The organism is Acidocella aquatica, from assembly GCF_030160635.1.
Taxonomy (GTDB): domain Bacteria; phylum Pseudomonadota; class Alphaproteobacteria; order Acetobacterales; family Acetobacteraceae; genus Acidocella; species Acidocella aquatica.
On the sequence record NZ_BSOS01000008.1, the window covers coordinates 1 to 57550 of the forward strand.

A 57550-nucleotide genomic window follows, 5' to 3' on the forward strand; every position below is an offset into this window, starting at 1 on the left:
GCGGTTGTGCAGGGATGGCCAAAGAAATCAAACCAAAACAGCTTCGTGAATAATAGCGGCTAGAAAGCAATTAGGCGCGACGGCCTTTCCGAAGGCTTCGATCGTCTTCGCAAAAATCGGTGCAGCTATATTCCTTGAACGAAAGAAAATCCTCGTTCGTCCAAGCTGCATAGATAATAATATGATGGCGTATGTCTTCAAACGATCCGATGTTGATCCAGTCTTTTTCTATTATCTATTTTTGACGATCGAACTCGGTAAACTTGTTTCCGCAACCGCACTTCCGTCGTTAAACGGCCGAGATATCGCGGCACTTAAGTTTGGCTTTCCATTACCTCCCGAACAAGCCGCCATTGCCACGATCCTTTCCGACATAGACGCCGATCTCGCCGCTCTGGAAGCCAACCGTGACAAGGCGAACGCCATCAAGCAGGGCATGATGCAGGAGCTGCTCACCGGCAGGATCAGGCTGATATGATTTCTGCCCCGTCCCCTGCTGGCTCTGCGGTCGGCTGGGATGCCGGGGCGGGGCATTGCGACAAAAACCCAAATAGCCACACTGCGCTGGCTACCCGTATAAAAACAGGAGACAGGCATTGAGCAATGTCGGGCAGATCGAGAAAAAGACCCAGGCGCGCGTGGTAAAACTGTTCCGCGAGCAGTTGGGCTATGAGTACCTCGGCAACTGGATCGACCGCGCGGATAACCGCAATATTGACGAAGGGCTGCTCCGCGATTTCCTGAAGGGGCGCTATGATGACGCGCTGATTACCCGCGCTTTGTATGAGCTGCAAAAAACCGCTTCCGACCAGGCGCGGAGCCTCTATGAGATCAACCGCTCGGTCTATGACCTGTTGCGCTATGGCGTGAAGGTGAAAGCGGAGGTGGGGGAGATTACCAAAACCGTCTGGCTGATTGATTGGGCGCAGCCGGAGGCAAACCATTTTGCCATCGCCGAGGAGGTGGCGGTTAAGCCCGCCGGGCTGGATGGCGGCGCAAAAACCTACGGCAAGCGGCCGGATATCGTGCTGTATGTGAACGGTATCGCGCTTGGTGTGCTGGAACTGAAGCGCTCCACGGTGTCGGTGTCCGAGGGCATAAGGCAGAACCTGGATAACCAGAAGAAGATTTTCATCCAACCGTTTTTCACCACCATGCAGCTGGTGATGGCGGGGAACGACACCGAGGGGCTGCGCTACGGCACGATCGAGACCACGGAAAAATATTATCTGAGCTGGAAGGAACCGAGCGAGGTTGCGAACCCGCTGGACCGCGCGCTGCTGCAGATGTGCAACAAGCCGCGGTTTCTGGAGATGATCCATGATTTTCTGGTGTTCGACGCGGGCACCAAGAAGACCTGCCGGCATAACCAGTATTTTGGCGTGCGCGCGGCGCAGAGACATGTGAAGCGGCGGGAAGGCGGGATCATCTGGCACACCCAGGGCTCCGGCAAGAGCCTGACCATGGTGTGGCTGGCGAAATGGATACGCGAAAATGTGAAAGATGCGCGGGTGGTTATCATCACCGACCGCACGGAGCTGGATGAGCAGATTGAGAAAGTTTTTAAGGGGGTGAATGAGGAGATCGTCCGCAGCAAGAGCGGGGCGGACCTCATTGCCAAGCTGAACGACACCAACCCGTGGCTGCTTTGCTCGCTGATCCACAAGTTTGGCGGCAAGGAGGAGAATGAAGAGGCAACGGTGAAGGATTATATCGCCGAGCTGCGCCAAGCGCTGCCCACGGGCTTCCGGCCGAAGGGGGACATTTATGTTTTTGTCGATGAATGTCACCGGACCCAGACCGGCGATCTGCACAGGGCGATGAAGGCGATTTTGCCGAATGCCATGTTCATCGGCTTCACCGGCACGCCGCTGTTGAAGAAAGACAAAGAAACCAGCCTCGAGACGTTCGGCCCCTATATCCACACCTATAAGTTTGATGAGGCTGTGCATGACGGTGTGGTTTTGGACCTGCGCTATGAGGCGCGGGATATTGACCAGAACATTACCTCACCGGCCAAGATCGACCAATGGTTTGAGGCCAAGACCAAAGGGCTGACCGATATCGCCAAAGCGCAGTTGAAGCAGCGCTGGGGCACGATGAAGAAGGTGCTCTCCAGCCAGTCCCGGCTTGAGAAAATTGTCGCCGATATTCTGATGGATATGGCGACGAAGGACCGGCTGCGGAGCGGGTACGGCAACGCCATGCTGGTGTCGGCCAGTATTTACGAGGCGTGCAAGCTCTATGAGCTGTTCGACAAAACCGATTTGGCGGGAAAATGCGCCATCGTGACGTCCTACAAGCCGTCGCCCAATGATATTAAGGGGCAAGATAGCGGCGAGGGGCTGACGGAAAAGCTTCGCAAGTATGAGATTTATAACAAGATGCTCGGCGGGCAGGACCCGGAGAAGTTTGAGAAGGATGTGAAGAAGAAATTTATCGACGAACCGGGGCAGATGAAGCTGCTGATCGTGGTGGATAAGCTGCTGACGGGGTTTGATGCGCCATCCGCGACATACCTTTATATAGACAAGCATATGCAGGACCACGGACTGTTTCAGGCGATCTGCCGGGTTAACCGCCTTGATGGCGAAGATAAAGAGTACGGCTACATCGTCGACTACAAGGATCTGTTCAAAAGCCTTGAGACCTCGATCCATGATTATACCGTGGGTGCGCTTGAGGGGTATGCGAAGGAAGACGTTGTCGGCTTATTGTCCGACCGGCTTGGCAAGGCCAGGGAGCGGCTGGATGAAGCGCGGGAGGTGATCAACGCACTGTGTGAGCCGGTTGAAGCAAAGCGTGACACGGCGGCATATCTGAAATTTTTTGGCTGCGCCGATACAGGCGATAAAGCGGCGCTGAAAGACGCTGAACCCAGAAGGCTGGCACTCTATAAAATGACAGCGTCTCTGCTGCGCGCATATGCTGACATAGCGAATGAGATGAACGCTGCTGGTTATACAGATGCAGAGGCTGCCAAAATCAAGGCAGAGGTTGAACATTTTGAAAAAGTCCGCACCGAAGTGAAACTGGCAAGCGGCGATTACATCGACCTGAAGATGTACGAGCCAGCGATGCGGCATTTGATCGACACTTATATAAAAGCGGAAGAAAGCGAGCTGATTTCAGCTTTTGACAATTTGTCACTGATCCAGCTGATTGTTGAGCGCGGCGCTGATGCCGTTAATGCGCTGCCAAAAGGCATCCGGGAAAGCCATGAGGCGGTGGCCGAGACCATAGAGAATAATGTGCGGAAACTCATCATTGATGAGTCGCCGATCAATCCGAAATACTATGAAACCATGTCGGATCTGTTGGATGCCCTGATCGAGCAGCGCAAAATGCAGGCAATCGACTATAAAGAGTATCTCGCTCAGATTGTTGCTTTGACTAAGAAGGCGAAAAACCCAGCTGCCGGGGCAACATATCCGATTACCATGAACACAGCAGCCAAGCGGGCACTTTACGACAATCTTGGTAAAGACGAGGCGTTGGCGGCTGCGATTGACGCAGCGATCCGCAAAACAAAGAAGGACGATTGGCGCGGGAACAAGTTCAAGGAACGGGAAGTTCGTAATGCCATACGGGTAAACCTGAGCGACCTAGCGCAGGTTGAATTCGTTTTTGACTTGGTGAGAAACCAGCATGAATACTGAACCTCGTCACATTTTCGTGGGCGGGATACGGGTTGAGATTGTGCGCAAGGGCATCAAAAACCTCCACCTTGCCGTCTACCCCCCGCACGGTCGCGTCCGGGTTGCGGCACCACTGACCGTGAGCGATGATGCGGTGCGCCTGGCGGTGGTTAACCGCATGGGGTGGATCAAGCGCCAGCGGGCGAAATTCGAAGCGCAATCGAGGCAGTCCATTCGGGAGTATGTTTCCGGAGAAACGCATTATTTCCTTGGACAGCGCTACCGTTTGAAGTTGGTTGACGGCGCCAATGCTGGCAGAGTTCAAATCCGCGGCAGCCGTAGTATCGAACTGCATGTTCGTGCGGGCAGTGATCAGTTGATTCGAGAGCGGGTATTCCTGGCATGGTATCGCCAGGAATTGCGCAATCGCGCGACGCCTTTAGTTGAGAAATGGGCCACCATTATGGGAATCGCCGTTCCTGCATGGGGGATCAAACGTATGAAAACCAAATGGGGGACATGCAACGTCGAGGCTCGGCGAATTTGGCTTAATCTGGAGCTGATTAAAAAGCCATCTCAATGTTTGGATTATATTATCGTCCACGAAATGGCTCATTTCTTTGAGCGTAATCACTCCAATCGTTTCGTCGCTTTGATGGAGCGGTATTTGCCACAATGGCAGTTGGCGCGCGAGGAGTTAAACGCAGAGCCATTATCCCATGAAGATTGGCAAGCCAATTAATCGCCGTGAAACCAAACTGTTGTGTTTGACTTTGGGTGGTTATCTCTCTTGCAAATTAGAATGTCGCAGGCTCTTATGTAATCGAACTGCAGGCGCGGCTGGCTTGAGGTATTATTCCGACCTGAGCGTACCTCAGCTAGCCTCCCTGATGAGGCAAAGATTCTCCGGCCTGAAAGTGTTTTACGATTTTTGGCCGCACTAAGTCCTATATGGAGAGCGATGCGGGGATCGGCGCCAAACCGGCACTTCGGAAGGTGCAATATTGGGAGGTGGATGAATTTCTGGCCTGAGCAAAGGAGGGGGTGCATGTTGATTTCCACTGAGATCTGTTGGGGTGGAACGGCCCACGGCATCGGATTGTGCCAAGATGAGGTCGCGCAACTGACCATCACGAAAGGGCCGTCCCAATGGAATTTAAACGTATATCGATCGATACGTCGAAGCATATTTTCACGTTGCACGGCGTGGACGAGCATGACCACGTCATCCTCCGCCGCGAGCTTCGGCGGGCGCAGGTTGAAGCCTTCTTTACCAAGGTGCCCCCCACCGAGGTTGCTCTGGAAGCCTGTGCAGGGGCTCATCATTGGGGCCGGGTGCTTGGCGCCATGGGCCACCGGGTGAAGTTGATCCCGCCGCAATACGTGAAACCCTTCGTCAAGTTATGCTCACCTCGCCATAATTTAACGTAGGGTTTGACGTAGGCTGGCGGCATCATCTTCACCGTATGCCCTAATGCAGCGATCTCGCGAGCCCAGTAATGCGCTGATCCACATGCCTCCAGGCCAACCAGGCACGCCGGAATTTTTTTGAAAAACGTCAAGACATCCGAACGGCGTAACTGCCGGCGAACAACCACGCGGCCATCTGCTGCCACCCCATGAACCTGGAAAACATTCTTCGCCAGATCCAACCCAATCGTCACAATCTCATCCATGGCTATGCCCTCCTATATTGACGGTCCTACATCTTACCGCAGATCTCCGCCGGTAAACGCCAGAAAGAGGGGGCGTTCCACACCATCAACATTGGAAGCGAAAAAGGGGTCACGGTTGGAAGCGATTTGACACCTTAGCTGTTTGTCCGATGGTCCAAACAGCTCGAGATAAAAGGGAGTATTGCCATGTTAAAGGCAACATTGTCGTCGGCGGCCACCATGTGCCTCGCGCCGGGAATTTCCGCCTGCTGGATGTGAGGCAATATTTGCGCGAGGCGGGCCATCTCCTCACGGCTGACCACATCGCTTTTTCCGCCGCGCACGGCTAGCGTGGGGCATTTCACGCGCCGCACTGCGGCGATCATTCTGGTTTCGATCTCGGCAGAATTCCATTCCACGCCATTTCCCTCGATAAAGGCGGGGTCCCAATGCCAGTAATAACGCCCGTGCTCGTCCTGACGCAGAACCTTGAGCAGTCCTTCAGTGCGTGCGGGATGCTGCCGCTCCCCGGTATAGCCGGCGATCGCGGCAGCCGCCTCCTCAAGGGTCTTGAAGCCCTGGCGGGTATCTTTCATGAAGGCGCCGGCCCGGTTTGGCCCGGTATCTTGAAGCCGAAAGGTGACGTCGACCAGCACGAGTCCAGCGCACGCCGCGAACGGCTCCTCGCCACAGGCCAATAGTGCCGCCATGCCGCCCAACGAAGCGCCGACGATGATCGGGGGCGCTGAGAGTTGGCCGGTGATGGCACGAATGTCGCGGGAGAAATCATCCAGGGCATAATCGCGGCTGGGACTCCAGCTGCTCTGTCCGTGTCCGCGCATATCGATGGTATAGATGCACAGGCCATGTTCCATCAGCTCCATTGCTGTATTCTTCCAGGACCAGCGTGTCTGCCCACCACCGTGGAGCAGGATGACTGGCGCCCCGTCTTCAGGACCATGGCGGTCAGCCGTGAGCATGATCTGGGGCGCGGCGGTAAAGGTGACAGTCTCAGTTTTCATTTTTTAAATCCTGCCTCTCTGGTCCCGCATCGGCGCCAGACATCTGATAATCTCCGCGCGATGAAAGATGCGGCGGAGGCATACGGGTGGATACGCCAGTAGAGACCGCTTTAAGTGCGAGCATGCCACAATCGTTTCTTCCAAGGGTGGGCTACGTTTTCGGTTCGCCCACCTGAGCGAACCTCAAACGATAGCGCTTGGCCCCTCACCGGGCCGGGTAATCGGTATAACCCCGCGCCTCACCGGTATAGAGCAAGCTATAATCGGGCTTGGCGAGCGGCGCGTTATCGCGAATGCGTTCGACAAGGTCGGGGTTTGAGATGAACGCACGGCCGAAGCTTACAGCATCGGCCTTGCCGGTGTGGAGGAGTGCTTGGGCGTTGTCAGCCCTTAGGTTATTGTTGGCGATGATCGGGCCGCTGAAATTGGCGCGTGCTATGGCAAGCGTGTCAAGGTTTGGAAGGTCCATGTCAACGATGTGGAGGTAGGCGAGGCCAAGTGCATCTGCCGCTTTCACGAAGTGAGCGAACGCCGCCTCGGGGTCGCTGGGGTCCATGCCGTTATAGGGATTGCCGGGCGAGGTGCGCATTCCCACACGGCCGGCTCCGATTGCATCCGCCAGGGCGGCGAGCACTTCGATGGGAAAGCGGATTCGGTTTTCTACGCTGCCGCCATAGGCATCATGGCGCCGGTTGCTTGCGGGGTTCAGGAACTGGTGGATCAGATAGCCGCTGGCGCAATGCAGTTCCACGCCATCGAATCCGGCGGACATCGCATTGCGTGCGGCTTGTGCATAGTCCTGCAACATTTCCGGTATCTCGGTGAGCGTGATCTCACGCGGCATGGCGGGGGGCGTTGGCGTGCCGTCCGGCCCTGGCACCTGAACCGGGCAGGGGATGGCGGAAGGGGCGATTATATCTGCCTCGAACCCGCGGTTGGAGGGCACCACGACGCGGCCACAATGCATCAGCTGCATCACGATCCGCCCGCCGCGCGAATGCACGGCATCAGCAACCCGCCGCCATCCCTCGATCTGCGCGGCGGAATGAATTCCCGGCGTGCGCCAGTAGCCCTTGCCCGCCGGGGCCGGCTGAACGCCCTCGGTCACGATCATTCCCGCGCTGGCCCGTTGAGCATAATAGTCCACCATCAGCGCCGTGGGCACATCACCCGGCCCCGCGCGGCCACGGGTCATCGGCGCCATGAGGATCCGGTTGGCCAGTTCGATGGCACCCAGTTTGACCGGAGTGAAAAGACTGCACATAGTTCAAAAATATCCTAAAAAACGACCGATACACATTTATTTGCGTTATAATATGATATAAACTGTACGCATTTCAAGGAAAAACGTCATGACGTATAAATTCGAAAGCAAAGTTGCGCTTGTCACCGGCGCCAGCGGCGGCATTGGCCGTGCGACGGCGCTGGCCTTCGCGGCTTCGGGAGCGGCTGTGGTTGTGTCCGATGTGAATGACACCAGCGGCGAAGAGACCGCCGCGCTGATTGCGGCGGCGGGCGGCCGGGCCGTCTACCAGCATTGCAATGTTGCCGCCGAAGACGAGGTGAAGGCATTGGTTGCGCGGACGGTGAGCGTGTTTGGCCGTCTCGACTTCGCGCACAACAACGCGGGCATCAACAACATGGGGGCCAATGAATACGATACGCCGGTTTGGGAGCGCAGCCTTGCCATCAACTTATCCGGCGTGATGTTCTGTATGCGCGAGGAAGCCGAAATCATGCTCGCGCAGGGCAAAGGGGCGATTGTCAACACATCCTCGATCAATGGTCTTGTCGGCAATGGCGCCCAGCCTGGCTACACCGCGACCAAGCATGCCGTGATCGGCCTCACCCGCCACGGCGCTTTGCGCTGGGCCAGGAGTGGTATCCGGGTAAATGCTGTCTGCCCTGGCGTGATCGAAACCCCGATGACGGCCCCGCTTGCCGCCGATCCAGCAATGCGCAAGAAACTCGACGATTTGACGCCGATGGGCCGCATGGGCATGGCCGGAGAGATCGCCGCGGCGGTGCTGTGGCTGTGTTCGGATCAAGCCAGCTTCGTAACGGGACATCCGTTGGTGGTGGATGGCGGTGCGACGGCGATGTAGCCGCTCAGGCCCAAAACAGAACGCCCGGCCAGAGCGTTGGCCGGGCGGGGGTGCGGGGTGCGTTCATGCGCCGCCGGTTAGGCGATCGTATCCCAGGGCGCGACCTTGGTACCTTTGGTAACGTAGCGGCCATCCACGCGCTTTTGGAACGCTTGCGCCTGTGCGCGCGGATTGTAGAACTGGCGGTACCAGATTCTCACCTTGTCGAAGGGCCCGTCGCCGCGCGCCATCATCGGGTTGATGCAGGGGCGTTTGTTGGCCCATATCTCGAAATCCTGCGCGAAGGCGTCGACGCCGGCTTCCTCGTAGTTGCGGGCCAGCGCGATGTCCGCCGTGGTAGGCTGGGCATTGGCTGTCTTCACGAGCAGGCCGTACCAGACCCTGACCCGGCCATCGTCGATCGGCGTGTGCGCGATCAGCATATGGGAAGGGTTGGCGCCGATCATCGCCGATTGGAGAATGCCGGGGCCAGTGTACCAGGTGTCGTTGGTCATCGGTTCCCCGGCGCCGGTCGCCAAAGTTTTGTGGCCGGCTGACAGCACCTGGCGGCAGACATGCCCGGCGAATTCGTTTTCGAACGAGACCATGTCGATGGAACCATGGACAGGCTCCAGATGCGCTTTGTCAGCGATGTTATCGACGACCTCCTGCGGGTGACAATCCAGGTCGCCCAGGGTTCGCACATTCCAGTTGACCCAGTGGAGGGCGTCATAATTCTCAAACGCGGGGAGGCCGTAATCGGGTTCGCCGCCCTCCGGGTCGTACCAGGTCCACAGGCAGCCCGCGCGTTCTATCACAGTCCAGGTCTTGAGGCGGGCTGCCTTCGGCGGGGAGGCTGGGGAATAGGGGATCTGATTACAGCGGCCATCGGGACCAAACCGCCAGCCGTGATAGGGGCAGCGGATATTTTCGCCCTCCATATGCATGCCATCCTTAATAACATAGGACGTCGTATTGCGGCCGAGATGTGTACCCATATGCGGGCAATAAGCCTCAACCATATAGGCCTGTCCGCTTTGGCCGCGGTAAATCACCATGTCCTCACCGAAATAGCGGACGGAAAAGACGCCACTTGCCAAATCCTGCGAGCGCGCGGCCATGAACCAGCCGCGCGGGTAAGTAAATTCACCTAGACCGTAATCGCTGGTCTTTGCCATGGTAGCCTCCCTCTGAAATTTGGGGGTCACCATAGCCGTAAGCGGATTAAATGTATAGATACATTGCGTATATAATTTATTTATACGAAATTTTATAGTTTAATGCGTATATTTATTTACAATAAAATGCGCGCATAGAATGTTTGTTGTTGTTCTAATCTGCGGGCAGTGACGGATGTTCAGTCCTCGAGATCGGGCGCCCAGGCAACGCCGTTGATATGGGCGCCGCCATCCACGAAAAGCGTGTTGCCGGTCAGGTAGCGCGCATCATCGCTGGCCAGAAACGCCGCGACGCCGCCTATATCGGCTTCAGGTGCGCCGATTCTACCCATTGGATTGGCGGCGTTGATACGCTCGATCATGTCTGGTTGCTGGTTCATGATCCGGCGTGTCGAATCGGCCAGCGCCGCAGGGCAGATAATGTTGCAGCAAATCCCGAAAGACGCCCATTCGCGCGCCGCCGTGCGGGTCAGGGCGCGCAACGCCTCCTTGGCGACATTGTAATCTGCGCTGCCCATGTGCGCGTTGACGCCGTTGAGCGACGCCATGTTGATCACGCGCCCCCAGTTCTTGGCCTTCATGTTGGGCAGGGCGGCTGTCATCGTCCACTGGCTGGCGAACACGCCCATCCGGAGCGATGTTTCGAACTGCGCATCGCTTTTGTGCTCGATCCGGGCCAGGCCCTGTCCGCGCCAGGCGTTGTTGACGAGGATATCGGCGGGTCCGGCGGCGGCCATCATGGCCAGGACGCTGGCTTTCTGGGTGATGTCGACAGGCAGGAAGCGCGCGTCGCCGCCGGTTAGCGAGATCTCCCTGGCGGTCTTGCGGCCAGCGGTTTCGTCAAAATCAGCGATAACGACGCGTGCGCCTTCCGCGGCAAAGCGCCGGGCGATGCCTTTGCCTATGCCGTTGGCCGATCCCGTGATAACCGCATTTCGTCCCGCCAATCTCGACATCGCCAGCCTCGCCTTTTTCACTGTTGTCCACCGGTTAAAAATATTGCGCAAATAATTTAATTAGTCTATTTAAAAGTTGTTTTGCGTAATATAAACAGAATATAAAATCGCATTTATTGGTTTTGGAGGGGCGCATGCGCGGCTTGCAAGGGAAAGTGGGGATTGTTGCCGGCGGCGGGCGCGGGATCGGCGCGGCGACAGCCAGGCGGCTTGCTGAAGAAGGGGTCTGTGTGGTGATTGGCGATATCGCCGAGGAGTGGGCGGTCAAGACCGCGGCGGAAATCTCCGCGGCGGGTGGTGCCGCGATCGGTGTGCAACTCGATGGCACAAGGGCTGACTCGCAGGCGGCGATTGTTGCCGCTGCGTTAGATAAATTTGGGACGCTCGATTTCTACCACTCCAACCTCGCCGGTGGAACCGAGGGAGATATCGATGCGCTCAACTGCACCGAGGAGGTGCTCGACCGCTCGTTCGCGCTCAATGCGAAAAGCCATTTCCTGGCGACGCAGGCGGCGCTGCCGGTGCTGATCGAGCGCGGCGGCGGCGCAATGATCTACACATCCTCGGGCGCGGCGATTGCAGGCAACCCGTTTCAGGTCGCCTATCCCATGGCAAAAAACGCCATCCATGCGCTTGTGCGTCATGTTGCGCGTAAATATGGCAAGAAGGGCATTCGAGCCAATGGCATTTGCCCTGGCTTGGTGTTGACGGAGGCGGTGGCCCAGCATCTCTCGGAGGATTATGTTCAGACCTCGCTGAAGGCGCTGCCGCATACCCGGCTTGGCAAACCAGAGGATATCGCCGGGGCTGTCGCGTTCCTCGCCTCGGGTGACGGCGAGTGGGTGAATGGCCAGGTGTGGCATGTAAACGGCGGCTCGCTCCAGCGTGATTGACCGGCTAACCGGGGTTGCGTGTCCGGGTGGTTTGCGCAAGATGCGTCTGGCTTGTTGATTTTTGATGATATGCGTAAATCTTATGTGTTGTTTATCCGCATAAACCGTGTTATCAGCCAAAAGAATCTGGTTAGTATACAAAAATTGTGGAGAGGAAATGACGACTCGCAAGGTTGCGCTGGTTACCGGAGCAAGCCGTGGCGCCGGGCGTGGTATTGCTCGCGGGTTCGGTGAGCTTGGCTACACCGTTTATGTCACGGGCCGGACGGTTTCTCCCGGTGATGCCAAGGGCTGGGACGGTTCGGTTCTGCCGGGCACGGTGGCGGAGGCAGCGCAGGAGGTGACTCGGGCTGGTGGCAGGGGGGTTGCTGTGGTTTGTGACCATGCCGATGATGCCCAGGTCGCGGCCTTGTTCGAACGGATCAGGAGCGAGGTTGGAAGACTTGATGTTCTGGTCAATAACGCCACCTACATCCATCGGCAGTTGATCGAGAAAATGCCTTTCTGGGAAAAGGAGCTGGATGCGGTGCGCATCCTCGATGTGGGGTTGCGTTCGGCCTATGTGGCGAGCTGGCACGCGGCGCGCATGATGGTTCCCCAGGGCAGTGGGGTAATTGCCTTTGGCTCTTCGTTCGGTGGTACGTGTTATATGCACGGTCCCGCCTATGGCGCGCAGAAGGCGGGCGTTGACAAGCTGGCCCATGATATGGAGCATGATCTGCGCGGCACCGGCGTGATCGCTGTCTCGGTCTGGATGGGACCGCTGGTGACGGAGCGTTCGCTGATCGCGCGTGAGACCAATCCGGAGCAGTATGAAGATTTCCTCAAGGACGCAGAAAATCCTGAATTTACCGCTCATATAATCGATGCGATTTCGCGCGCGCCCAATCGCGGCGAGCTTTCCGGGCAAACGCTGGTCGGCGCAGAAATTGCCCGTGAGCTTAGCGTGACTGACCGCGGCAAGGAGCGCCCTTCCTACCGCGAAATGCTTGGCAGCCCGCGTCCCAAAAACCCTGCGGCGGTTTACTGATGGCCGCGCGATTTCATTTTTTTGGCTTCGCGCCGAGCAGGATGCGGGAATACTGGAGTCGCGGGATGGAGGCGGCGGGCCATGAGCGTAGGCGGGATTGCCAGCGTGCTAAACACAGCATGGTGCATGCGTCATGAATCGCATTGATCCTGTTTTTGCCGAGGTTACGGCGGCTGGTTCACCGTTCGAAATTATTGAGCGCGATGGCCTGCGGCAGTTTGCTCATGCCCTGCCTGATCTTAATCTGATGATCGAGGCCGCGCGGCGGCATGGCGACAAAACGTTCCTGGTCGATTTTTCGTCGGACGGGACTGAGCGGCGTCTGAGCTTCAATCAGATGTTTGCGTGGCGCGACCAGCTCGTTCCGATGCTTGGGATCAGGCGGGGCGAGCGCGTGGCAATCTGCATGCGCAACCGGGCGGAATGGATGGTCGCGTTTCTTGCGGTCATCAAGGCAGGCGGTGTTGCGGCCCTCATCAACAGCCGCGGTTCGCCTGCTGAGCTGGTGGCGATGGTTGAGGATGTCTCGCCATTACTGGTGCTGATTGATAGCCGGCGCGCGGCCTTGCTTCGCGAGGGCGGCTATGCGGGCCGCATGCTTGATCTGACGAAGCCCTTCGATGCGGATGAGATTGACCGGCGGACGCGCGCGCCGGCTGATGATCCAGGTGTTGCCAGCGCGTTGGACCCTTGCTCCATCCTTTTCACCTCAGGCACTACTGGGCGGGTTAAAGGAGTGGTGCTGACCCATCGCAGTCTGATCACCGGGTTGATGGCGACCCAACTTTCCGGCATGATGGTTCTGCACAACATGGCGCGCGCACACGGCGTGACGGTGCGGGAGATCCTCGAGAAGCTGCCGCAGCAGGCGGTGTTGCTGGTCTATCCGCTGTTCCATGTCTCTGGGCTGGGTTCGACATTTCTATCGCCGCTGTTCGCGGGCTCCAAGGTCGTGATCATGCGCCGGTGGGACGCACAGGACGCGGTTCAGCTGATTGAGCGTGAACATATCACCCAGCTTACTGCGGTGCCGACGATGCTGTGGGATATGTTGCACCGTGCGACGCTGGGCGATGCGAATCTCTCCTCCCTGCGCAATATCGCCTCGGGCGGCCAGGCTTTTCCGGTCAACCTTCTGGACGAAATTCGCTCGGCCTGCCCACAGGCCGTGATGGGCACGGGCTATGGCATGACCGAGGCCGCGGGGGCCATTGCCCAGGCTGTCGGAGAGGATTTCACTTGCAAGCCTGCATCAGCCGGACGGGTGCTGCCGTTGGCGGATGTGCGGATTGTCTCGCCGGATTTAAGCGAAATGCCAGCTGGGCAGAGCGGTGAGATTCAGGTGCGTGGTGCCATGGTCATGCAGGGCTACTGGGACCGGCCAGAGGACACCGCCGCCGCTTTTGCGGATGGCAGTTGGCTCCGCACGGGAGATATCGGCTATGTGGATGAGGAAGGCTATATCTTCATCATCGACCGGATAAAGGACATGGTCATTTCGGGCGGTGAGAATATCTACTGCGCCGAGGTTGAGCGCGTGCTGGGCCAGATGCCGGGAATCAAGGAATGCGCGGCCTTCGGAATTCCCGATGAGCGCCTCGGGGAGCTTCTTGTCGCGGCCGTCGTGGCGGATAATGAGAACGAACAAGCCGTCATCCATTGGGTGGCCGAGAGGCTTGCCCGCTATAAGGCGCCTGGACGTGTTGCCTTTAGCAAGGAGCGGCTGCCGCGCAATCATCTGAGCAAGGTGGATAAAGTGGCCTTGCGCCAGGCGTGGCCAAAATTGATTGGAGAAAAATGATATGGCAATGCCAACGGATATTAAGATCATTGATTGCATGCTGGGGATTCCTGAAGCAGAAGACCGCTCGGACTGGTTTGCCGCGTTCCGCCCGCTTATCAGGGATGAGCAGACGCTGAAGCAATTCTCCATGCCCGCGCAATATATGTTCAAGGATATTCCACAAGCGGGCGGCGTGGATGATTTTGTGAAATGGACCGTTGAGCAGATGGATCGGTTCAATGTTGAAAGGGCGTTGGTTGGTTGGAACGCAAGTGCCACCTCCTACCGTGCGAAGGAGAAACATGGGAACCGCTTTTTCTTTGACTTGCCGTGCGATCCCAACAAGGGCATGGAGGAAGTACGCCGTATCAAGCGCATTCATGCTGAAGTTGGTTTGTCGGCGATCAGTATTTTTCCGGCGGGCACATTTCCGCAGATTCCCATCAATCATAAATACATGTTTCCACTTTATGCCTGCGCTGAGGAACTGGGACTTCCCGTTCTGCTCAATGTAGGAATTCCAGGTCCGCGGATTCCGATGGAGGCGCAAAAAGTCGAGCATCTCGATGAAATATGCTGGTTTTTTCCAAATCTGAAAATCGTGATGCGTCACGGAGCGGAACCTTGGGAGGCGCTGGCCGTGAAGCTGATGCTCAAATGGCCGAATCTTTATTATTCGACCAGTGCCTTCGCGCCCAAGCATTACCCGAAAGCGATCATCGACTTTGCGAATACGCGCGGCGCCGAAAAGATCATCTATGCCGGGTATTTCCCGATGGGGCTGAGCCTCGAGCGCATCTTCGGCGATATGGTGAATGTTCCGTTCAAGGATGAGGTTTGGCCAAAGTTCTTGCGTGAGAATGCCATCAACGTTTTCAATCTTAAATAAAAATTTGGAGGTATCACATGTCCGACGTTCACAAGAGCGATGCCACTGATGCCCGCACGCCGTCAGTTGCGGTTTGGCAGGTGCTTGAAAAACTTAAAGGGCAGGAGTTGATCGACTGGAGGCTGGCCGAAACCACGGGCCGGGCGTCCGTTGAGGAGCGCAATCTCAATATAGGGTTGCCGTTCGGATGGTATCCAATCGAGCTATCGGCCAATCTTGCTTGCGGCGAGGTGGAGCCCCTTCGCTATTTTTCCAAGGATCTTGCCATGTGGCGTGGCGAGAACGGTCAGGTTCATATCGTCGATGCCTATTGCAAGCATCTTGGCGCGCATATGGGGCATGGCGGAAAAGTTCATGGTGATTTGCTGGAATGTCCGTTTCATTCATGGCGTTACGATGGCGCTGAAGGTGTGGTGAAGGAAATTCCTTACGCACGCGTGATTCCGCCGCAGGTGAAGCGCAAATGCATCCGTACCTGGCATGTCACCGAGGCGAACCGCTGGATTTGGGCCTGGTATCATCCGCAGGACGCAGCACCTCTTTGGGAGGTCGCGCTGCTCCCTGAGGCCAGCGACCCGAGTTGGACCGATTACGAGGTTCATGAGTGGAACGTGTGGGGGTCGATCCAGAACATGGCGGAGAACGGCGTTGATGTCGCCCATTTTCGCTACATTCACGGCACCGCCAATGTGCCGCTCGGCGAGCTTCGTTGGGGCGAATGGGGGCGCGGTGCTGATGTGAAGGCCAAGATGGGTACTCCCTGGGGCGAGGTCGATGGCTGCATCAGCTATGACACCATGGGGCCAGGCCAGAGCTGGACGCGCTTTACCGGCATCTGTGAAACGCTGCTGGTCGCCTGTCTCGCGCCGGTTGAACTTGACCATGTTCATGTCCGCTTTTGTTTCACCCAGCCGCGGGCGCAGGCGGAAGGTGAGCGCGCCGGTGTGGCGAAGGCGATTATCCGTGATATTTGTAAGCAGTTCGATCAGGACAAGGTGGTCTGGGATCGGCAGAAATATGAAACGAACCCGATTATTTGCGACGGGGACGGCCCCATTCCGCAGTTTCGTCAGTTCTATTCCCGTTATTATCCCAAGACATGAAACGGGATCGGAATAACCGGAATTATGACCACCACCAAGACAAGGAAGCTATCATGACGCGCAGAGATATGTTGGGGACATCCGTGGCTGCGCTCGCGGCGGCCACGGCTACCACGGCAAAAGCGGATATGCAGCCGAACGCATCACCGCAGGCGGGTATTCTCGATGATTATGATGCGCTGGGACTGGCGAAACTCGTCCGCGATAAGCAGGTCACCCCGGGCGAGTTACTCGAAGAGGCCATCGCGCGCGCCGAGGCGATGAATCCGCTTTTTAATTTCATGGAACAAAAAAATTACGACTTTGCCAGGGCTGCCATCAAGCAGGGTCTGCCGCAGGGGGCCTTCACCGGGGTGCCATGGCTGCTGAAGGATTTGCACACCTACCTTGAGGGGACGGTGACCCAGAATGGTAGCCGCTTCTATAAAGGTGATGTGGCGACGTTCACCTCGGATCTGGTCAAGCGGCATGAGCAGGCCGGTTTTGTCATTTTCGGAAAGACAACCTGCCCCGAATTCGGATTGACGGGAACGACCGAAAACAAGGTGACCGGCGATACCCGCAATCCATGGAATCCTCATTATATCTCGGGCGGTTCCTCCGGCGGCGCGGCAACGGCGATTGCGGCCGGTGTTCTGCCTGCGGCTCATGCGACCGATGGCGGAGGTTCGATCCGCATTCCATCGTCGTGCTGCGGGCTTTTCGGGATGAAGCCTAGCCGTGGACGGGTGCCGATGGGACCACCTCATACGGAGGGATGGGGGGGGCTATCGGTGGAGCATGCCATCAGCCGAACTGTTCGAGATTCCGCGGCCGTCATGGACGTGACGTGGGGACTTGAACCGGGTTCGCGTTATAGCGCGCCGGCACCGGATGGCACGTTTCTCTCGCAGGTGGGGCGTTCTCCGGGCCGCCTTCGCATTGCCTTGATGGTCGCGCCGCTTTCCCATTGTCCGGTAGACCCGGAATGTGCCGCCGCCGCGCGCGCCGCGGCGCATCTTTGTGAATCTCTTGGGCATTATGTTGAAGAAGCCGCACCCGTTATCGACGTTGCGGCTCTGGGTGAGGGAGCTTTCGCTGTTATCAGTGCATCGTTGGCGGTGGAAATCGAGAACCGCGCCAAGGCAACCGGGATCGTGCCGGGGCCGGATGTTCTGGAGCCCATCACGCTTGCCTTCCTGGCTTACGGCCAGCACGTATCCGGAGCGGATTTCGTCAAAGGCAACAACGCATTCCAAGCCGCCGCGGTTGCGATGAGCAATTTCATGCAGAATTACGATGTGATCTTAACGCCAACGCTGGCTGAGCCGCCTCTGCCTCTGGGGCAGATCGGCCTTTCGCCAGGTGTTAATTTCGAGACCTGGGGCAAGCGTGCCGCTCAATTCACGCCGTTTACCCAGATTGCCAACATGACGGGGCAGCCTGCCATGTCCGTTCCGCTTTCGATGTCAAGCAAAGGGTTGCCGATCGGCATACAATTTATCGGCCGCTATGGGCAGGAAGCCTTGCTGTTCCGTTTGGCGGGCCAGCTTGAGCAGGCGGCACCCTGGAAAGACCGGCGCCCGCCTCACCTGACGGCTGCATAATTCAAGGCTGCAAGGGGCAGGGGATAGGAGCCTTCGTTGATGGCCGTATTAGCTGATTTGGCCGGGTTATTGGGGTTGGCGGGCCTTGCGGGGCTCGCTGCTATGCGCTGGCCGTGCGACAAGACAAGGGCCGGCGCAATGATCCGGCTGCTCGGCTTGCTAGGATTCGGCGGGCTTGCCGGATTGTGGATTGATGGTGCAGGTGCGATGGGCGCGGCTGGAGCATTCTCTTTGTGGAATCATCAGAATCCCCGTCTTGCCAGGCTGGGTTGGCTGGGTTGGTTGTTTCCGATTGGAAGCCTCTACATACTGGTTCATTTCCTGCATTTTCACCTCCGGCACTAGAACATGATCGCTTTAAGGGCGATCATGTTCTGACCACTTTCATAGATGACGCCTCACGGTTTAGCGACCTTCTAAAACTGGCGCGCGTTACATCGCCCTAATTTGCCCCACCGCTTTGGCTGCGCCTCGGATCGCGCCTTCGATATAGCTGACACCCGTGCAGTCCCCGGCGGTGAGAACGTTGAACCCGTCCTCGCGCAGTTGGTCGGCCAGACTGGTATCGCCGGTTGCCCCCATGGCTACGATTACATGGTTTGCTGGAAGCGAGCGAGGCTCCCCACGGGCATCGTTGAACGTAACAGCCGCCCGAGCGATGACAATGTTACTGACACCGCCATAAAGTGCCACCCCATGCTCCTTGAGTTCGGGCAGCAGACGCAGCCGGCGTACGAGCAGCAGCCCCTTGCCCAGGCGGGGCGCGGATTCGAGAACCGCCACCTGGCGGCCGCGTTCATTGAGAAATTCAGCCAGCTCGATGCCGACGAGTTCGCCGCCGATGATGACGATATTCCGCCCCAGGGGCATCCATCGGCGGCTGACCTTGCGGACAAACTCCAGCTTTGCGGTCGACCCGATCGCAGCGCCGATCTTGGTAGCCAGGCGCGTCAGGAGGTTGGTTTTGCGCTTGAGTTCCGCGGAGCTCTGGCCGAGCAGCAATTGGCGCAAATCGTCGCCGCTATAGACATGAGGCAAATGGCTGCCGGGAATCTCGGGCATGTCTCGCCGTGCTCCGGTGGCGACGATCACCACATCAGGGGCGAGCGTGCGCAACAATTCCGGCGATGCCTCCGCCTTCAGCCGCACGTCCACCGAGGAGCGGGCGATCCGGTTCTGCAGCCATTCGAGCAATCGTTCATTGGCCGGATAGGCCAAGGCGGCGAACCGCAAGGTTCCGCCCAGGAGGTTACTCTTTTCCAGCAGCGTTACATGATGCCCCGAATCGGCCAGGCGGCACGCGGCTTCCATGCCAGCGGGGCCGCTGCCTACAACAACGGCGCGTTTTCGGCCATTATGGCCCTCCGGGAGGCGCTCCCACTCGAAACCTGTTTCCGGATTGACCGCGCAGCGCACCGGCTCGCGCACATAGGCGCAGCTGACGCAGGTGTAGCAATAAATGCACGGGCGAATCCCGGCTTCTTGCCCGGCCGCAAGCTTGTTCGGCAGTGCGGGGTCGGCCAGCAATTTGCGGCCCATCGCGATGAAATCGTATTTTCCCGCGCCGATATGCGCGTCCGCGGCGGCCGGTTCAACCCGGCCCGACGCGATGACGGGGATCGTGACGGCTGCCTTGATCGCTTGCGCGGCCGGGATGTTGGTTTCAGGCTGGTGCGGAATGTTCGAGGCCGAATGCAGCTTCCCGATACCGGCATTATGATAGGAGGTGACGGTTATCGCATCGGCACCGGCGGCCTCGGCCAGACGGGCTGTCGCGATGGCTTGTTCCAGGGTAATTCCCCCTTCCTTGCCGAATTCGCAGGCGTCCAGCTTGCACCAGAGCGGAAAATCAGGCTCGGTGGCGGCGCGCACCGCCGCGATGATTTCTAGCAAAAGCCGCGCGCGATTTTCCAGCGCGCCACCATAGCGGTCGGTTCGCGTGTTGGTCTTGGGGGAGAGGAACGACGACAGCAAATAACCATGGCCGGCATGAAGCTCGATTGCATCGAAACCGGCCTTCACAGCCCTTGCCCCGGCGGCAGCGAAGCTGGCCACCACCGCATCGATATCCGCTTGCTCAAGAATCTTGAGCTGTGGCGCCTTGCCAGAAAAACCAGAGGTTTCCTCAGGAAGAAAATAATCCATGAAATCCCCCTTCAGAGCGGGCGGGGCGCAGGGCGCCCAGAGCGGTTCACCGAAGGCGTCTGACGAGTAACCAGCGACGAGTCCGCCATGATGGAGCTGCGCAGCGATTTTGGCGCCATGGCGATGGACGCGTTCGGTCAACGTGGACAGTCCAGGAAGAAAACAGTCGTCCGAAATCGCCGTCTGGTTGGGCTGCACGGCGCCAACTGGCCATCCCACGCCGGTGACGCCAGAAATGATCAGGCCGGCGCCTCCGCGCGCCTGTTCCTCGTGATAGGCAATCAGTCTTTCGCCCACCGTGCCATCGGGCTCGGAGAGGCTCACACCCATCGCGGCCACAACAATGCGGTTGCGCGTTTCCAGTGTCGCGATCCGGCCGGGAGAGAAAAGGTTGCTGTAGGTGTTCATGGCATAACCTTGCAGCCAGCGGCTGGAAGCGGGTGATTCGCATGTTTGCGCTTCATGAGCCGTTTTCCTCCTAAATGGGTTATGGCAGGCTTGCCTCAAGCCAACCCGTGCGTCAACGTGTGAATGTTGAAATTTTTTGGGTGTTTCTTATGTTCACCAAAAAAATATCGGTATTTATACTATATTTGCACATTTTTTTATAGAAAATTTACGCATTATGTGTTTTTGTGGCCAGTTAGAGTTGTGCGGATTGGGGTGTGGCGGCCATAAATGTTGGCAGCGATGCGGCGCCGATGCGCGCTTGAGACTAAAATCTTATAATTCGTAAAAAATATATCATAAGATACGCATATAATGAATTGAAACCCGATGGATACTTAGATAATACTCGTTCTGTTCGGTTTTGCGTGATCGCGCGGCGTGCCGGGGTGTTCGTTGCTCAGGCGCTCCGTTGCGGGTTGACGAGGCCGGTGTTGTGATGAACAGCCGGTTCGCCGAGCCAGGCTGCTTGCCGCAAGATGAGAGCAATATGTGATTGTGTTGAGCCGGCGGTTCAATGTCATCGCATGAAATTGCTCGCTAAAACATGGGATAGAGCGTTCATCTGCTCGATGAACACTCTACGGGAGGGGCTGCATAATGGAATTCGCATTTACGAGCGAACAGAAAATGATCGCCGAGACGGCGCGGGTTTTTTTTACCGAGAACGCGACCCGTGAACGGACGCGCCAGGCAATGGCCTGCGATGGGGTAGATTACGCGCTATGGGCCTCCTTTTGCCAGGAGTTGGGTTTCTCAGCCATAGGCATTCCCGAGAATCTGGGAGGTGCCGGATTGGGCCTTGTGGAGATGGCGATCATCGCGGAGGCCGCGGGCGCGCAAGTCGCCGCCTTTCCGATGTTTGGCTCGCTGGTGCTTTGTGCTCAGGCCATCGCCGCGGGCGGTGGTGCCGGGCAGAGGGAGGATTTGCTCCCCCGCCTGATGTCTGGTGAAACGATTGCGGCCTATGGCCATGCCGCGACTCTCGTTGACGATGGAAATGGATTGAGCGGTGAGGCGGCTTTCGTCGCGCATGGTGCCAGCGCGCGGATTTTCGTCGTCACGGGCAACAACGGCGCGTGGATCGTCAAGGCCGATGCCCCAGGGGTCAGCATTGCCCAGCTGACGACGATGGATCAAACCCGCCCTTACGCTCGTGTTGTGCTGTCGGGTGTGGTGGGTGAGCCTCTGGCGCAACCGGGCAAGGCCATTGCAGCCGCGCAACGGGCGGGCTTTGTCGCCATTGCGGCCGAGGCGCTGGGCGGCGCCCAGGCCTGTCTCGACCGGACTGTCGCCTACGCCCGGGAGCGGATCCAATTCGGCCGCTCGATTGGATCATTCCAGGCCTATAAGCACCGTTTGGCGGATATGATGATCGAAATTGAGCAGGCCCGCTCCGCGGTTTATTGGGCGGCCTGTGCGACCGATGAGGGCGCGGTTGACGCGGAGCTTGCGGCCCATGCCGCCAAAAGCTTCGCCGCCGATACCTATTTCATGTGCGCGGGCAACATGATTCAGCTTCATGGCGGCATTGGCTTCACCTGGGAGCATGATGCTCATCTGTTCTTCAAGCGGGCCCGCGCGCTCCAGAGCATGTTGGGCAATGGCGACTGGCACCGCGAACAAGTCGCGGCCATGATTTTCGGAGAAATGGCATGAAGCTCGGATTTTCAACCGGAGATGAATTGTTCCGGCAGGAATGCGCGGACTGGCTGAACGGCCAGATGTCCGGCGAGTTCAAGGACATCAAGGGCATCACCAAGCTTACCGCGAGCCCTGAACGCCGCAAGGAATGGGAGCAGCGGCTGGGTGAGGCCCGTTGGGGCTGCATCGGTTGGCCGATTGAATGGGGCGGGCGCGGCGCGACTCTGGGGCAGCAGGTGATCTTTGCCGAGGAATATGCGCGGGCCGGGGTGCCGGGGCGCGTAAACCACATTGGCGTTGAACTCGCGGGTCCGACGATTCTCGCTTTCGGTACGCCCGAACAGAAGCAACGCTTCTTGCCCAGCATTGCCAAGGGCATGACCATTTTCTGCCAAGGCTTTTCTGAACCCAATGCCGGCTCAGACCTTGCAGGCGTTCGCACCGCGGCACGGCTCGAAGGTGGCGAATGGGTGGTCAACGGTCAAAAGATATGGACTAGCCTTGCTCACATCGCGGACTGGATTTTCGTGCTTTCGCGCAGCGAGAAGGGATCGAGCGGGCCCAATGGCCTGACCTTCCTGATGATGGAACTCCGCCAGCCGGGCATTGAGGTCCGTGGGATCAAGCAGATTAATGGTGATTCCGAATTCAACGAGACCTTCTTCACCGATGCGCGCTGCCCGGCAGACAGCCTGATCGGCGCGGCGGGCGATGGCTGGCGCATCGCGATGGGGCTGCTGGCGTTCGAGCGCGGTGTCTCCACCCTGGGGCAGCAGATGGGGTTCCGCAACGAGCTGGACGAGATCATCAGGGCCGCCAAGGAAAATGGCGCAGCCAGGTCTCCGCTGATCCGCCAGCGTATCGCCAAGGCGGAAATTGGCCTGCGGCTGATGCGTTATGGCGCGCTGCGGATGCTGTCGAACGCGGATCATTCGAAGATCGACGGTGCCGCCCTTACCTACAAGATTCAGTGGGCAAGCTGGCGGCGCGGCCTCGGTGAACTGGCGATGGACGTGCTCGGCCAGGCGGGGGAGGTGACGGATACCAATGACTATGAATGGGCGGCGCTTCCCAACCTGTTTCTTTTTTCCCGAGCGGATACGATTTATGGCGGCACCAACCAGATCCAACGCAACCTGATCGCTGAGCGTGGCCTTGGTATGCCGCGCGAACCAAGAGGCGATGCGTGAGCCGTGACCGCCATCTATAACCACCCGCGTGATCTGATCGGGAAGGAAGGTACGCGTTTTGGCCCGACAGAGTGGTTAACCATCGATCAGGAGCGGATCAATCGCTTCGCCTGCGCTACCGGCGATCATCAATGGATCCATGTTGACGTGGAGCGCGCTAAAAACGGTCCGTTCGGCGGGACGATCGCGCATGGTTACCTGACCATGAGCCTGGTAGGCCGTTTTTTGCCCCAGTTGGTGGTGGTCAATAATGTTTCCATGGGCGTCAATGTCGGCGCCGACCGGCTGCGTTTCATCTCCCCCGTTCTCGTCGGGTCGCGTATCCGTGCTGTGGGGGAGATGGTCCGGGTTGAGGAGATCAAAGGCGGTATCCAGTCGGTTGTGCGCGTGACGGTGGAGATCGAGGGCAGCGACAAACCGGCCTGCGTTCTCGACATGATCAGCCGCAGCTATCCGCAGGAACATATCCGCCCAGAAACGGAAGGAGCAGGCCATGAACCAGGATACGGCACTCACTAACCTCGCGCAGCGTATCGACAGGCTCGAATCGCTTGACCAGATACGGCAGTTGGCGGCCAAATACGCCCTGGCGCTGGATATGCGCGACATGGATGCCATGGTTTCGCTGTTTCCGGAGACTGTCCGTGTGGGGCGGAATACGTCAGGCCGTTTGGCGCTGCGCGTTTTCATGGACCAAACCTTGCGTGCGCCCTTTACCGGAACTTCGCACCATATTGGGGGGCATGTCATCGAGTTTGATGATCCCGGCCACGCCCACGGCGTGGTCTATTCCAAAAATGAGCATGAGACCGGTGATGAATGGGTTATCATGCAGATGATGTATATCGATGACTACGTTCGGGTGGCGGAGCCTGACGGGCCGAGATGGTATTTTGCGCGGCGGTTGCCACTTTACTGGTATGCGTCCGATCTCAACAAGCCGCCCATAGGCGAGCACAAAATGCGCTGGCCGGGAACTGATTGGGTGGATGGGAATTTCCATAAGCTTTTCCCAAGCTACCAGGAATTCTGGGCGCGCGGCGGAGATCATGGGGGACCCGTGGCTGATCCAGCGCCTCTGGAAGGATTCCTGAAGGCGATGCGGCGCGGCACTGGCGCGCCGAAGGTGAAAGTGCGGGCCGATTAGGGGGAAACGCCGGCAGGGGCTTGCGCTGACCGTTCGCGGTGGGAGATTTCTGAGGATATACCTGTGTAAGGCGCGGGGCTGGACCGTTGATACAAGCCCGGCAGATGAAGCGAGAATTCTTGTCGCGCTGTTTCTGCGGGCATCGTTTCGCATGGTGCTGGACCAGCGGCCTGGCTTCGGTTATGGATAAAAATGGGGATTTCGTCTTTCCAGAATTGAAAATCTCAGTTAACTGTAGAGAAATTAGTTGGAATAGCATGGTCATGTGCCAATGAAATTGCGCAAAGGCAGACGTATTAGCACCGTAGGCATTGATGATGTTGATAAGGGGATTATTGATCTCCTCACGGTCAATGGCCGCGCGACGAATCAGGAAATTGCGGCGCGGCTATCGGTGACGCCTACGACGGTTTCTTCCCGGCTGAACCGCATGGAAAAACAAAAAATCATGAAGGTCGTGGCGGTAACGGATTTCGCCGCGCATGGCTTCAACGTGATCATGGCGATAGGGGTCCGGGTTGCTGGCCGGCCCGTGATGGAGGTTGCGCAGGCCCTGGCGGCGCTGCCGGAAGTGCTTAGCGTCAATATCACCCATGGCAATCATGATATTGAGATTTTGGTGGTTTTGCATGATTTTGAAGAGGTGAGTGTTTTTCTGAATGAGCATATTCGGCTCGTGCCGGGCATTGAAGAGTTAAGTCCAGGGCTGGCGGCGGAGATTAAAAAATATGAATTCAATATTGCACCATTATGACTAACCATATGCTGGACGATCTGGACCGCAAGATCATTGAAAGTTTTAGCCGCGACGGCCGGGCTTCCAACAGGCAAATTGCTTTGGAGCTTGATGTAACGGAAGGTACGATCCGTACCCGGATCAAACGTTTGCAGGCGCGCCGGCTGATTCATTTCACGGCGGTGCGCAGCTACCGTTTCGCGGGTTCGCCCAATCTGGTGTTGTTGGGGATTCATTGTGAGCAAATGAAGGTGCCGAAAATCTCCCAGGCCCTTGTTGAGATGCCTGAGATTGGGTGCGTGATCGAAATGCTCGGGCGTTACAGCATCCTGGCGATGGGGTTGTTTACCAGCCTGGAGGAAGTCCACGAAATCATTCTGGAACGTATCCGTTTGCTGCCTGGCGTGAAGCATGTCGAAAGCTCCATTGCGGTTCATAACATCAAATATCATAGCTCCATCGCCCGGATTACAAGCCGACAGATACAAGATGCCGAAAAGAACGGGGAAGACAGCGAAGAGCGGGGATGATCCGTCAAGGAAGGGCTTGTTAAGAGTTGGCGTCCCGGGGAGGCGGCGCGTCAACTTCAGGCGATTAGCCTTTAACCCGCTGTTTGTCCTCCATCCACCGGCAGGGCGATGCCCGTTATGTTGCAAGCATCCGCCGACGCCAGATAAGCAACCGCGGCGGCGATCTCCTTTGCGTCCGAAAGCTTACCGGTTTTTGGTGCCAGCCGGGAAATTTTTTGTAGATTCGCCCAGTCCGGTATGGGGGCGTTAGCGCGGATGAGCGGCGTGTCAACCGCGCCAGGGCAGATGGCGTTCACGCGCAGCCCGGCATCGGCATATTCCACGGCCAGGGCGCGGGTGAAGCCCAGCAGCCCTGCTTTGCTCGCGCAATAGGCCGCCGCGTAGGGCACCCCCTGCAGCCCCGCCGCGGAGCTGATATTAACGATATTGCCCTTGGTCTCGAGTAAAAAGGGCAGGGCCGCGCGGGTGACGTGGAAGGCCGCATTCAGATTGACATCCAACACCTTGCCCCAGCGGGCCGGGTCACATTCATGTGTGCGGTCCCAGAGCATGATCCCGGCATTGTTGACCAGCACATCAAGCCGCCCCAACGCCGCAACCGCATCCGCCACCAGCTTCATGCACTGGGCGGGGTCTGCCGCGTTATAGCCGAAGGCGAGAGCCACGCTTCCATGCGCCGCGGCAAGGGCGGTGGCGGCGGCCTGGGCCCCGGCAAGGTCCAGGTCGGCCAAGGCTGTGCTGGCCCCCTCGGCCGCCAAGCGCGCCGCCGTTGCACGGCCGATGCCCGAGGCGGCGCCGGTGACCAGCACGGCCTTACCAGCGAAGCGGATCACGCCGCGCTCTCCTGACGAATGCCCGGCGGGTCATTTTTCAGAACCGTCTTGCGTACGCTTCTGGGGTCCAGCCTGGCAATGAGCGCGAGCTGTTCCGCCGTGGGGGCCGGTGTGGTGGGGATTGTCTCGGGCCGTTCCAGCGGAAAGCCAGTATTGTCGCACACTTGCTCCAGGCTCACTCCCGGGTGAAGTGAGCGCACGCGGATGGCGTGGTTCTTGCCCCGGAAATCGAGCACCGCCAGTTCGGTTACGATCAACCGGAGGTCCAGCCCGGCGGGGAATTTGCCGCCTGGATAGCGCGCCGGATTGTAGCCCGCGGAGCAGACATAATCGACTTCACCAGCCACGAAGGCACGGGTGGTGTGCTGTGGAAAGAAGAAGCTGTTGGGATGATGGATGGAATTGCCAGGAAAGCCGCGTGCGCCCAGCATCGCCGCTTTTGGTTTGGCATGGTCGCCGATGGCGGAGATGTTGGACTGACCGAACCGGTCAAGCTGCACCGGTGCACCCATGGCATGGCGCCTGCCGCCCCATAGGCCGGAGAATACGCGCTCATAAGGCGACCAGCCCTCAACCTCCACATCGGCCACCTTCATGCCAGGGGGCAGCGGGTCGCTCGTGTACCAGCATTCGCCGTCGGTTGTGGCGAGCTTTGGGTTGAAGCTCGCCTTGGCGAGGCTTACAGCGATTCGCGGCAACGGACCGATACCGGTACCCATGACTTCACCATCATGCCGCCAGGCTTCCGCCCCCGCCACGATGAGAAGCTCGGCCAGGGAAAATTCAATATTGCTCATGTCACGCTCAATAAAATGGTTTTGGCAGGGTGGAGACGGCTTCTTCACCGCCGGCGGCGGCGAGGTAAGCAGCGCTCGGCACGTCGACGAAACTGGCGCGGTAGGCGGCCCAGGCTTCAGGCGAGGCGGCACTCTCGGTGTAGATTTTCAGATGCTTTAGGTCGAGTTGATAATCCGGTGCGGCGCTGGTGGGGTGCGCGCCGAATTTTTGCTCCGCCACGCCGGTGATGAGCGCGCGTTCGACGAGGTTGTAACGCGCATTGGCGGGCAGGTTCAGCTCGGCGGTCGGCACGATTTTCTCGGCGGTTACATACGTGGCATCCGCCGCGCGGGCGAACAGCTCGTCAAAAAACGGATCGGGCGATAGGGTGAGTACATTGCCGCGCGCATCCGAGCGATGGACATGCAGCAAGGCCGCGTCCAGCTTCAGTGCCGGAAGAGCAACAAATTCCTCGCCATCGGCGAACGGGCTGGTAACGCGATTTGAAAGTTCTGGCTGTTTTAATAAATCTGTGCCGATACCAATGCGCGTGGGCAAAAACGGCATGCGCATCGCCGCGGCGCGCAGGCCCCAATGCAGCATGCCTTCGTCCAGTTCCAGAATTTGCAATGCGCCGGCCTGGCGGGCATTACGGAAATGTGGCTCCAGCGGATAGTGATCGAGGCTAACGAAGGCGAAGATCAGTTTCCTGATCTTACCCGCAGCCGCCAGGATGCCAACATCCGGCCCGCCATAGGAGACGATGGTGAGATCCTTGAGATTGGAGCGGGCGATGGCGCGCACCAGCGCCATCGGCTTGCGCCGCGTCGCCCAGCCACCGATACCGATCGTCATGCCGTTTTTTAGCCTGCCAGCGATCTCTTCCACCGTCAGACGCTTATCCAGCGTTGTCATGTCCGTCATCTGTTTTCAGGTTCCTTGCAAAAATTCAATGGAATATGCGTTGAATTCCTTGGCGCGCTCCACCTGCACCCAATGCCCAACCTTGTTGAAGGTCATGAAACGCGCATCCTCGCATTGCTCCATGAAATAGCGCGCGCCGCTTTCCGGCAGGAACTGGTCCTGAAATCCCCAGAAGCCGAGGATGGGCATTTTCAATTCATTCAGCCGGGGTTGGAAATTGGGAGTGCGCATGCGTGCAATCACATCTTTGGGCTGCCGCCGCGCCACCTCGAAACGTTCGGCGACAAGTTCATCAGTGATGAAGCGTTCAGATTCATACATCAGATTCGTAATGAGGCGGCGTTGATCGGCAATGGTGAAATCCAAGCTGCCAAAATCGCTCTTCATTTTGGCGATGCCAGGCATTGCGAAATAAACATCCAGCGGCTCTATACAGCCAGGCGACATCAGGATCAGCCGGTCAACGAACGAGGGATGGTCCAGCGCAATCTGGATGGCGATGCCGCCGCCAAGCGAATTGCCGATAAGCGTGGCCTTTTTTACTCCGGCCTGCTGAAGGGCTTCGTACAGAGTGCTGGAGAAAAGCTGCAGAGTGTAGTCGATGCCTTCCGGCATCGAGGACTGGCCATACCCGATCAGATCAGGCAGCATAACATGAAAGCCGGCTTCAGAAAAAACCTTGTAATTTTGCTTGAAATTAGAAACGCCGCTGGCACCAGGGCCGCTGCCGTGAATGAAAACGACGGACGGGCCGGAGCCAGTTTCAGTGATATTGATCTCATAGCCGCCCGAGACGGTATATTTCTTCGCTCTAATGTCTGACATGACGTTCAATTTTCTCCATTATGCCTCGGCTGTTCACAGCCTCTCGATTATCGTCACATTCGCCTGGCCGCCGCCTTCGCACATGGTCTGCAACCCATAGCGCAGCCCTCTGCGCTCCAGCGCGCCGAGCAGTGAGGTCATGATGCGCGCCCCCGTCGCGCCGATCGGGTGGCCAAGCGCGATGGCCCCGCCTTGCACATTCATTTTCTCAAGCGGAATGCCCAGCTCCTGCATCCAGGCCATGGGGACGGAGGCAAACGCTTCGTTACACTCGAACAGATCAATATCCTCCAGTCTCATGCCAGATTTCTTCAGTGCGTATTGTGTGGCAGGAATCGGGCCGGTGAGCATCCAGACCGGGTTTGCGGCGCGCACGGACATATGATGAATACGCGCCCGGGGTTTGAGATTGTGCGTTTTTACAGCACCCGCGGAGGCGATGAGAAGGCACGCCGCCGCATCACAATTCTGGCTGGCGATACCGGCGGTAATGATGCCGCCTTCGCGCACCGGCTTCAGCGCCGCCAGCCCTTCCAGCGTGGAGCCGTAACGCACGGTCTCATCCTGCGCGAAATCACCGATGGGGGCGATCTCCTTCTTGAACCAGCCATTATCGATCGCGGTCTGTGCCCGGCGGTGAGAGGTGAGTGCGAACACCTCCATCGCCTCACGGCTGATCCGCCATTTTTCCGCGATCATCTCGGCAGAGCGGATCTGGTTCACTTCCTCATCGCGATAGCGGGCATCCCAGCCCTTGGCGCCGCGGAACGGATCGTCGAACCCGTAGGCCTGGCCTGCGCTCATCGCGGCCATGATGGGAATCCGGTTCATGGCCTGGCTGCCGCCCGCCACGATCAAATCCTGTGTACCGCTCATCACGCCCTGGGCGGCAAAGTGTACTGCCTGCTGAGAGGAGCCGCACTGCCGGTCCACGGTCACGCCGGGCACCTCCTCGGGCAACCCTGCCACCAACCATGCGGTGCGGCCAATATCGCCCGCCTGCGCGCCGATGGTTTCCGTGCAACCCCAGACCACATCCTCCACTGCGGCAGGGTCGATGCCGGTACGTGCGATCAGCGCCTTGATCGGATGGGCGGCCAGATCCGCCGGGTGCATCGCGGCAAGCGAGCCTTTCTTACGGCCGACAGGCGTACGCACCGCGTCGATAATATAGGCTTCGGGCATTTTCGCTCTTCCCTTCTTAGAAACTGGCTGCCTGGCCCTTGTTTTGAACAAAGGCGTCGCGTGCTTTCTGGCTATCCTCGTGCATGTACATTTCCAGAGTGAAACCTTGCTCGATCCGGTACAGCTCCGCTGGATTGTTGGGTTCGATCAGATTCAGCGCCTGCTTGGCGATTACCAGAGCCGCGCGGCTCTTGGCGGCGATGCTGCCGCAAAACGCAAACGCAGCATCTCTCAACTCTTCCAAAGGCACGACCTTTTCGACTGAGCCATGCCGCCACAACTCCTCCACCGGCACGCGCCCGCCGGTGAAGAAATTCGCGCGCACCTTCTGCACAGGCAGCATACGCGACATGAAGGCCGCGCCACCCATGGCGCCCCGGTCGATTTCAGGCAACGAGAAATAAGCCCCTTCTGCGGCGATCAGCGCATCGCAGGCACCCGCGATATTCACCCCGCCGCCGATCACGAAGCCATGCAGCGCCCCCACCACTGGAATCGCGCAATCGCGGATTGCCTTGAATGTTAGATAATTATCTTTGTTCAGCCTAGTGATACGTTCAGGATGTGCCTGCATCTCCTTGATATCGACACCGCCGCAAAAGCCGCGCCCCTCGGCGCGGATCAGCAGGCAACGCACGGCCTCATCCGCACTGGAGCGGTTGACGAGGCCGGGTAGCGCCGCCCAGCCTTCGGTATTGAACGCATTGACTGGCGGATGGTCCAGCAAAATCTCCGCAACGCGGCCGTGGACATTGTAATGGATTGGCATGTTCTCTCCTTGTTTCAGGCGGTGCCACGGAGTACCGCCAAGCGGCTGCGGGCTTCTGCCATAATGCGCTCCACCAGCTCCTGGCAGGTGGGAATCTCCTCGATGCGTCCGCCAACCACGCCGGTCGCCATCACGCCATGCTCCAGATCGCCATGCACCATCGCCTTCTGGATCAGCATCGGCATGGTCGCGGCCAGCATCGCCTGGCGCAGAGGCGCCTCTCCATGGCTAACCATTTGCCGTGCAGCCTTGAACATTTGTGGCCAGCTCTGGCTATTTTGCCGGCGTAGCTCAATACCCGCTTCCAGGGCGCGCAGCCACAGGCCGATTTTTCCGGAGTGTTCGATTTTGTCGAGCAATTTCGTGCGCACCATGCGCTGGGGAATACCGTCCAGCCGCGTTGTCACCACGATATCGCCGGTCCCGGCCTTTAGATAAGCGGCCTTTACATTATCCGGCACGGGGCTTTCCGTGGTGAGCAAAAAGCGAGTGCCCATGGCGATGCCCACGGCGCCAAATGCGAGTGCGGCCGCCAGTCCGCGCCCGTCGGCAAAACCGCCACTGGCGATGACCGGAATCTTCACGGCATCCAGCACCTGCGGCAGAAGCACAGTGGTAGGCACGGAGCCGGTATGTCCGCCGCCTTCGCCGCCCTGCACATTCACCATGTCTGCGCCCAGCTTCTGCATCGTTACCGCATGCTTGACCGCGCCCACGGTCGGTACGCAGAGAATACCCGCCTCCTTGAAGCGCGAGATCATCTTCGCATCAGGCCCGCGTCCGAAGCTTACGGCGCGTACCTGCTCCTTATTGGAGATAATAAGCTCTACGATCTCATCAGCACCGGGCTGAAAAAAATGAAAATTAACTCCGAATGGTCTGTCCGTTCCTTGCCGCACGGCAAGGAGTTTCCGGTCCACCTCGCCAGGCGTCATCACCGCGGCGCCCAGAAAGCCGAATGCTCCGGCCTCGCACGAGGCGATGACCAGGGAAGGCTCCGCCACCCAGCCCATCGCAGTTTGGATGATCGGGTAAAGGCAGCCCAAGCGCTCCACCATCACCGTGCGTAGCGGGTCAGTCATCGTTTTCGCTCGCCTGCCGCTTGTTGGCGGCGGCCATGGATTTCGCATCCATTCCGCCAAGGCTGTTAGACGAGACGATGTCGCTCTGCGCGTGGGCGAAATGATGCATATGAAAATGCGCATCCGCAGCGGTGCGCTTGCCGCGCAGATCCTCGACATGGTTGAGCGCCTGTTTGGTCAACCAATTGCCCAGGCGCGGCCTTGTGGCGAGTTCCAGCGCCATGGCTTTTACATCCCCATCCAGCTTCTCGCGCGTGGAGAGCCGGTTGACCATGCCAAAGTTATAGGCGCGCCCTGCGCTCATCCGCTCGCCCAGCATGATGAACTCCTTGGCCACGCGCGGCGGCAGTTCGAAGCCATGCGCAAAATACTCGACACCAGGAATGCCCATTCGGTTCACGGGATCCTGAAAAAACGCATCCTCCGTGGCGACGATGAAGTCGCACACCCAGGCCAGCATCAGCCCTCCGGCGATGCATGCCCCCTGCACTGCGGCGATGGTGGGTTTGGGAATATCGCGCCAGCGGCGGCACATACCGAGATAGACCTCGTGCTCGCGGGTATATAGCAACTCAGCGCCCGGCTTGTTGGTATGGCCGGGAAATAGCCCCCTACGGTCGAACTCCTTGTGCAGATCGCGCCCCGGCGTGCCGATATCATGTCCGGCGGAGAAATGCTTGCCCGCCCCCTTCAGCACGACCACCGAAACCGCGTCGTCATCCACCGCGCGTTTGAAGGCCGCGTCCAGCGCGTAGGTCATCTGGCTGTTCTGGGCGTTGTTATATTTTGGCCGATCCATGATAACATAGGCAATCGGCCCATCCGTCTCGTAGCGGACAGGCGTGCCGGTCTCGTAGACAATCTCAACCTGTTTGGGTTCGATGAAGCTGTTCAATTCCATATTATCCTGCCTTGGCGGACTTCGGTAAAGCGTTGTATTGTGCTACGCGTATCATAACCTAGCAAAATAATCTGTATTAATCGATTTATAGTTCTTTATATTGACATTTTGCGTATAAAATGGCAAGTAGATAAACAGCATCGACATTCAATTTGGGGTTTGTCAGTATTGTCGCAGCCGTTTTCCGGGGGAAACGCCCTGGCACTCGACCATCTGACCGCGACGGATGCCACACCATCGCAACTGGTGGAGCTGGCGGCCGAGACCGGATGCCGGGCGGTCTGCCTGTTCCTTGAGCAGATGGATCTGCTGCCGCTGATGCCGCCATTCACATTGCTGGGCCGTTCGGCTGAGGCGCGTGAGACTAAGGCGCGGATGAGCGCGCTGGGGGTGGAACTTGATCTCGCCTATCCCTTCACCTTGTCAGCCCGCGCGAAGGCCGATGACTTTCGCCCATCTCTGGAGGCTGCCGCCTGGCTGGGCGTTAAGGCGGTGAATGTTCTGCATTATGATCGTGAGCCGGAGCGCCGTTTTGAGAGTTTCGCGGCGTTCAGCGCGTTGGCAGGGAGTCTTGGTTTGAGGGTAGTGCTGGAATTTTATCCGCCCTCGCAGGTAAAGTCGTTGGCCGGGGCTTTGGCGCTGGTGAGCAGACTGAATCAGCCGGAGCAGGCGGGGGTGAACGTGGATTTGCTGCATCTGATGCGCTCGGGCGCCACATTGGCTGAGCTGCGCGCCGCCCCTGCTGACTTTGTGCATTACGCTCAGTATTGCGATGGCCTCTTACCGGGCCCAGCGCCGGGGCTGAGTCTGGATGCGGAAGCCGGCACAGGCCGGCTGCTGCCGGGAGATGGCGGCTTCGACCTCGCGGGCTTTGCTAACGCCTTGCCGCGCGGCACCAAAGCCAGCGTGGAATTGCCGCGTGATGAGGCGGCGCGGAGCGGTGAGTCCAAATCGGCGCGCGCCCGCCGGGCTGTGGAGATGACTGCACGTATTTTATCTTTTTGATATTCAGCACCGATGCTCGATGAATGAATGAGGATGATTGTTAACCGTACATCATGATTTCGCGTTCAAGATGTACATAATTTGCGCCGTAAAAACGATAAAATAAAAATATTTATTAAGTTATGTATCTTGATATTTGAAGATATTCGTAATTACAACCGATTCAACCAAGGGGGTCAACATGCTCGGACATACGCATTTTCGTGAAGCCATGGCCCGTCTGGGGGCGGCGGTGAATATTATTACGACGCGTGGTCAGGCGGGCGATGCCGGTATGACCGTTTCCGCTGTATGCAGCGTCACGGATGATCCGGCCACCCTCATCGTGTGCATCAACCGTTCCAGCCGTCAGCACGTGGTTTTCAAGAATGCGGGCATCATTTGCATCAATGTTCTGGCGCCGGAGCAGGAAGAGCTTTCGGGCATCTTCGCGGGCAAGGATAACCTACCCATGCAGGAGCGCTTTGCCCGCGCTTCTTGGTATGTGCTGGCCACCGGTGCTCTTGCTTTGGAGCATGCGGCCGCGAGCCTGGATTGCAAGGTGGCTCAAGCGGTGGATGTGGGGACGCACACTGTATTTTTCTGTGAAGTTGAGGCTATTGAGCTTGGCGTCATCAATGCGGGTTTGGTCTATCATGGCCGCGCCTATCATCATATTACCCACGCCGGCGCGTGAGCATCAAATGGCGTGGCTTTCTGGAGAGCGGCGCAACAGAAGCCTGAGCTGGCTCGCGGATTATATCATTTGTGGTTGCGCAACTCCACGCGCATGACCTTGCCGGCTGCATTCCTTGGTAGTTCGGTGCGAAATTCCACGCTGCGGGGCACCTTGAAATTCGCCATGTTTTCCCGCGCCCAGGCGATGATCTCCGCCGCGCCGGCCTGCTGGCCGGGGCGCAGCACCAGGAAGGCCTTGCCGACCTCGCCCAGCCGTTCATCGGGAATGCTGATGACCGCGGCCATTTCCACTTTCGGATGCTCGCAGAGAATTTTCTCGATCTCCGCTGGATAGCAGTTGAAGCCGCCAGTGATAAACATGTCTTTCTTGCGGTCGGTGATGCGCAGATAGTGGCGTTCGTCCAGTGTACCGATATCGCCGGTATGCAGCCAGCCATCCTTGTCGATCGCCTCCTCCGTGGCTGCGGGGTCATCCAGATAACCGCGCATCACGCCATAGCCGCGCACCAAGATCTCGCCCGCTACACCGGCGGGGAGCGTGTTGCCCTTATCATCCACGCATTTAATCTCGATGCCCGGCACGGCACTGCCGCAACTGCCCGCCACTGTCTCAACCGGGTCGCCCTCGCGGGTCATGGCGATGACGCCGCATTCCGTCATGCCATAGCCGCTGAAGATGGTCTCGATGCCAAGTTCCCCATGCATGCGCTCGATCAGCACCGGCGGCACCACGGCCGCCCCCGTGACAGCGACGCGCAGCGATGAAAGATCAAGCCCGTTCTGGGCTTTTTCGGCAAGTAATGTCTGATAGATGGTCGGCGGCCCGGGCAGGAAGCTGATCTTCTGCTCCAGGATCAGGCGCGCGGCCTGGGCGGGCTCGTAAACCGGCATCGGCACGACAGTGGCGCCGCGCAGCAAGGCGGACACCCAGCCGGCCTTGTAGCCGAATGTATGGAAGAACGGATTGACGATGAGAAAACGGTCGCCCGCGCGCAGAGTCATCAGTTTTGCCCAGCCATGGAACAGGGAGATGACCTGATAATGCGTGGTGAGCACGCCCTTCGGTGCGCCGGTGGTACCTGAGGTAAAGAGAATATCGCAGATACCATCGGGAGAAACCGCGTTCAGCGCGGCATCCACGGCCTGGGGTGGAATATTGGCGCCACCGGCGATGAAGTGATCCCATCCGCCGGGCCGCGCGCCCCCGAAGATGATACGCCGCCGCAGGCCGGGCAGTGCCTCGTCCTGCAGCAGCGCCTCATAATCGGTGCCGAGGAATTTGCTGGTCATGCACAGCATCACCGCATGGGCGCGGCGGAGGATATCGCTGGCTTCGCGGCCCTTATAGCGCGTGTTCAGCGGCACGATGCGCGCGCCGCAAATCTGCGCGCCCAGTGTGGCAAGTATCCATTCCCGGCAATTGGGCGCCCAGATGCCCACCGTCTCGCCCGCCTTCAGCCCGGCTGCGAGGAAGGCGGCGGCGGCGGCACGGGCGCGGGCCCAGAGTTCGGTGAAGCTCCATGTCTCGCCATTTTCGATGACGGCGGGGGCGTCACGGAAAATCATGGCTGCGGCTTCGATGGCGGCGGGAATGGTGATCGGCCGGGTGAGGCGTTCTTCCAGGTCCGGGAACGAGATTTGCTCAGGCGCGAAGGCGAGTTTCATGCCAGGAGACCTAGAAAATCTCGAACAGACCGGCGGCGCCTTGGCCGCCACCGATGCACATCGTAACGACGCCGTATTTCACGCCGCGCCGCTTGCCCTCGTAAAGCAAATGCATCGCCAGGCGCGCGCCGGTCATGCCGAAAGGATGGCCAACGGCAATCGCGCCGCCATCAACATTGAATGTTTCCGGATCGATGCCCAGCGTGTCGCGGCAATAGAGCGCCTGGGAGGCGAAGGCCTCATTCAGCTCCCAGATGCCGATGTCGCTGACCTTCAGCCCGGCGCGGGCGAGCAGCCTGGGCACTGCGAAGACCGGGCCGATGCCCATTTCCTCCGGCGCGCAACCCGCCACGGCGAAGCCGCGCAGGGCGCCCAGTGGGGTCAGGCCTTGCTGCTCCGCGAGTTTGGCGTCAATCAGCAGCAATGCGGCGGCGCCGTCGGAAAGCTGGGAGGCGTTGCCGGCGGTGATGTTCGAGCCTTCCTTGATGATTTCGCCATCCTGGAATAACGGCTTCAGGGCCTTTAGCGCTTCCAGCGTGGTGCTCGCGCGCGGGCCTTCATCGCTGGTCAGTGTAACCTCTTTGTAGGTGACTTCGCCGGTCTCCTTGCTGGTCACCGCCATGCGCGTTTGCAGCGGCGCGAGCTCCTTGTCGAAACGTCCGGCCGCCTGCGCCGCGGCGACGCGCTGCTGGGAGAGAAAGCTGAACTCATCCTGCGCGTCGCGGGAAATCTTGTAGCGATCAGCGACGATTTCCGCCGTTTCGATCATCTGCATCCACATATGGGGCATATGGTCCAGCACGCTTTGCGAACGGGCGCGGTAGCTGTTCTTATGCTTGGTCTGGGTGAGGGAGATGTTTTCCACGCCGCCGGCGATGATTGCGTCCATGCCATCAACCGCAATCTGCTTGGCGCCGGTGGCGATGGCCATCAGTCCCGAGCCGCATTGCCGGTCGATGGTGGTGCCGGCGATGCTTTGCGGCAGACCGGCGGCGGCGACCGTGAGGCGTCCGATATTGTAGCTCTGATTGCCCTGCTGCGAGGCGCAGCCGAGCAGAATGTCTTCCACCAAAGCCGGGTCGATGCCCGCGCGGCGTACCACCTCGGCGGCGACGTGGCCGGCGAGCGCCGCGGCCTCGGTATCGTTATAGGCACCGCGATAGGCTTTGCCGATGGGGGTGCGGGCGGCGGCGGCGATGATGGCTTCACGCATGGCTCAGGGCTCCGAAAAATAGCGGCTGATGGTATCGGCGATGCAGGCGGGTTTTTGCGCTCCTTCAATTTCGACGGTGACGCGCACAATGGATTGAATGGCGCCTTTCATCTCCTCAACCGTCAAAATTTCCCCAACGCCACGCAGGCGCGCGCCGCAGGGAACGGGGGCGAGAAAACGCACGCGGTCCAGCCCGATATTCACCCCGGACGAGAAATTCCGCACCTCCACCATCTCGGGCAGGAAGAGATTGACGAGGCTGAGCGTGAGATAGCCATGGGCGATGGTGGTGCCGAAGGGGCCGGTCCTGGCGCGTTCGGAATCGACGTGAATCCATTGCTTGTCGCCGGTGACTTCGGCGAACCCGTCGATGCGCTTCTGGTCGATGGTCAGCCAATCCGTGGGACCGAGTTTCATACCCTCGGTGCCGAGCAGCACGCGGGGAGATTCGAAAATGGCCACCATCACGCCCTCTGGCTCGAACAGGAGACGACCTCGCCGGTCATGTAGCTGGAGAGATCGGAGGCGAGGAACATCATCACATTCGCCACCTCCCACACTTCCGCCGGGCGGCCGAAGGCTTCACGCTTCACGAGTTCGGCCAGCACCTCCCCGGTGGTGACCTTGGCAAGGAACGGGTGCATGGCGAGGCTGGGGCTGACGGCATTGATGCGCACGCCATGCTCGGCGGCCTCGGCAGCCGCGCAACGCGTGAAGGCCATGACGCCCGCCTTGGCGGCGGCGTAATGGGCCTGGCCCTTTTGCGCGCGCCAGCCCAGCACCGAGGCGTTATTGACCATGACGCCGGATTTGGCCGCGTACATGGCGGGCAGAAAGGCGCGGGTCATGCGAAAGAGCGAGGTGAGGGTGACATCCAGCACTCTGCTCCATTGCTCGTCGGTCATCTCGGTGATGGGCACCTCGCCGCCCAGCCCGGCATTGTTGATCAGCACATCCACGCGCCCGAATTTTTCCAAGGCCACGTCACGCAGATTTTGTACCTGCGCTTCGTTTGTCACGTCGCATACGCACACATCCGGACGGGTGCCGAGCTTTTCGCCAATGCGGTCAGCGGATTCGTTCAACCGGCGTTCATGGAAGTCGCTGAGCAGCACCCTCGCTCCTTCCTCGGCGGCGCGTTGCGCGGCGGAAAAGCCGATGCCGGTTCCGGCGGCGGCGGTGACCACGACGGTCTTGCCATTCAGCAGGCCGCGCGGTTCAGGATAGGCGGGAATGGCCATGGTGCTATGTCCCGTAAACCGGCTTGGCCGGATGGCGGGAGGCCAGCAGTTTTTCCACCACCGGAGTCAACTCGGATGCTTGCCAGCGGGTCCCCTTGTCCTCGGCTGGGCCGTCCGTCCAGCCTTGGGAGAGGAAGATTTTTCCACCCTTCAACTCAAACACCTGGCCGGTGACGAAGGCTGATTGCACGCTGCACAGCCAGGCCACGAGAGGTGCTGTGTTCTCCGGCGCGAACACGTCGAACGCGCCCTCTTTGGCGGCCATTTCGAAGCCACCGGTCGCGGTCATGCGGGTGCGGGCATTGGGAGCCAGGGCGTTGGCGGTGATGCCGTAGCGCTTCAGCTCCGCTGCCTGCACCAGGGTGAGGCTGGCGATGCCGCCCTTGGCGGTGGAATAGGCGCTCTGGCCCATGGAGCCTTGCAGCCCGGCGCCCGAGGAGGTGTTGATGATGCGGGCATCGACAGGTCTGCCCGCCTTCTGCTGGCCGCGCCAGTAATCCACCGCGTGGCGGGAGGTGCAGAAGTGCCCGCGTAGATGCACGCGCAGCACCGCATCCCATTCCTCCGGCGCGCAGGAGACGAACATGCGGTCCCGCACGAAACCGGCGTTATTCACCACGGCGTGCAGATCGCCAAAGGTATCCAGAGCGGTTTTCACGATTCGCCCGCCGGCTTGCCAATCCGCCACGTCGTCGTTGTTGGCCACGGCCTCGCCGCCCAGCGCCTTGATCTCATCCACCACCTTCCCGGCGGCGCCTTTGGTGGCGTCTGTCTCGCCATGGGTGCCGACACCGAGATCATTCACCACAACCTTCGCACCTTCCGCCGCCAGGCCCAGCGCATAGACACGGCCCAGACCATTGCCGGCGCCGGTCACAATCACCACGCGGCCTTTGCAAATTCCCATCTCAGCCGTCCTTGTCCATTAGTTGTTTTTTCAGATGCGCGCTCGTATCCCCCGTGAAGTCGACACGCGCATACAGGCGCTCGGTAAAGCGCCACTCGCCGTCCATGTGCTGGAACTTATCTTCATAGCGCCCGGTGGCGACGATCTGCAGCGCGTAAGCCTCCGTTGCCTGCAGCACGGTCCATTGCGAGCGGCAGCTTGCCGCGTTGCCGTCTGGTGCCAGTGTGATGATCGGGTTGGTTGTCAGATGCCTGGTGCGGGGCGAGCCGCCGGCATACAGTTGCACCCAGCCGCGCCAGAGTTCGGCGATGGCTTCCTCGCCCGCAATGCGCTGCCCGCCGATGACGAGCGCGCCATGGTTGAACAGCCGCGCGGCGCCGGGGAAGTCACCGGCGTCGAACAACTCCGCGTAGGTATAAAGCAAATTCGGGATGGCGATGGCTGCGTTGTTCATGACGGCTGCTCCCCGGACTGGGCCGCGGCGCGGCGCTCGCGCGCACGCGCGGCAGGGCCGTGCAGACGCACCGGAATGGCGTTGGAGCGCATGCGCGCCCGGTCTGGTTCGGCCTGCGGCAAGGGAGACACTTCCACGCAACCCAGCAACATTTCATGCGCCAAGCGTTGATATTCGCCATCGCCGTCATTGCGCCAGGTGATCTGCCAGGGCTCGAATTGTTTGATGATGCGGGCGGGGTTTCCGGCGACGAGGCTGCGCGGCGGCACGATGACATCGTTCTTCACCAGCGCCAGCGCCGCCACCAGCGATTCCGCGCCGATCACCGCATGGTCGAGCACCACGGCGGAGATGCCGATGAGCGCATTCTCCTCCACCACGCAGCCATGCAGCACGGCACAATGCCCCACGGTGGCACCGCGCTTGACGATGCAGTCAGCCCCCGGCGAGGAATGCAAAGCGCAGTTATCCTGGATGGAGCTGTCACCTTCCACGATGATGCGCCCGAAATCCCCGCGCAGCGAGGCGCCAGGGGCGATGAAGCAGCCGGGGCCGATGATCACGTCGCCGATCAATGCCGCCAGCGGATGCACGAAACTACTGGGGTGCACGACCGGAACCAGGCCCTGGAAGCTATAGCAGGGCATCTTACACTCCTGCCCTGGCGAAACCATATTCCGGCCCAGCGGGCGCCTCGCGCAGCCGTGTCAGGACACGGTTACGATGGAAGCCGGGCCCGCCCCAGGTTGCGCTCAGCGCCAGGGCGCGCTTGAGCAGGAAATGCACATCGACCTCCCAGGAATAACCCATGGCGCCATGCACCTGCAGCGAGGCGCGGGTGGCGAGATCGGCCGCTTCGGCCGCTATGATTTTCGCGTGGCTGATACGTGCGCGGGAGAAAAGATCGCGCTGGGCACAGCTCGCGGCGGCGGCGTGGATTACCGGCTTGGCGAATTGCACCGCTACCTGTGCGTTGGCGAGAAGGTGTTTCACCGCTTGATAGCTGCCGATGGGTTTGCCGAACTGTTCGCGGGTTTTGGCGTATTCCACCGCGATATCGATGGCGCGCTGGGCAATCCCCGTGCATTGCGCCGCCGCGAACAAGGCGCCGCGGTCCAGCGCATCCCGCCAGAGAGCGGCATCGCGCGAGAGCGGTGTACCGCTCGGTTCCCATTCCACCTTGAACAGACGCCGGAATGGGTCGAGGCTTTGCTGCCTTGTGAGTTTCACCTCGCCGGGATGACGCAGATAGGTCGCCCCCTGATGTTCCAACAGCAGGGCGGCGGCGGTGTCGGCATCCGCGACGTAGGGATTGATGGCGGGGCCGATGGCGAGGCTTCGCGCGGTGTTGGAAAGAAGCTCGTGAGACGGGTTAATGGCGGCGAGCAGGGGGGCCGCGATGCCAGCGCTCTCCACGAGCGGTTCTGGCAGCCAGGCATATCCAGCCGCCTCGGCGGTCAGCGCGAAATCGACCTCGCCCAGGCCCAAGCCGCCCGCCATTTCGGGCAACAGGATCATTGTGAGGCCGGTTTCCGCGATGGTGGACCAACGTGCCTCGTCGCGCGCCTCCTCCTTGGCCAGCATGGCGCGCAGCTGCGCGGAGGAGGCGGTAGCGGCGAAAAGCTTGCGGGCCGTCTCGGCCATCATCAGCTGGTCGTCGGTGAAGCGGAAATCCATGGCCGGCCTCTTCTAACGTGGCAGGCCGAGCATGCGCTCGGCGATGATGTTGCGCTGGATCTCGTTGGAGCCCGCATAAATCGGCCCGGCGAGGGAGAAGATATAGCCATCCAGCCAATCATGGTCCCGCGCGGCCTCTGCCGCCGCCGATGTCAGCTCCGCCCTGGCGCCGAGCAAGGCGAGTGCCGTACGGTGCAGATGAATGTCCAGCTCCGACCAGAATATCTTGTTGGTACTGGCCTCGGGGCCGATCTTGCCGCCCGAGAGTAGCCGCGAGCTCATGGCATAGATTGTGAGCATATAGGCTTCTGCGTTCATCCAGGCCCGCGCCACCTCCAGACCCAGCGCCGGATCGGCATCATTGCCTTGAGCGTGGTAATGTGCTGCGAGCTTGGCGGCAGCCTGTTGATAGCGAGCGGGGGAGCGCAGCAACAGCCCGCGCTCAAACCCGGCGGTGGCCATGCAGATATGCCAGCCCTGGCCGTCATCTCCCAAACGGTTGAAGGCGGGGACACGGACATTCTCAAGGAAGAGTTCTGCGAAGCCGATATGTCCGTCCATCTTGCGGATGGGATTGACCGTGACGCCCGGGGCGTTCAGCGGGAAGAACACCAGCGACATGCCCTTGTGCCGCTCGCTGCCCGGTGTGCGGAACAGGCCGAAGCCCCAGTCCGCGAAGGCGGCGCGGGAGGACCAGATCTTGTGGCCGTTCAGGACCAGTTGATCGCCATCCTGGATTACGGTTGCGCGGATATGGGCGAGGTCGGAGCCTGCCTGAGGTTCCGACCAGGCTTGCGCCCAGATTTCCTCGCCAGAGGCCATGGGGGGAAGAAACCGCGCCTTCTGCTCAGCCGTGCCGAATTCCATCAGCGTCGGCGCCAGCAGGCAGATGCCGTTCTGGTTCACCCGCCCCGGCGCCGCCACGCGATAATATTCTTCCTCGAAGATCAGCCACTCGATGAGGTCGAGCCCGCGCCCGCCATATTCCTCCGGCCAGCTTACCACGCTCCAGCCGCCTTGATGCATGGTGCGCTCCCATGCGCGATGCGCTTCGAACCCTTCGCGCGTCGCGTCGAAATGTGGCAGTGGGGCAGCGGGCACATGCGCGGTGAGCCAGGCTCTGGCTTCGAGCCGGAAGTTTTGTTGCGCTTTGGTGTAGTTCAAATCCATGCTGGCAAAGCCATGATGTTTCCGATGTTAATAAAAAATGGCGGTGCTGCTCGGGCGCCGCTGTGCGGTCTCAGCCCTTGTGATGTGCCCAGACATGGCCCCAATCGCTTACCGCCATGCTGGTGGTGGGAACCCAGTTCGCGGGGTCGAGCTGCAACCCCTGGCAGCCGTATTCGATGTCGAAGCCGCTGGGGGAGCGGACATAGAAGGAGATCATTTTGTCGTTCACATGTTTGCCGAGCGTAGCGGAAATGTGTGCCCCATGCTTTCGTGCGCGGTCATAGGCACGGCCCACATCGTCGATGCTGTTGACTTCCAGCATGATATGCACGGCGCCGTTCGGGCTCTCCGGCAGCTCCCCCAGCGCCAGGCTATGGTGGCGTGCGTTCTGTGCATGCATGAAGGCGAAGCCAACGCCTTTATCATCCGGCCCGCCGCCGGCGAGATAGAAGCGGCCGAAATCGGCGTCGCCAAAGCCGAGGATCTCTTTGTAGAATGCGTAGGTTTCCTCGAATCTCGGGGCGGTGAGCACGACATGGCCAAGCCCCATCTCGCCATTTAGCCCGGTAACGAAACCGCTGACCCCGGAGGGCGAGGCGAAGGGCACGTAGTCCAGGAAGCGGCCATGGAACATCTCGAACGGGTGGCCTTGCGGGTCCACGGAACGGGCGAGCCTGGAGACGTGGCGGGTGCGTGCGCTCATCACATCCAGGATTTCCACGGCGTGGCCGCCGGCGCGCAGGCGTTCCAGCGCTGCGTCCATATCGTCCCCGGTCGAAAACTCCCAGCCTGGCATTACAAAGGCGTCGGTATCGCCGGTTTCCACCCAGATGCGAAAGGGGCGGTCATCGATACGGAACAGCAACACATCCGCGCGCGGGGAGGGGGCCGCCATGACACCCAGAACATCCGTTGCAAATGCCGACCAGGATGCGAGATCCCGCGTCTTGGCGACGATGTAGCCTAAAGATGCAACCGCCATGTTCTGACTACTCCCTTTATCCAATTTTTAAATGTGCGCATGTTTCTCGCGGCTTTGATTGTTGAATATAATGATTTGCGTTATTAATCAATTATTATAAAGCGAATTAAACTAAAAATAACTGATAAAATTAATGAAATGCGTTGTTTTTGGTTTTATTATGAATTGTCTTGAGTGGGAAACTACGCCATTTTGGGGGCTTTTGCTGCCGCTTTACCGGCCAGCCGGCCAAAGAAGCTGGAATCGGCGAGGCTGAGCCCTGAGGAATAACCCTTGCCCCAGCGCGGCAGACCGCAGGCGGCGCGCCCGGCGGCGTAGAGGCCGGCAATGGGCTCGCCGGACAGTGCCAGCACCTCGCCAGTTGGCAGCGTCTCCAGCCCGCCGAGGGTGAAATAAGAGAAATAACTTTGCGACGGGATGAAGGCCAGCGCCGCAAAGGGCGGCTCAGCCAATGGCTGCAGCCATTTGGCTGCCTTGTGCCAGACCGGGTCTTCGCCCCTGGCTGCGTGTTCATTATACTGGGCGATTGCGCGGCTCAGCGTGCCGGAGCAAAAACCAAGCTCGGACTCAACCTCTCCCCAACTCTCACCCACTGCCGCCAGTTCCGCCCCAGCCAACTCCAATGGCCGTGCGAAGATTGCATTGTCGCAGAGCAGAAAAACGCGGTCTCCCTGCTGTTCTAAGGCTGTGCGCATGACGCGGCCGTGATAGCAATCCTCGTTGATGAAGCGTTGCCCTGCCTGGTTGATGAAAATACCCTTCACCAGCGATTCCGGCGGATACCAGGGGCAGGTGACAAAAAATTCGTTCATGTGGATTGCGCGTCCGCCCACGGCTTGGCCCATTAGGATGCCGGAGCCGTCATCAATGGTGCCGAGCGGGCTTGAGCAACGCAGTGCCTCGGGCGCGTGCTGGCGGATCATCTCCGTGTTCATGCAGAAGCCGCCGGTGGCCAGCAACACGCCCCTGCGCGCGTGCACCGCCAGCTCCTTGCCGTTTTGGCGGATGATGACGCCGGCGACGGCGCCATTTTCAACCACCAGGGCGCGGCCGCGGGCGGAGGTTTCCACCTGCACCCCCGCCTCGCGCGCGCGGGCTTCCAGAATATCGATGATCTTGCGTCCGCCACCCCAGCCCACTGACTGTACGGTATGGCCGCGCGGGGCTGGTTTGGCCTTGGTCACGAAGGGCCATGCCTCCTCCGAGCCGGACCAGATCAGCGTGTCGTCGCCCTCCGGCTCGATGATCTTGCCGGGCAGGAAACTGCCTTTGTAAGGCACCCCCTGGGCGCGGAGCCAGTTGAAATGGTTCACCGCTTCGCTGGCATATAGCGCTATTTTCGCCATGTCGGGGTCCTGCCCGCCCGCCATGGCCAGATAGGTGGCGAAATCCTCCGTGGTGTCGGTGAAGCCGTTCTGGTTCTGGATGTCCGTACCGCCGGAGCCGCCGACATATATTTCCCCACCGGAGAGGGCGGAGGCGCCGCCGGACCCACCAGCGGCCTCGAAAATGGTGACGGCGGCGCCCGCTCGCGCCGCCTCCAGCGCCGCGCAGGCGCCTGCTATGCCGAAGCCCAGAACGGCGACATCGGTTTCCTTGTCCCAGGCGGCGATGCTGGCTGCTTGGACCGGATGTTCCGGACGCGCGTCCATCTCAGGACGGCTCCCTGGTCTTTTGCGGGCCAGCCGCCATGATCAAGACAAGCTCCTTCTGCCCGAGGGGCATTTCATGGGGCGCGATCATGATGGCCGATTAGAGGAACGGGAAAGCGAGCGGAATGCCGAGGAGCCCGTTGGCGAGGTCCGGTCCCATATTGTTCGGGTCGTTGGCCACATGCGCGCGCGCCGCATTAAGGTCGAGCCAGGGCTGGATGATCGCGCTGTGCATATAGATGGCGCGGCCGCCCAACAGGGGCAGAAGCGCATCGACCAGGGCCGCGCAGCGGCGCGCGACGGAGGAGGATTGGAAGCGGTAGAGCTGGCGGGTGGCGATATCGATCTCGCCCCCGGTTTCCAGTGTCTGGATGATGTTATCGAAGTTGCGCCGGAGTACGGCTTCCATCTCGTCCAGCTGCGCATAAGCGGTGGCGACGGCGTTCAGCAAAATCGGGTCGGTCTTTGAGATTTTGCCGGTATTGGTGGAGATGCGCGATTGCGCGATCTCCAGCGCGGCGTTGATGGCGGCGCGCGCACCGCCAAGGGCAGCGGTGGAGACGAGACGCAGGAAGAGCTGTGCCCAGGGTATGCGGTAGAGCGGCGCGTTGTTTTCCACCTGGCCGGGGTTCTTGCACAGAAAGCCATCAACGGCCTTATGAGTGCGGTAGTCCGGCACGAAGGCGCGCTCCACCACGATATCCTGGCTGCCGGTGCCCTGCAGGCCGAACGTGTCCCAGGTATTATCGATTTTGTAGTCTGTGCGTGACACCAGGAAGGTGCGCATGTCCGGCGGGTCGCCTTCCTTCAGCGGTGGGATCATCGCGCCCAGGAGCACCCATTGGCAATGATTGCAGCCGGAGGAGAAACCCCAGCGGCCGGAGAGGTGGAAGCCCCCCTCGGTACGCTCCACCTTACCGACGGGCTGGTAGGAAGAGGAGACCAGGATGCTGTCATCCGCGCTCCAAACATCGCGTTGCGCCTGGTCGTGGAACAACGCCAGCTCGTAGGGATGGCCGCCGACAACGCCGTAGACCCAGCCGGTGGACATGCACCCCTCGGCCAGTAGCTTCTGAATCTCGAAAAATACGTTGGGATGCATTTCATACCCGCCCCAGCGCTTGGGCTGCAGCACCCGGAAAAAGCCCGCCGCCTGCATTTCGGTGATGGTCTCGTCAGGGATTTTGTGTTCGGCGGTGGCGCACCTCGCGCGCGATTTCAGCACTGGGATCATCGCCCTTGCCCGCTCGATCAGCTCCGCCGGGGCCGGTGTGCGGTCGGCTACGATCCTTTGTATATTCGTCATGAAACTACCTTCACTAAAATTGGGCGCGCCTGAAAGTCAAATTCCGCCCGAGATTATGTTCTTCGTAGATATTATATGGTATAAAATACGCAAATGATCAATATTTATTTCCAGAAACCGATTATCGTGCAGCTTGATCTAGGGCGGATGTGAGTGTTTACATGCGTTTAAATTAAAATATTATATAACGCATATAGCTGTTGAATGAAGCTAAACATGAGTATTTTGCAAAAATACCGGAATTTTGTTTTGTTGTTTGGCTGGAGTCTGGGTGGAGGGTGATTTGGCGGCAAAGAACTTGGCGGGCAAGGTGGCCTTGGTGACGGGTGGTACACGCGGAATTGGACGGGCGATCGCGGAGACGCTGACCGCCGCGGGCGTGAAAACCTATGTATGCGGGCGCACGCCGGGGGATTTGCCGGCTACATTGAGCTTTCTGGCTTGCGACGTGCGCGACCCGGAAGCGGTGAGGGCGATGATCAACGAGATCGCCGCGCGCGAGGGCGGGCTGGATTTTGTTGTCAACAATGCTGGCGGCTCGCCGCACGCGGAGGCGGCCCTGGCCTCGCCGCGCTTTTCCGAGCGGATCGTACAGCTCAATCTGCTTGCACCTTTGCATGTTTCTCAGGCGGCTTATCCTTACCTGAAGGCCCGGGGCGGAGCGATTGTGAACATTGCCTCCGTTTCGGCGGTGCGGCCTTCGCCCGGCACCTCGGTTTACGCCGCCGCCAAGGCGGGGCTGCTGGGGCTTTCGCGCAGCCTGGCGCATGAATGGGGGCCGGAGATTCGTGTCAACGTGTTGATTCTGGGCTATATTGAGACCGGGACCACCGATGCCACTTATGGCGATGCGGAAAAACAAGCGGCGATTGGCCGGAATATCGCTGCCGGGCGGCTCGGCAGAGCGGAAGAAGTGGCAGAGGTGGTGGTATTTCTGCTCTCGCCCGCCGCATCATATATCACGGGCGCTGAACTTCAGGTGCATGGCGGTGGTGAGCGGCCGCCATTTTTGGACATCGTGAAGAGCGAGGGCTGAGGTAGATGAGGTGGATACGAAAGCCATGGCTGAAGCCGGCAGCGCGAAGCCCGCGCGGCGTCAGGCGTTGGCCGAAGGGCGTTAGCAACAGTAGCTGCCGCCATTGGCGACGGGAATGGAACCGGTGACGAAGGCGGCGTGGCCTTCAGGCCTGTTGCTCATTGCGCGTTGCCTTCAGTCATGTGCGTTGCAGCGATATAGCCGAAGGTGAGGGCAGGGCCGATGGTGACGCCAGCACCTGGATAGCTTTCGCCCATTGCCGAGGCGGCGTTGTTACCAATGGCGTAAAGTCCCTCAATTGCCTGACCGTCCTTGCCGATCACCCGCGACAGCGCGTCAGTGCGCAGGCCGCCATTGGTACCGATATCGCCGGGATAAATCGGCATCGCGTAGAACGGCCCCTGATCAAGCGGCCGCAGACAGGGGTTGGGCGTGACTCGCGGGTCGCCGTACATCTTGTCATAGGTGGCTTCGCCGCGATGGAAAGCAGGGTCATTGCCGTTTGCGGCGCTGGCGTTGAAGTGCTCCACCGTCTCACTCAACGCCGCGGCCGGCACACCTATTGCCCGGGCGAGATCAGGGATCGTGCGCCCCTTGCGCAGGATAGACCTGGCCGCCCTGCTTTGCAGCCAGTTGGGAACCAAGGGGTAGAGTGGGCCTGCAGGGTAGGAATGCCGGTAGCGGTGGTCGAATACGAACCATGTCGGGTTGGCATCGCCCTGTTCGGCCTGGCGCCGCGCCATCAATTGGCCGACGATATGGTAGGACGCGGCCTCGTTCAGATAGCGTTTGCCATTTTGCGCGACCATGATGCTGCCGGGCAGAGCGCGCTCGATTGTGCACAGGCGGCCGCGATCCTCACCCGGTACGTAGAAGACCGGGGCGGCCCAGGCTGAATGCATGTTCATGAGGCTAGCGCCGGCGGCAACGCCTGCGCGGATGCCATCGCCGGTGTTGCCGCTGGTTCCGCCCGAGAGCTGCGCGTTTGGATAAAGCGGTGCATAGTGATGCCGCATCGTCTTGTTCTTGTCAAAACCGCCGGCGGCGAGGATTACGCCCTTGCGCGCACGGATGCGCAGATTTTTGCCCTCATGGCGAACGACCGCGCCGGTAATCTTGCCGTTTTCGAGGATAAGTTCCTCCAGCGGGCTCTCCAGCCAAAGCGGAACGCCCTGCCGGTTGAGCGCGAGCCGTAGCCCGCCCGCCAGCGCATTGCCCAGGGTTAGCCGCCTGTCCTTGCGTGAGGTAAGGCGGAACGGCAGGTCCAGCCAATAGCGCGCGAGGCTTCGCGCGAGGTGGCGCCACCAGCCCGGCGCACGGAACAACAGCATGTAGGTTTCGTCGAAATGCCAGTTCAGATAGCCAAACAGTGAAGCGGCCGGTGAGGCAAAGCGCAACGTGCGCACGTCATTATTCAGATTACGGCCGTCAAGCGGCAAAGGCATATGGGTACGATAGCCTGCCGCTGATCCGCCAGGGTTCTCGGCATGGTAGTCGGGATAGGGAAACGCCTGGTATTCAATCTCGGTGTTCGCGCTCAGCCAGCGCAGCATCTGGGATGCGTTCCCAACATAGGCGCGGATATTCTCGTCCGGCACGTTGGATGCGGAAAGCTTGCGGACATAGGCGAACGCCGCCTCCTCATTGTCCTCGAATCCAGCGGCCTGCGCCTGATCGCTGGCGGGAATCCAGATTCCTCCACCCGAGGTCGCAGAGGTTCCGCCCCAGAGCGGCGTTTTCTCGACAATGAGAGTTTCTGCGTGGCGACTCGCCGCGACCAGGGCGGCAAGCATGCCGCCCGCGCCCGAGCCGACGACCAGCACATCAAGCTCTTTGTCCCAATTTTCTACCATGCCGGCGCTCCAGTGTAGAGGGTTACGGGCAAGCGTTGCCGCGTGCCGTTAAGAGGGAAGATAGAGCTGGGCGGCTTTGCCGCCGTCCACCGGCAGCGCCGTGCCGGTGATGTAACTGGCGGCGTCCGAGAGCATGAAGACGATTGCCTCAGCCAGCTCTTCCGGCCTGCCGCCGCGGCCCATGGGGATGGCTTCCATGGTCCTGGCGGCGATCTCGGGGACTTTGGCCGAAAAATCTTTTGTGCCGGCGGTCTGGACCTGCCCGGGCACGATGGCGTTGACGCGGATTCCGCTGCGCGCGCCTTCCATCGCGGCGACCGCGGTGAACTGGATCATGGCGGCTTTGGAGGCGGAGTAGCTTGACATAAATGGGGCTGCGCGGATGCCGCATGTCGAGGCGATGTTAACGATCGCCCCTTTGCCAGCCGCGGCCATGATGTTCATCGCGGCCTTGGTCGCCACGAAAACCGCTTCCGTGTTGACCGTGAAATCCTTGCGCCAATGGTCGAGAGAGAGGCGGTTGATCGGCGCGTAATGAGTGGACATGGCGTTGTTTACAAGCATGTCGAGCCTGCCGTGACGGTGCGCGATATCTTCGATCATGGCCGCGAGGGAGGCCAGATCGGAAACGTCAAGCTGTACAGCCTCAACCTTGCCGCCTTCGGCCTCGATCCGTTCCTTGGCGTTGGTGAGCATTATCTGCCGGCGCCCGCAAATGACAACATGCGCCCCGCGGCGCGCCAGAAGCGATGCCGTGGCGAGACCGATGCCATCACTGCCCCCGGTCACAACCGCGACCTGTCCGTTGAAATCCTGGTTCATGGCGTTGTTCTTACCTGTTCTCATCAGTCTATGTTGTGTAGAATTCGTATAAAAGTAAAACGCAGTTGACAAAACAAAACCGATTATGTCAACTTGTTTGCGTAGAAATAAAATTATAATGTTACGAATAGCTTCTGTTACAAACGGGTTGAGTGGGGAATATGGGTGATCTTTCCGGTAGGGTGGCATTGATAACCGGGGGCGGGCAAGGTGTTGGCCAGGGAATTGCGTTGGCACTTGTTGCCGCGGGCGCGCGCGTTGCCATTAGCGGGCGCACGGCCGCCAAGCTGGAGGAGACGTGCCGGCTCATCGCGGAGCGTGGCGGCCAGGCTCTGGCGGTGCGGGGGAATGTCAAGGATCCGCGGGAGTTGCCGGCGATGGTTGAGCAGGTTGCCGCCTGGGGAGGTGGGGTCGATATTCTGGTTAATAATGCACAGGAAGTCCCTGCCGGCCGGCTGCTGGAGGTCTCGGACGAGGCGTTCGTTGCGGGGTTTGAGTCTGGCCCCTTGGCGAGTTTCAGGCTGATGAAGCTGGTATATCCACATATGGTCGCTCAGGGAGGCGGGGTAATTTTCAACCTTGTTTCCTCGGCCGCCGCGCGGTGGGATATGACGGGCTATGGCGCTTATGGTGCGGTTAAGCAGGCAATGCGTGTCCTGACCCGAGCGGCCGCCGCCGAATGGGGGCGCGAGGGTATCCGGGTGCTGGCGATTGCGCCTCATGCAGAGTCGCCCGGGCTCAAGCGCTGGATCGCGCATAACCCGGATGAGGCGGAAGCTTTCTTTCGGGCCATTCCGTTGGGGCGGGTTGGCCGGTTGGAGGAGGATATCGGCCGCGCGGTGGTGGCGTTATGCGGGCCTGAGCTTGGTTATCTTACCGGCGCGACGATTCCACTTGATGGGGGGCAGGCGAATTTTGGGTAATGGGTTGCGCCCAAAGGTTTGAACGGTCTGTTGGAGTGTTGGGCGCGATCTGTAGGTGTGGCGCATGGCGATGTCTTTCACGACCGCGATGGGTAGAGTGGCCTAAAAATCCTCATAATCATCGATATTTTAACATATATTATACGAATTATTTGGATTTTACGGTTGTATATTGCGTTAATGCGTTGACTTTTTCGGAATTTACAGCCTAAAATCCATAACTACAGAACGGCGAAGCAAAACCTGCCGTCGTGCTGTCGCTAAAAAAGAGAACAAATAAAATATAGAGGAGGGATGATGAGTTACGATTTTCGAGTATATGAATCGTGCCGGCGCCGTTTGGCGTCTGGGAGCATCTCCATGCTGGGCGCCGAACATTGGCGTGTGGCGTTGGGGGTGGTATCGATGTTGATGATCACTGGCGTGCAGCACGCTAGGGCGATGAACCTGTATACCGGTGTGGTGAATGGACAGAGTCTAGAAATCAACCTGGACACAACTGTTGAATACTCCAACATATTCCGCGTCAATTCACCGTCGAAGGTGCTGACCAGTAATCTCAACGGAAATGACGGTGACCTGAATTTTCAGCATGGTCTGGTTGACAATACCTTCGATGTGTTGCCGATATTCGACTTGAGGTATGGCAATTATGGCGTGCATGTTAGCGGAGAGGCGTATCTGGATACGTCCTATCTTGGCCGGACACAGAATGATTCGCCTGGCACCTATAATCCCATTAGCGCCAATTACCGGCACTTCACCAGCGCTACACGCAATGTTAATGGGCAAAATGCCGTGCTGCTCGATGCCTATGCGTATGGCACGAAATATTTTGGGGTGGATGGAGAGCAGGCCCTCACGGTAAAGGTTGGCCGCCAGACGCTCATGTGGGGCCAGAGCTTGTTCTTTGCGAACAATGGTATTGCTGCCGGACAGGCGCCGATCGATGTGATTAAGGCTCTTAATCTACCCAATGCGCAGGCGCAACAAATTTTCCTGCCAGTTGGTCAGGCGGTGGTTACTTATGCGCCTAATTCAAATCTGAGTTTTCAGGCCTATTATCAATTCGAGTGGGAGCCGGATACGCTGGAGGGTGTGGGGTCATATTTCAGCACGACCGATATTTTGGACAAGGGCGGGCAGCGCCTCTTGTTTGCCCCGTATTACGGTGTTCCGCGCGTCAAGGATTTGAGGCCGCCCATTAACAATGGGCAGTTCGGCTTCTCGATTCAGGGGGCGGTTGGCTCATGGGATATGGGACTCTACGCGCTACGATATGACGATCATGCGCCGGGCGGCATCTACTTATCAAAATCCTACTCTGATTACTGGGTTGTATATCCGCGCGATATTCAGGTGTATGGTTCCTCGTTTAATACGGTCTATGATGGGGTAAGCATTGCCGGTGAAATTTCCGGCCGCAGAAACATGCCTCTGGTCTCTGCGGGAGCGCCGGTTTCGGCTTATCCCGGGAACTCCAATGGCGGTGCGCTTTATCCGGTTGGTAGCACGGTGGCGGCGCAGGCCTCCGAGATATGGGTGACGCCGAGTCTCCCGTTTGACCGGGCAGGTGTGACGGTTCTTAGTGAATTTGCGCTTAATCATGTTGTATCTGTCGATAAGAACCGTAACATGCTTCGGCCTGACCGCAACGCCACCGCCGGGGCATTTCAGTTTGAGGTGATACCGACCTACGATGATGTCCTGCCGAACTTGAATCTTCAATTCCCAATTGGTTTCAAATATAATCTGTTCGGCCGTTCTCAGGTTGATTCTACGATGAATCATGGTACTGGATTTTTCAATATAGGTGTTTCCGCACATTATAGAACGACTTGGACAGCATCGTTAACATACCAGGATTATTTGGGCGGACCGAACCAAAATCTAAATCCGTTAGCGGACCGTGGCTATATTGCGTTTAGTATCCAGAATGCTTTCTAAAAAGGGGATCGAAATGAACCGGCGTAATTTTGGGATTTTGGGTGCGAGCAGCTTCGGCGCTCTTGCAACATATTTGAATAATGTGCGTCCAGCCATGGCGGCCGTAGTCCCCGATAGGCTGAAGACAGAATTAACACCGTTGGGTGGCGAACGCGCGGGTAATGCGGATGGGAGCATACCGGCATGGACAGGTGGGCTCACCCAAATGCCGGATGGCTGGGAGCCTGATAAGAATGGATTGATGCCGGATTTCTTTGCCGGTGATGCCAAGCTATTGAGCATCGATGCCAGTAATATGGAGCAATACCAGGATCGTCTCAGCGTGGGGACGATTGAGATGATGAAGAAGTATGGCTATCGGATCGATGTGTATCCGACCCACCGTACAGCTGCTGCGCCGCAATGGGTGTATGATTATACCTATCAAAATGCGCTGAACACTCAGATGGATGCCAATGGTGCCAAATATGGATTTACCGGCGCATATGGCGGTACGCCCTTTCCGATTCTGGATACGGATCCCAACATCGCTGGCGCGCAGGCCATGTGGAATCACCAGACGCGCTGGCAGGGAACGGCATATACGCGTAACGAGGCTAACTATGTGGTGGATAGCACCGGTGCGCTGACGCTTTCCGCGGGACAGCGGCAGTTTGTGCGCTACCCATATTATATGCCGGGCGGTTCAGCCAGCAATTACAGCGGCCTTTATATCCAGTCTTATACAAAGTACATTGCGCCGGCTAATCAAATAGGCCAGGAATTTTTGGATTACCAGCCGACCAACATGTTCAGCTCTCCTGAGCGGGTTTGGGCATATATGCCTGGCGAAGGCCGCGTGCGTGAGGAGCCGGATATGACCTATGATACGCCAGCACCAGGATTGTCAGGCTATATCAATCAAGATGAGTATGATATTTTCCGTGGCTCCATGGATCGCTATGATTGGAAGCTCATCGGCAAGAAGGAGATGTACACGCCGTATAACAATAACAAACTATATTTGGCGACTCCTCAGGAAGGTCATGGACAGCATTTTATAAACCCTGACTTGCTGCGTTGGGAGTTGCATCGTGTTTGGATCGTCGAGGCGACCCTGTCACCAGGCAAGCGCAACGTAATGGCGAAGCGCCGGTTCTACATTGATGAGGATACCTGGACGGTGCTGTTAGGTGATACATGGGATGCCGAAGGTAATTATTGGCATTTTGGTGTGAATACCATGGAAAATCGTCCTGATTTTCCGGCGGGTGTATTAATTTCCACAACGGTTATCGCTGATTTGCAAGCAAATCATTATTTGAGTTCCGTTGGGATCTGGAATGAATCACCCTATAATCAACCGGTTCTTTTGGGCGTGCCCCCGCAGCAATTGTTTGATGCTCGGAGTATGGCTGCGCAGGCGCAGTTCTGAGTAAGTTAAGGCGGAGATGGTATTCTGTATGATCTCCGCCGATTTTCTGGAAAGTCTGGCTCGATGATGACGCATAAACCTCGTGTGGGTGGAGGCAAAAAGGAGTGTTGGAAGCCATGAGGGGAGCTTTGGTGGTCCTATTCCTTATGATCGCGCCGATGGCGTGGGCCCAGACCAACATTATGGACCTTACCTTGCCTGCTATTCATGTAAGCGCACCAGCACATGATTTCCTTGACGGGGTGGCGATGGCTGGCGACCGGATCGTTGTAGTTGGCGAGCATGGGCTGATTGCATATTCGGATGATGATGGCAGGACGTGGCGCCAGGCCGCTGTGCCGGTGAGTGTGCTGTTAACAGACGTTGCTTTTGCAAATGCTCAAGATGGTTGGGCAGTTGGCCACATGGGTGTGATTCTGCACACCAGCGATGGTGGCATGACGTGGCAAAAGCAAATTGATGGGCGAAATGTAGACGCCCTTAGTCTTGCCGCAGCACAAGCTGCGCAAGCCGCGAACAGTGCTTTGCCAACTGTTGAGTTAGCTGTTAGGCGCGCAGAGTTATTCCAGAGCATCGGGCCCGACAGGCCGTTTTTGGCTGTGCTGGCGCAAAGCCCTCAGCAGGCGATTGTGGTGGGCGCTTATCGTATGGCGATACGTACAAACGATGGTGGCAAAAATTGGAGCGATATAAGTCTCGATGTACTCGACCGCTTGAGCCATAATCTCTACGATATTTCATCTGTTGCCAGTGGTATCTATGTGTCCGCCGAAACGGGAATCGTATTCTACTCTACCGATGGTGGCGCGACTTTTCCGCAGGTAACCGCACCAACGGATGCGACTTTATTTGGTATTGCTCCAACAGCTGACGGCTCGGTGTTTGCTTACGGTGTTGCCGGTGCGGCTTATCTTAGCCATGACCACGGCGCCACCTGGCAAAGTATCAATGTTGGCACCACGTCAAATATTACTTCGGGGTTGCTGCTGAAGTCCGGCGCGCTTGTGCTCGTCAGTGAAACAGGCGGAGTTTATATCAGTAATGATAATGGCCTGACTTTCCGGAGTCTGCCGGAGGTTATGCCGATGCTCTTAACCGCTCTTGCGCAGATGCCGAACGGCGATGTGGTGGTTACTGGCTCTAGCGGCGTGAAAATCTTGTCAAAATCCGACTTTACCAAGACCCAATGAACCGGAGAGACTAAGTGAATTACTTGCAATCATCCGACGACATGCGGATTGCGGATATTGCTGATTTTGACCGGCAGTCGGGTTCCGTGGTCGAGCGGATTTTATTCAATCATCGGCCGATTGTCTTGTTGTTGTGTTTATTCGCGACCATATTTTTCGGCTATGCTGCACTGCATGTGCGCATTAGCGCTAGTTACAATGAAATGCTGCCAACGCACCAGCCGTTCATTGTAAACTACTTTAAGCATTATGATGACTTACAGGGGCAGGGCAACGCGATCAGAATTGATGTGGAAAAAAATGGAAATGGTTCGATTGTCGATGCGAACTATCTGGCCACACTCGAGCAGTTGAGCGATCAGGTCTATTTGCTTCCTGGCGTTGATCGTCCATTCATGACGTCGTTATGGACCCCGTCGGTACGCTGGATGATGGTAACGCCGGTTGGTTTTAATGCTGGACCGGTGATCGGCGCGGCCTATAATGGGAGTCCATCACAGCTTGCTGTCGTACAGCAGAATATCGCGAAGGCCGGAATTATCGGCAGTATTGTTGCCAATGATTTTCATTCAAGTATGATTTATGTACCGTTGATGCAGCATAATAACCTCACGGGTAAGGCGCTGGATTATGGGGATTTGGCGCGGCAACTGAATGCATTGCGCAATAAATATAAGAATAAAGGGGTAACCTTGCACGTTATCGGCTTTGCGATGGTGGTGGGCGACCTTATCAATGGCATAAATCGCGTACTTACGTTTTTTGGTATTTCCGTGATCATCGCTATAGCCATTCTTTATTGGTATACGAGGTGCGTACGCTCAACGTTGCTTGTCGTGACGGCCTCGATCACCGCGGTAATCTGGCAGCTTGGAATACTTACCTTGGCGGGTAAGGACCTTAATCCCTATTCGGTCTTGGTGCCTTTTCTTGTTTTTTCAATCGGCATGAGCCATGGCGCCCAGAAGATGAATGGGGTGGTGCAGGATGTTGGCCGTGGCTCGCATCCGCTAATTGCAGCACGTTATACATTCCGGCGATTGTTTCTGGCAGGCTTTGCCGCGCTGACATGTGATGCGGTGTCGTTTGCGGTTTTGTTCACTATTCGTATTCAGGCGATTCAGGATCTGGCCGTTCTCGCTTCTATCGGTGTCGTTATTTTAATCTTCACGAATCTGATCATGTTGCCAATTTTGCTTAGTTACACTGGCGTAAGCAAAAATGCAGCGCAGCGGAGCTTACGTCAGGAAGCTGATGCCACAGGAAACAAATATCCATTGTGGCATTTTCTTGACCTCTTCACACGTCGCCGTTATGCTGCCGCGGTGGTAGTTTGCGCAGCAATCTTAGCATCCTTCGGTTGGTACATCGGGCATAGAATACAGGTTGGTGATTTATCTCCTGGTGCGCCGGAGTTCAGGCAATCTTCTCAATATAATCGTGATAATGCCTATATCGTTGGC

The 57550-nt window shown here is 58.7% G+C and carries 52 protein-coding genes and 2 pseudogenes (1 of these 54 cut by a window edge); 26 read left to right on the forward strand and 28 right to left on the reverse strand.

Annotated features, from left to right (window positions below; translation table 11 throughout):
* The first annotated feature begins 52 nt into the window (after positions 1-52).
* The 4 genes and pseudogenes from QQJ84_RS03505 to QQJ84_RS03520 all read left to right on the forward strand — a co-directional run.
* Entirely contained in the window at positions 53-478 is a 426-nt protein-coding gene (locus QQJ84_RS03505) for a restriction endonuclease subunit S (RefSeq protein ID WP_284256676.1), read from the forward strand.
* A 118-nt stretch (positions 479-596) separates the two neighbouring features.
* On the forward strand, positions 597-3659 hold the full coding sequence (locus QQJ84_RS03510; protein ID WP_284256614.1) for a type I restriction endonuclease subunit R: 3063 nt from the start codon (positions 597-599) through the stop codon (positions 3657-3659).
* Positions 3649-4380 (forward strand): M48 family metallopeptidase, encoded by a 732-nt coding sequence (locus tag QQJ84_RS03515; protein ID WP_284256615.1) that lies wholly within the window; start codon positions 3649-3651, stop codon positions 4378-4380. The genes QQJ84_RS03510 and QQJ84_RS03515 overlap by 11 nt, the downstream gene beginning before the upstream one ends.
* Before the next feature lie 407 nt (positions 4381-4787).
* Positions 4788-5039, forward strand: a pseudogene (locus QQJ84_RS03520) (IS110 family transposase); the annotation flags it as partial.
* A 20-nt stretch (positions 5040-5059) separates the two neighbouring features.
* Here the strand turns inward: QQJ84_RS03520 and QQJ84_RS03525 are convergent.
* From QQJ84_RS03525 to QQJ84_RS03535, 3 genes and pseudogenes are all read right to left on the reverse strand, one after another.
* Positions 5060-5314: pseudogene (locus tag QQJ84_RS03525) on the reverse strand (IS110 family transposase); the annotation flags it as partial.
* Positions 5315-5448: 134 nt separating this feature from the next.
* Complete coding sequence (locus QQJ84_RS03530) at positions 5449-6315, reverse strand: alpha/beta fold hydrolase (RefSeq protein WP_284256616.1); 867 nt, start codon at positions 6313-6315, stop codon at positions 5449-5451.
* A gap of 205 nt (positions 6316-6520) precedes the next feature.
* Positions 6521-7579: an alkene reductase gene (locus tag QQJ84_RS03535; protein WP_284256618.1), complete on the reverse strand. Its 1059-nt coding sequence runs from the start codon at positions 7577-7579 to the stop codon at positions 6521-6523.
* A gap of 88 nt (positions 7580-7667) precedes the next feature.
* Here QQJ84_RS03535 and QQJ84_RS03540 point away from each other — a divergent pair, with 88 nt between their 5' ends.
* A complete protein-coding gene (locus QQJ84_RS03540) occupies positions 7668-8420 on the forward strand; it encodes a glucose 1-dehydrogenase (protein WP_284256620.1) in 753 nt (250 codons plus the stop codon).
* 77 nt (positions 8421-8497) lie between these two features.
* Here QQJ84_RS03540 and QQJ84_RS03545 read toward each other — a convergent pair whose 3' ends face one another.
* Together QQJ84_RS03545 and QQJ84_RS03550 are read right to left on the reverse strand one after the other, a co-directional pair.
* Positions 8498-9577: a Rieske 2Fe-2S domain-containing protein gene (locus tag QQJ84_RS03545; protein ID WP_284256621.1), complete on the reverse strand. Its 1080-nt coding sequence runs from the start codon at positions 9575-9577 to the stop codon at positions 8498-8500.
* A 179-nt stretch (positions 9578-9756) separates the two neighbouring features.
* Entirely contained in the window at positions 9757-10533 is a 777-nt protein-coding gene (locus QQJ84_RS03550; RefSeq protein WP_284256622.1) for an SDR family NAD(P)-dependent oxidoreductase, read from the reverse strand.
* A gap of 134 nt (positions 10534-10667) precedes the next feature.
* Here QQJ84_RS03550 and QQJ84_RS03555 point away from each other — a divergent pair, with 134 nt between their 5' ends.
* The 7 genes from QQJ84_RS03555 (at position 10668) to QQJ84_RS03585 (ending at position 18162) form a co-directional block, all read left to right on the forward strand.
* The gene (locus QQJ84_RS03555; RefSeq protein ID WP_284256624.1) at positions 10668-11426 is read left to right on the forward strand and encodes an SDR family NAD(P)-dependent oxidoreductase; all 759 of its coding nucleotides are present in this window, start codon (positions 10668-10670) and stop codon (positions 11424-11426) included.
* Positions 11427-11583: 157 nt separating this feature from the next.
* Positions 11584-12456: an SDR family NAD(P)-dependent oxidoreductase gene (locus tag QQJ84_RS03560; RefSeq protein ID WP_284256626.1), complete on the forward strand. Its 873-nt coding sequence runs from the start codon at positions 11584-11586 to the stop codon at positions 12454-12456.
* A 133-nt stretch (positions 12457-12589) separates the two neighbouring features.
* Positions 12590-14257 (forward strand): class I adenylate-forming enzyme family protein, encoded by a 1668-nt coding sequence (locus tag QQJ84_RS03565; protein ID WP_284256627.1) that lies wholly within the window; start codon positions 12590-12592, stop codon positions 14255-14257.
* Position 14258: 1 nt separating this feature from the next.
* The gene (locus tag QQJ84_RS03570; RefSeq protein WP_284256628.1) at positions 14259-15128 is read left to right on the forward strand and encodes an amidohydrolase family protein; all 870 of its coding nucleotides are present in this window, start codon (positions 14259-14261) and stop codon (positions 15126-15128) included.
* A 17-nt stretch (positions 15129-15145) separates the two neighbouring features.
* Positions 15146-16231, forward strand: coding sequence for a Rieske 2Fe-2S domain-containing protein (locus QQJ84_RS03575; RefSeq protein ID WP_284256630.1), 1086 nt, complete (start codon positions 15146-15148; stop codon positions 16229-16231).
* A gap of 53 nt (positions 16232-16284) precedes the next feature.
* Positions 16285-17817, forward strand: a complete 1533-nt coding sequence (locus QQJ84_RS03580; RefSeq protein ID WP_284256631.1) for an amidase — start codon at positions 16285-16287, stop codon at positions 17815-17817.
* A 39-nt stretch (positions 17818-17856) separates the two neighbouring features.
* Positions 17857-18162: a hypothetical protein gene (locus QQJ84_RS03585; protein WP_284256632.1), complete on the forward strand. Its 306-nt coding sequence runs from the start codon at positions 17857-17859 to the stop codon at positions 18160-18162.
* Positions 18163-18249: 87 nt separating this feature from the next.
* Here the strand turns inward: QQJ84_RS03585 and QQJ84_RS03590 are convergent, their stop codons facing one another.
* Positions 18250-20370, reverse strand: a complete 2121-nt coding sequence (locus QQJ84_RS03590) for an oxidoreductase (RefSeq protein ID WP_284256633.1) — start codon at positions 20368-20370, stop codon at positions 18250-18252.
* 639 nt (positions 20371-21009) lie between these two features.
* Between QQJ84_RS03590 and QQJ84_RS03595 the strand changes: the two genes are divergently transcribed.
* From QQJ84_RS03595 to QQJ84_RS03620, 6 genes are all read left to right on the forward strand, one after another.
* On the forward strand, positions 21010-22068 hold the full coding sequence (locus QQJ84_RS03595; protein WP_284256634.1) for an acyl-CoA dehydrogenase family protein: 1059 nt from the start codon (positions 21010-21012) through the stop codon (positions 22066-22068).
* Positions 22065-23243, forward strand: a complete 1179-nt coding sequence (locus tag QQJ84_RS03600; protein ID WP_284256635.1) for an acyl-CoA dehydrogenase family protein — start codon at positions 22065-22067, stop codon at positions 23241-23243. The genes QQJ84_RS03595 and QQJ84_RS03600 overlap by 4 nt, the downstream gene beginning before the upstream one ends.
* A 3-nt stretch (positions 23244-23246) precedes the next feature.
* The gene (locus QQJ84_RS03605; protein WP_284256636.1) at positions 23247-23762 is read left to right on the forward strand and encodes a MaoC family dehydratase; all 516 of its coding nucleotides are present in this window, start codon (positions 23247-23249) and stop codon (positions 23760-23762) included.
* Complete coding sequence (locus tag QQJ84_RS03610; protein WP_284256638.1) at positions 23737-24390, forward strand: nuclear transport factor 2 family protein; 654 nt, start codon at positions 23737-23739, stop codon at positions 24388-24390. The genes QQJ84_RS03605 and QQJ84_RS03610 overlap by 26 nt, the downstream gene beginning before the upstream one ends.
* A 271-nt stretch (positions 24391-24661) precedes the next feature.
* Positions 24662-25144, forward strand: coding sequence for an Lrp/AsnC family transcriptional regulator (locus QQJ84_RS03615; RefSeq protein ID WP_284256639.1), 483 nt, complete (start codon positions 24662-24664; stop codon positions 25142-25144).
* 8 nt (positions 25145-25152) lie between these two features.
* The gene (locus tag QQJ84_RS03620; RefSeq protein WP_284256641.1) at positions 25153-25656 is read left to right on the forward strand and encodes an Lrp/AsnC family transcriptional regulator; all 504 of its coding nucleotides are present in this window, start codon (positions 25153-25155) and stop codon (positions 25654-25656) included.
* A gap of 71 nt (positions 25657-25727) precedes the next feature.
* On the opposite strand, the gene QQJ84_RS03625 is transcribed toward QQJ84_RS03620, so the two are convergent.
* Genes QQJ84_RS03625 through QQJ84_RS03660 form a run of 8 tightly spaced genes read right to left on the reverse strand, consistent with a single transcriptional unit; the run spans position 25728 to position 32952 of the window.
* The gene (locus QQJ84_RS03625) at positions 25728-26489 is read right to left on the reverse strand and encodes an SDR family NAD(P)-dependent oxidoreductase (protein WP_284256642.1); all 762 of its coding nucleotides are present in this window, start codon (positions 26487-26489) and stop codon (positions 25728-25730) included.
* On the reverse strand, positions 26486-27286 hold the full coding sequence (locus QQJ84_RS03630) for a CoA-transferase subunit beta (protein ID WP_284256643.1): 801 nt from the start codon (positions 27284-27286) through the stop codon (positions 26486-26488). Before QQJ84_RS03630 ends, QQJ84_RS03625 begins: the two co-directional genes overlap by 4 nt.
* Before the next feature lie 7 nt (positions 27287-27293).
* A complete protein-coding gene (locus QQJ84_RS03635) occupies positions 27294-28190 on the reverse strand; it encodes a CoA transferase subunit A (RefSeq protein ID WP_284256644.1) in 897 nt (298 codons plus the stop codon).
* Between the two features lie 6 nt (positions 28191-28196).
* Complete coding sequence (locus QQJ84_RS03640; protein ID WP_284256645.1) at positions 28197-29015, reverse strand: alpha/beta fold hydrolase; 819 nt, start codon at positions 29013-29015, stop codon at positions 28197-28199.
* Positions 29016-29048: 33 nt separating this feature from the next.
* Positions 29049-30200 carry an acetyl-CoA C-acetyltransferase gene (locus QQJ84_RS03645; protein WP_284256646.1) on the reverse strand — a complete coding sequence of 384 codons (1152 nt, stop codon included), beginning with the start codon at positions 30198-30200 and terminating at the stop codon, positions 29049-29051.
* 16 nt (positions 30201-30216) lie between these two features.
* The gene (locus QQJ84_RS03650) at positions 30217-30969 is read right to left on the reverse strand and encodes an enoyl-CoA hydratase family protein (protein ID WP_284256647.1); all 753 of its coding nucleotides are present in this window, start codon (positions 30967-30969) and stop codon (positions 30217-30219) included.
* A gap of 14 nt (positions 30970-30983) precedes the next feature.
* Positions 30984-32051 carry an NAD(P)H-dependent flavin oxidoreductase gene (locus QQJ84_RS03655; RefSeq protein ID WP_284256649.1) on the reverse strand — a complete coding sequence of 356 codons (1068 nt, stop codon included), beginning with the start codon at positions 32049-32051 and terminating at the stop codon, positions 30984-30986.
* Positions 32044-32952, reverse strand: coding sequence for an enoyl-CoA hydratase (locus QQJ84_RS03660; protein WP_284256651.1), 909 nt, complete (start codon positions 32950-32952; stop codon positions 32044-32046). Before QQJ84_RS03660 ends, QQJ84_RS03655 begins: the two co-directional genes overlap by 8 nt.
* A 168-nt stretch (positions 32953-33120) precedes the next feature.
* Here QQJ84_RS03660 and QQJ84_RS03665 point away from each other — a divergent pair, with 168 nt between their 5' ends.
* Positions 33121-33957: a sugar phosphate isomerase/epimerase family protein gene (locus QQJ84_RS03665; RefSeq protein WP_284256652.1), complete on the forward strand. Its 837-nt coding sequence runs from the start codon at positions 33121-33123 to the stop codon at positions 33955-33957.
* A 136-nt stretch (positions 33958-34093) separates the two neighbouring features.
* Positions 34094-34633, forward strand: a complete 540-nt coding sequence (locus tag QQJ84_RS03670) for a flavin reductase (RefSeq protein WP_348522661.1) — start codon at positions 34094-34096, stop codon at positions 34631-34633.
* A gap of 65 nt (positions 34634-34698) precedes the next feature.
* On the opposite strand, the gene QQJ84_RS03675 is transcribed toward QQJ84_RS03670, so the two are convergent.
* The 12 genes from QQJ84_RS03675 to QQJ84_RS03730 form a co-directional block, all read right to left on the reverse strand.
* Complete coding sequence (locus QQJ84_RS03675; RefSeq protein ID WP_284256653.1) at positions 34699-36300, reverse strand: FadD3 family acyl-CoA ligase; 1602 nt, start codon at positions 36298-36300, stop codon at positions 34699-34701.
* Between the two features lie 10 nt (positions 36301-36310).
* Positions 36311-37513: an acetyl-CoA C-acyltransferase gene (locus QQJ84_RS03680; RefSeq protein WP_284256654.1), complete on the reverse strand. Its 1203-nt coding sequence runs from the start codon at positions 37511-37513 to the stop codon at positions 36311-36313.
* Between the two features lie 3 nt (positions 37514-37516).
* Entirely contained in the window at positions 37517-37978 is a 462-nt protein-coding gene (locus QQJ84_RS03685; protein ID WP_284256656.1) for a MaoC family dehydratase, read from the reverse strand.
* Complete coding sequence (locus QQJ84_RS03690; RefSeq protein ID WP_284256657.1) at positions 37978-38754, reverse strand: SDR family oxidoreductase; 777 nt, start codon at positions 38752-38754, stop codon at positions 37978-37980. The genes QQJ84_RS03685 and QQJ84_RS03690 overlap by 1 nt, the downstream gene beginning before the upstream one ends.
* Positions 38755-38758: 4 nt before the next feature.
* Positions 38759-39661 (reverse strand): SDR family oxidoreductase, encoded by a 903-nt coding sequence (locus QQJ84_RS03695; RefSeq protein ID WP_284256658.1) that lies wholly within the window; start codon positions 39659-39661, stop codon positions 38759-38761.
* Position 39662: 1 nt separating this feature from the next.
* Positions 39663-40115 carry a nuclear transport factor 2 family protein gene (locus QQJ84_RS03700; RefSeq protein WP_284256660.1) on the reverse strand — a complete coding sequence of 151 codons (453 nt, stop codon included), beginning with the start codon at positions 40113-40115 and terminating at the stop codon, positions 39663-39665.
* Positions 40112-40762, reverse strand: a complete 651-nt coding sequence (locus QQJ84_RS03705) for a gamma carbonic anhydrase family protein (protein ID WP_284256661.1) — start codon at positions 40760-40762, stop codon at positions 40112-40114. Before QQJ84_RS03705 ends, QQJ84_RS03700 begins: the two co-directional genes overlap by 4 nt.
* 1 nt (position 40763) lies before the next feature.
* The gene (locus QQJ84_RS03710) at positions 40764-41792 is read right to left on the reverse strand and encodes an acyl-CoA dehydrogenase family protein (protein ID WP_284256662.1); all 1029 of its coding nucleotides are present in this window, start codon (positions 41790-41792) and stop codon (positions 40764-40766) included.
* Between the two features lie 12 nt (positions 41793-41804).
* Entirely contained in the window at positions 41805-42962 is a 1158-nt protein-coding gene (locus QQJ84_RS03715) for an acyl-CoA dehydrogenase family protein (protein WP_284256663.1), read from the reverse strand.
* Between the two features lie 70 nt (positions 42963-43032).
* Entirely contained in the window at positions 43033-43944 is a 912-nt protein-coding gene (locus QQJ84_RS03720; protein ID WP_284256664.1) for a VOC family protein, read from the reverse strand.
* Between the two features lie 182 nt (positions 43945-44126).
* Positions 44127-45596, reverse strand: coding sequence for an FAD-dependent oxidoreductase (locus QQJ84_RS03725; protein WP_284256665.1), 1470 nt, complete (start codon positions 45594-45596; stop codon positions 44127-44129).
* Between the two features lie 100 nt (positions 45597-45696).
* Positions 45697-46902 carry an acyl-CoA dehydrogenase family protein gene (locus tag QQJ84_RS03730; protein ID WP_284256666.1) on the reverse strand — a complete coding sequence of 402 codons (1206 nt, stop codon included), beginning with the start codon at positions 46900-46902 and terminating at the stop codon, positions 45697-45699.
* Positions 46903-47185: 283 nt separating this feature from the next.
* Here QQJ84_RS03730 and QQJ84_RS03735 point away from each other — a divergent pair, with 283 nt between their 5' ends.
* A complete protein-coding gene (locus QQJ84_RS03735; RefSeq protein WP_284256667.1) occupies positions 47186-47938 on the forward strand; it encodes an SDR family oxidoreductase in 753 nt (250 codons plus the stop codon).
* A gap of 158 nt (positions 47939-48096) precedes the next feature.
* Here QQJ84_RS03735 and QQJ84_RS03740 read toward each other — a convergent pair whose 3' ends face one another.
* Both QQJ84_RS03740 and QQJ84_RS03745 read right to left on the reverse strand, forming a co-directional pair.
* Positions 48097-49791 (reverse strand): FAD-binding protein, encoded by a 1695-nt coding sequence (locus QQJ84_RS03740; protein ID WP_284256668.1) that lies wholly within the window; start codon positions 49789-49791, stop codon positions 48097-48099.
* A gap of 48 nt (positions 49792-49839) precedes the next feature.
* The gene (locus QQJ84_RS03745) at positions 49840-50613 is read right to left on the reverse strand and encodes an SDR family NAD(P)-dependent oxidoreductase (protein ID WP_284256669.1); all 774 of its coding nucleotides are present in this window, start codon (positions 50611-50613) and stop codon (positions 49840-49842) included.
* Between the two features lie 161 nt (positions 50614-50774).
* Between QQJ84_RS03745 and QQJ84_RS03750 the strand changes: the two genes are divergently transcribed.
* The 5 genes from QQJ84_RS03750 to QQJ84_RS03770 all read left to right on the forward strand — a co-directional run.
* Positions 50775-51536 (forward strand): SDR family NAD(P)-dependent oxidoreductase, encoded by a 762-nt coding sequence (locus QQJ84_RS03750; RefSeq protein WP_284256670.1) that lies wholly within the window; start codon positions 50775-50777, stop codon positions 51534-51536.
* A gap of 360 nt (positions 51537-51896) precedes the next feature.
* Positions 51897-53483 (forward strand): DUF1302 domain-containing protein, encoded by a 1587-nt coding sequence (locus QQJ84_RS03755; RefSeq protein ID WP_284256671.1) that lies wholly within the window; start codon positions 51897-51899, stop codon positions 53481-53483.
* Positions 53484-53496: 13 nt separating this feature from the next.
* On the forward strand, positions 53497-54897 hold the full coding sequence (locus tag QQJ84_RS03760) for a DUF1329 domain-containing protein (protein ID WP_284256672.1): 1401 nt from the start codon (positions 53497-53499) through the stop codon (positions 54895-54897).
* A 146-nt stretch (positions 54898-55043) separates the two neighbouring features.
* Complete coding sequence (locus QQJ84_RS03765; RefSeq protein WP_284256673.1) at positions 55044-56087, forward strand: WD40/YVTN/BNR-like repeat-containing protein; 1044 nt, start codon at positions 55044-55046, stop codon at positions 56085-56087.
* A gap of 14 nt (positions 56088-56101) precedes the next feature.
* On the forward strand, positions 56102-57550 hold the 5' portion of the coding sequence (locus QQJ84_RS03770) for an efflux RND transporter permease subunit (protein ID WP_284256674.1). The gene runs 951 nt beyond the window's last position; 1449 of the gene's 2400 nt are visible here — the first part of the coding sequence; the start codon lies at positions 56102-56104; its stop codon lies off the right edge, out of view.

Bases quoted from the DNA above. Each gene is read 5' to 3' on its own strand.
- QQJ84_RS03690 (WP_284256657.1), bottom strand. From the start codon at position 38,754: ATGGCCATTCCCGCCTATCCTGAACCGCGCGGCCTGCTGAATGGCAAG.
- QQJ84_RS03620 (WP_284256641.1), top strand. From the start codon at position 25,153: ATGCTGGACGATCTGGACCGCAAGATCATTGAAAGTTTTAGCCGCGAC.
- QQJ84_RS03550 (WP_284256622.1), bottom strand. From the start codon at position 10,533: ATGTCGAGATTGGCGGGACGAAATGCGGTTATCACGGGATCGGCCAAC.
- QQJ84_RS03715 (WP_284256663.1), bottom strand. From the start codon at position 42,962: ATGGATTTGAACTACACCAAAGCGCAACAAAACTTCCGGCTCGAAGCC.
- QQJ84_RS03595 (WP_284256634.1), top strand. From the start codon at position 21,010: ATGGAATTCGCATTTACGAGCGAACAGAAAATGATCGCCGAGACGGCG.
- QQJ84_RS03585 (WP_284256632.1), top strand. From the start codon at position 17,857: ATGGCCGTATTAGCTGATTTGGCCGGGTTATTGGGGTTGGCGGGCCTT.
- QQJ84_RS03645 (WP_284256646.1), bottom strand. From the start codon at position 30,200: ATGCCCGAAGCCTATATTATCGACGCGGTGCGTACGCCTGTCGGCCGT.
- QQJ84_RS03765 (WP_284256673.1), top strand. From the start codon at position 55,044: ATGATCGCGCCGATGGCGTGGGCCCAGACCAACATTATGGACCTTACC.
- QQJ84_RS03555 (WP_284256624.1), top strand. From the start codon at position 10,668: ATGCGCGGCTTGCAAGGGAAAGTGGGGATTGTTGCCGGCGGCGGGCGC.
- QQJ84_RS03705 (WP_284256661.1), bottom strand. From the start codon at position 40,762: ATGCCCTGCTATAGCTTCCAGGGCCTGGTTCCGGTCGTGCACCCCAGT.
- QQJ84_RS03760 (WP_284256672.1), top strand. From the start codon at position 53,497: ATGAACCGGCGTAATTTTGGGATTTTGGGTGCGAGCAGCTTCGGCGCT.
- QQJ84_RS03615 (WP_284256639.1), top strand. From the start codon at position 24,662: ATGAAATTGCGCAAAGGCAGACGTATTAGCACCGTAGGCATTGATGAT.
- QQJ84_RS03650 (WP_284256647.1), bottom strand. From the start codon at position 30,969: ATGCCAATCCATTACAATGTCCACGGCCGCGTTGCGGAGATTTTGCTG.
- QQJ84_RS03685 (WP_284256656.1), bottom strand. From the start codon at position 37,978: ATGGTGGCCATTTTCGAATCTCCCCGCGTGCTGCTCGGCACCGAGGGT.
- QQJ84_RS03635 (WP_284256644.1), bottom strand. From the start codon at position 28,190: ATGACGGACATGACAACGCTGGATAAGCGTCTGACGGTGGAAGAGATC.
- QQJ84_RS03570 (WP_284256628.1), top strand. From the start codon at position 14,259: ATGGCAATGCCAACGGATATTAAGATCATTGATTGCATGCTGGGGATT.
- QQJ84_RS03740 (WP_284256668.1), bottom strand. From the start codon at position 49,791: ATGGTAGAAAATTGGGACAAAGAGCTTGATGTGCTGGTCGTCGGCTCG.
- QQJ84_RS03630 (WP_284256643.1), bottom strand. From the start codon at position 27,286: ATGAGCAATATTGAATTTTCCCTGGCCGAGCTTCTCATCGTGGCGGGG.
- QQJ84_RS03565 (WP_284256627.1), top strand. From the start codon at position 12,590: ATGAATCGCATTGATCCTGTTTTTGCCGAGGTTACGGCGGCTGGTTCA.
- QQJ84_RS03675 (WP_284256653.1), bottom strand. From the start codon at position 36,300: ATGAAACTCGCCTTCGCGCCTGAGCAAATCTCGTTCCCGGACCTGGAA.
- QQJ84_RS03730 (WP_284256666.1), bottom strand. From the start codon at position 46,902: ATGACGAATATACAAAGGATCGTAGCCGACCGCACACCGGCCCCGGCG.
- QQJ84_RS03725 (WP_284256665.1), bottom strand. From the start codon at position 45,596: ATGGACGCGCGTCCGGAACATCCGGTCCAAGCAGCCAGCATCGCCGCC.
- QQJ84_RS03560 (WP_284256626.1), top strand. From the start codon at position 11,584: ATGACGACTCGCAAGGTTGCGCTGGTTACCGGAGCAAGCCGTGGCGCC.
- QQJ84_RS03540 (WP_284256620.1), top strand. From the start codon at position 7,668: ATGACGTATAAATTCGAAAGCAAAGTTGCGCTTGTCACCGGCGCCAGC.
- QQJ84_RS03660 (WP_284256651.1), bottom strand. From the start codon at position 32,952: ATGGAATTGAACAGCTTCATCGAACCCAAACAGGTTGAGATTGTCTAC.
- QQJ84_RS03655 (WP_284256649.1), bottom strand. From the start codon at position 32,051: ATGACTGACCCGCTACGCACGGTGATGGTGGAGCGCTTGGGCTGCCTT.
- QQJ84_RS03600 (WP_284256635.1), top strand. From the start codon at position 22,065: ATGAAGCTCGGATTTTCAACCGGAGATGAATTGTTCCGGCAGGAATGC.
- QQJ84_RS03530 (WP_284256616.1), bottom strand. From the start codon at position 6,315: ATGAAAACTGAGACTGTCACCTTTACCGCCGCGCCCCAGATCATGCTC.
- QQJ84_RS03575 (WP_284256630.1), top strand. From the start codon at position 15,146: ATGTCCGACGTTCACAAGAGCGATGCCACTGATGCCCGCACGCCGTCA.
- QQJ84_RS03640 (WP_284256645.1), bottom strand. From the start codon at position 29,015: ATGTCAGACATTAGAGCGAAGAAATATACCGTCTCGGGCGGCTATGAG.
- QQJ84_RS03745 (WP_284256669.1), bottom strand. From the start codon at position 50,613: ATGAACCAGGATTTCAACGGACAGGTCGCGGTTGTGACCGGGGGCAGT.
- QQJ84_RS03700 (WP_284256660.1), bottom strand. From the start codon at position 40,115: ATGAACAACGCAGCCATCGCCATCCCGAATTTGCTTTATACCTACGCG.
- QQJ84_RS03590 (WP_284256633.1), bottom strand. From the start codon at position 20,370: ATGAACACCTACAGCAACCTTTTCTCTCCCGGCCGGATCGCGACACTG.
- QQJ84_RS03755 (WP_284256671.1), top strand. From the start codon at position 51,897: ATGCTGGGCGCCGAACATTGGCGTGTGGCGTTGGGGGTGGTATCGATG.
- QQJ84_RS03680 (WP_284256654.1), bottom strand. From the start codon at position 37,513: ATGCGTGAAGCCATCATCGCCGCCGCCGCCCGCACCCCCATCGGCAAA.
- QQJ84_RS03580 (WP_284256631.1), top strand. From the start codon at position 16,285: ATGACGCGCAGAGATATGTTGGGGACATCCGTGGCTGCGCTCGCGGCG.
- QQJ84_RS03695 (WP_284256658.1), bottom strand. From the start codon at position 39,661: ATGGGAATTTGCAAAGGCCGCGTGGTGATTGTGACCGGCGCCGGCAAT.
- QQJ84_RS03710 (WP_284256662.1), bottom strand. From the start codon at position 41,792: ATGGATTTCCGCTTCACCGACGACCAGCTGATGATGGCCGAGACGGCC.
- QQJ84_RS03610 (WP_284256638.1), top strand. From the start codon at position 23,737: ATGAACCAGGATACGGCACTCACTAACCTCGCGCAGCGTATCGACAGG.
- QQJ84_RS03720 (WP_284256664.1), bottom strand. From the start codon at position 43,944: ATGGCGGTTGCATCTTTAGGCTACATCGTCGCCAAGACGCGGGATCTC.
- QQJ84_RS03535 (WP_284256618.1), bottom strand. From the start codon at position 7,579: ATGTGCAGTCTTTTCACTCCGGTCAAACTGGGTGCCATCGAACTGGCC.
- QQJ84_RS03515 (WP_284256615.1), top strand. From the start codon at position 3,649: ATGAATACTGAACCTCGTCACATTTTCGTGGGCGGGATACGGGTTGAG.
- QQJ84_RS03545 (WP_284256621.1), bottom strand. From the start codon at position 9,577: ATGGCAAAGACCAGCGATTACGGTCTAGGTGAATTTACTTACCCGCGC.
- QQJ84_RS03750 (WP_284256670.1), top strand. From the start codon at position 50,775: ATGGGTGATCTTTCCGGTAGGGTGGCATTGATAACCGGGGGCGGGCAA.